The organism is Drouetiella sp., assembly GCF_059504425.1.
The window spans coordinates 1-57,671 of sequence record NZ_JCACIN010000018.1 but is presented as its reverse complement, the minus strand read 5'-3'; the positions used below and the strand labels follow the sequence as shown (position 1 = coordinate 57,671).

43 protein-coding genes (1 of these 43 running past the window's edge) are annotated in these 57,671 nt (G+C 45.9%); 17 read left to right on the top strand and 26 right to left on the bottom strand.

Features of this window, described 5'->3' with window-relative positions; translation table 11 throughout:
• From AC5JMP_RS03860 to AC5JMP_RS03800, 13 genes are all read right to left on the bottom strand, one after another.
• Window positions 1-3,291, bottom strand: the 5' portion of a protein-coding gene (locus AC5JMP_RS03860) for a DUF6519 domain-containing protein (protein ID WP_495850112.1). The gene continues 732 nt to the left of window position 1, outside the view; only the first 3,291 of its 4,023 coding nucleotides appear in the window; it begins with the start codon at window positions 3,289-3,291; its stop codon lies beyond the left edge, outside the window.
• 10 nt (window positions 3,292-3,301) lie between these two features.
• Complete coding sequence (locus tag AC5JMP_RS03855; RefSeq protein WP_495850111.1) at window positions 3,302-8,614, bottom strand: WD40/YVTN/BNR-like repeat-containing protein; 5,313 nt, start codon at window positions 8,612-8,614, stop codon at window positions 3,302-3,304.
• Window positions 8,615-8,629: 15 nt separating this feature from the next.
• Entirely contained in the window at window positions 8,630-12,610 is a 3,981-nt protein-coding gene (locus tag AC5JMP_RS03850) for a putative baseplate assembly protein (protein ID WP_495850110.1), read from the bottom strand.
• On the bottom strand, window positions 12,607-15,276 hold the full coding sequence (locus tag AC5JMP_RS03845; RefSeq protein ID WP_495850109.1) for a baseplate J/gp47 family protein: 2,670 nt from the start codon (window positions 15,274-15,276) through the stop codon (window positions 12,607-12,609). The genes AC5JMP_RS03850 and AC5JMP_RS03845 overlap by 4 nt, the downstream gene beginning before the upstream one ends.
• Window position 15,277: 1 nt before the next feature.
• Window positions 15,278-15,637: a GPW/gp25 family protein gene (locus tag AC5JMP_RS03840; protein ID WP_495850108.1), complete on the bottom strand. Its 360-nt coding sequence runs from the start codon at window positions 15,635-15,637 to the stop codon at window positions 15,278-15,280.
• A 2-nt stretch (window positions 15,638-15,639) separates the two neighbouring features.
• Window positions 15,640-15,978 carry a hypothetical protein gene (locus tag AC5JMP_RS03835; protein ID WP_495850107.1) on the bottom strand — a complete coding sequence of 113 codons (339 nt, stop codon included), beginning with the start codon at window positions 15,976-15,978 and terminating at the stop codon, window positions 15,640-15,642.
• A complete protein-coding gene (locus AC5JMP_RS03830; protein WP_495850106.1) occupies window positions 15,978-16,502 on the bottom strand; it encodes a phage baseplate assembly protein V in 525 nt (174 codons plus the stop codon). Before AC5JMP_RS03830 ends, AC5JMP_RS03835 begins: the two co-directional genes overlap by 1 nt.
• A gap of 24 nt (window positions 16,503-16,526) precedes the next feature.
• Entirely contained in the window at window positions 16,527-17,648 is a 1,122-nt protein-coding gene (locus tag AC5JMP_RS03825; protein ID WP_495850105.1) for a hypothetical protein, read from the bottom strand.
• Window positions 17,649-17,658: 10 nt separating this feature from the next.
• Window positions 17,659-17,949 (bottom strand): hypothetical protein, encoded by a 291-nt coding sequence (locus AC5JMP_RS03820; RefSeq protein ID WP_495850104.1) that lies wholly within the window; start codon window positions 17,947-17,949, stop codon window positions 17,659-17,661.
• A 61-nt stretch (window positions 17,950-18,010) separates the two neighbouring features.
• Window positions 18,011-18,688, bottom strand: a complete 678-nt coding sequence (locus AC5JMP_RS03815; protein WP_495850103.1) for a CIS tube protein — start codon at window positions 18,686-18,688, stop codon at window positions 18,011-18,013.
• 408 nt (window positions 18,689-19,096) lie between these two features.
• A complete protein-coding gene (locus AC5JMP_RS03810; protein ID WP_495850102.1) occupies window positions 19,097-19,990 on the bottom strand; it encodes an eCIS core domain-containing protein in 894 nt (297 codons plus the stop codon).
• Window positions 19,991-20,148: 158 nt separating this feature from the next.
• Window positions 20,149-21,393, bottom strand: a complete 1,245-nt coding sequence (locus tag AC5JMP_RS03805; protein ID WP_495850101.1) for a type III secretion system chaperone family protein — start codon at window positions 21,391-21,393, stop codon at window positions 20,149-20,151.
• A 44-nt stretch (window positions 21,394-21,437) separates the two neighbouring features.
• On the bottom strand, window positions 21,438-22,211 hold the full coding sequence (locus tag AC5JMP_RS03800) for a hypothetical protein (protein ID WP_495850100.1): 774 nt from the start codon (window positions 22,209-22,211) through the stop codon (window positions 21,438-21,440).
• A 182-nt stretch (window positions 22,212-22,393) separates the two neighbouring features.
• Between AC5JMP_RS03800 and tnpA the strand changes: the two genes are divergently transcribed.
• Window positions 22,394-22,828 carry an IS200/IS605 family transposase gene (tnpA, locus tag AC5JMP_RS03795; protein WP_495850099.1) on the top strand — a complete coding sequence of 145 codons (435 nt, stop codon included), beginning with the start codon at window positions 22,394-22,396 and terminating at the stop codon, window positions 22,826-22,828.
• A 39-nt stretch (window positions 22,829-22,867) separates the two neighbouring features.
• Here tnpA and AC5JMP_RS03790 read toward each other — a convergent pair whose 3' ends face one another.
• Complete coding sequence (locus tag AC5JMP_RS03790; RefSeq protein WP_495850098.1) at window positions 22,868-27,967, bottom strand: eCIS core domain-containing protein; 5,100 nt, start codon at window positions 27,965-27,967, stop codon at window positions 22,868-22,870.
• A gap of 453 nt (window positions 27,968-28,420) precedes the next feature.
• Entirely contained in the window at window positions 28,421-28,912 is a 492-nt protein-coding gene (locus tag AC5JMP_RS03785) for a hypothetical protein (RefSeq protein WP_495850097.1), read from the bottom strand.
• A gap of 440 nt (window positions 28,913-29,352) precedes the next feature.
• On the opposite strand from AC5JMP_RS03785, the gene AC5JMP_RS03780 reads away from it, so the two are divergent.
• The 6 genes from AC5JMP_RS03780 (at window position 29,353) to AC5JMP_RS03755 (ending at window position 35,432) form a co-directional block, all read left to right on the top strand.
• Window positions 29,353-30,129, top strand: coding sequence for a DUF4058 family protein (locus tag AC5JMP_RS03780; protein WP_495850096.1), 777 nt, complete (start codon window positions 29,353-29,355; stop codon window positions 30,127-30,129).
• 49 nt (window positions 30,130-30,178) lie between these two features.
• Window positions 30,179-31,270, top strand: coding sequence for a tyrosine-type recombinase/integrase (locus tag AC5JMP_RS03775; protein ID WP_495850095.1), 1,092 nt, complete (start codon window positions 30,179-30,181; stop codon window positions 31,268-31,270).
• A 140-nt stretch (window positions 31,271-31,410) separates the two neighbouring features.
• Window positions 31,411-31,746, top strand: coding sequence for a tyrosine-type recombinase/integrase (locus AC5JMP_RS03770; protein WP_495850094.1), 336 nt, complete (start codon window positions 31,411-31,413; stop codon window positions 31,744-31,746).
• 597 nt (window positions 31,747-32,343) lie between these two features.
• Window positions 32,344-33,018 carry an AAA family ATPase gene (locus AC5JMP_RS03765; protein ID WP_495850093.1) on the top strand — a complete coding sequence of 225 codons (675 nt, stop codon included), beginning with the start codon at window positions 32,344-32,346 and terminating at the stop codon, window positions 33,016-33,018.
• Between the two features lie 2 nt (window positions 33,019-33,020).
• Entirely contained in the window at window positions 33,021-34,202 is a 1,182-nt protein-coding gene (locus AC5JMP_RS03760) for a ParB/RepB/Spo0J family partition protein (RefSeq protein WP_495850092.1), read from the top strand.
• Between the two features lie 159 nt (window positions 34,203-34,361).
• The gene (locus AC5JMP_RS03755) at window positions 34,362-35,432 is read left to right on the top strand and encodes a PDDEXK nuclease domain-containing protein (protein WP_495850091.1); all 1,071 of its coding nucleotides are present in this window, start codon (window positions 34,362-34,364) and stop codon (window positions 35,430-35,432) included.
• A 263-nt stretch (window positions 35,433-35,695) separates the two neighbouring features.
• On the opposite strand, the gene AC5JMP_RS03750 is transcribed toward AC5JMP_RS03755, so the two are convergent.
• Window positions 35,696-36,586 carry a DUF4349 domain-containing protein gene (locus AC5JMP_RS03750; protein WP_495850090.1) on the bottom strand — a complete coding sequence of 297 codons (891 nt, stop codon included), beginning with the start codon at window positions 36,584-36,586 and terminating at the stop codon, window positions 35,696-35,698.
• Window positions 36,587-36,842: 256 nt separating this feature from the next.
• Here AC5JMP_RS03750 and AC5JMP_RS03745 point away from each other — a divergent pair, with 256 nt between their 5' ends.
• Window positions 36,843-36,986 (top strand): hypothetical protein, encoded by a 144-nt coding sequence (locus AC5JMP_RS03745; protein WP_495850089.1) that lies wholly within the window; start codon window positions 36,843-36,845, stop codon window positions 36,984-36,986.
• A gap of 1 nt (window position 36,987) precedes the next feature.
• On the opposite strand, the gene AC5JMP_RS03740 is transcribed toward AC5JMP_RS03745, so the two are convergent.
• The 4 genes from AC5JMP_RS03740 to AC5JMP_RS03725 all read right to left on the bottom strand — a co-directional run bounded on the left by AC5JMP_RS03740 (window position 36,988) and on the right by AC5JMP_RS03725 (window position 40,473).
• Window positions 36,988-37,809, bottom strand: coding sequence for an SDR family NAD(P)-dependent oxidoreductase (locus tag AC5JMP_RS03740; RefSeq protein WP_495850088.1), 822 nt, complete (start codon window positions 37,807-37,809; stop codon window positions 36,988-36,990).
• A gap of 935 nt (window positions 37,810-38,744) precedes the next feature.
• Window positions 38,745-39,083 carry a luciferase domain-containing protein gene (locus AC5JMP_RS03735; protein WP_495850087.1) on the bottom strand — a complete coding sequence of 113 codons (339 nt, stop codon included), beginning with the start codon at window positions 39,081-39,083 and terminating at the stop codon, window positions 38,745-38,747.
• An 87-nt stretch (window positions 39,084-39,170) separates the two neighbouring features.
• A complete protein-coding gene (locus AC5JMP_RS03730; protein ID WP_495850086.1) occupies window positions 39,171-39,587 on the bottom strand; it encodes a hypothetical protein in 417 nt (138 codons plus the stop codon).
• Window positions 39,580-40,473, bottom strand: coding sequence for a pirin family protein (locus AC5JMP_RS03725; protein WP_495850085.1), 894 nt, complete (start codon window positions 40,471-40,473; stop codon window positions 39,580-39,582). The genes AC5JMP_RS03730 and AC5JMP_RS03725 overlap by 8 nt, the downstream gene beginning before the upstream one ends.
• 129 nt (window positions 40,474-40,602) lie before the next feature.
• Here AC5JMP_RS03725 and AC5JMP_RS03720 point away from each other — a divergent pair, with 129 nt between their 5' ends.
• The gene (locus AC5JMP_RS03720; protein WP_495850084.1) at window positions 40,603-41,142 is read left to right on the top strand and encodes a PadR family transcriptional regulator; all 540 of its coding nucleotides are present in this window, start codon (window positions 40,603-40,605) and stop codon (window positions 41,140-41,142) included.
• Between the two features lie 1,285 nt (window positions 41,143-42,427).
• On the top strand, window positions 42,428-44,506 hold the full coding sequence (locus AC5JMP_RS03715) for a hypothetical protein (RefSeq protein ID WP_495850083.1): 2,079 nt from the start codon (window positions 42,428-42,430) through the stop codon (window positions 44,504-44,506).
• Window positions 44,507-44,760: 254 nt separating this feature from the next.
• On the opposite strand, the gene AC5JMP_RS03710 is transcribed toward AC5JMP_RS03715, so the two are convergent.
• Window positions 44,761-46,515: a DUF3987 domain-containing protein gene (locus tag AC5JMP_RS03710; protein WP_495850082.1), complete on the bottom strand. Its 1,755-nt coding sequence runs from the start codon at window positions 46,513-46,515 to the stop codon at window positions 44,761-44,763.
• Between the two features lie 186 nt (window positions 46,516-46,701).
• Between AC5JMP_RS03710 and AC5JMP_RS03705 the strand changes: the two genes are divergently transcribed.
• Window positions 46,702-46,920 carry a hypothetical protein gene (locus AC5JMP_RS03705; protein WP_495850081.1) on the top strand — a complete coding sequence of 73 codons (219 nt, stop codon included), beginning with the start codon at window positions 46,702-46,704 and terminating at the stop codon, window positions 46,918-46,920.
• Between the two features lie 295 nt (window positions 46,921-47,215).
• On the opposite strand, the gene AC5JMP_RS03700 is transcribed toward AC5JMP_RS03705, so the two are convergent.
• The 4 genes from AC5JMP_RS03700 to AC5JMP_RS03685 form a co-directional block, all read right to left on the bottom strand.
• Entirely contained in the window at window positions 47,216-47,515 is a 300-nt protein-coding gene (locus tag AC5JMP_RS03700) for a hypothetical protein (RefSeq protein WP_495850080.1), read from the bottom strand.
• A gap of 12 nt (window positions 47,516-47,527) precedes the next feature.
• Window positions 47,528-47,872: a hypothetical protein gene (locus AC5JMP_RS03695; protein WP_495850079.1), complete on the bottom strand. Its 345-nt coding sequence runs from the start codon at window positions 47,870-47,872 to the stop codon at window positions 47,528-47,530.
• 191 nt (window positions 47,873-48,063) lie between these two features.
• Window positions 48,064-48,318: a helix-turn-helix domain-containing protein gene (locus tag AC5JMP_RS03690; RefSeq protein ID WP_495850078.1), complete on the bottom strand. Its 255-nt coding sequence runs from the start codon at window positions 48,316-48,318 to the stop codon at window positions 48,064-48,066.
• Between the two features lie 10 nt (window positions 48,319-48,328).
• Window positions 48,329-48,496: a hypothetical protein gene (locus AC5JMP_RS03685; protein WP_495850077.1), complete on the bottom strand. Its 168-nt coding sequence runs from the start codon at window positions 48,494-48,496 to the stop codon at window positions 48,329-48,331.
• A gap of 280 nt (window positions 48,497-48,776) precedes the next feature.
• On the opposite strand from AC5JMP_RS03685, the gene AC5JMP_RS03680 reads away from it, so the two are divergent.
• Entirely contained in the window at window positions 48,777-48,995 is a 219-nt protein-coding gene (locus AC5JMP_RS03680) for a hypothetical protein (RefSeq protein WP_495850076.1), read from the top strand.
• 605 nt (window positions 48,996-49,600) lie between these two features.
• Here AC5JMP_RS03680 and AC5JMP_RS03675 read toward each other — a convergent pair.
• A complete protein-coding gene (locus AC5JMP_RS03675) occupies window positions 49,601-50,695 on the bottom strand; it encodes a hypothetical protein (RefSeq protein ID WP_495850075.1) in 1,095 nt (364 codons plus the stop codon).
• Between the two features lie 905 nt (window positions 50,696-51,600).
• Here AC5JMP_RS03675 and AC5JMP_RS03670 point away from each other — a divergent pair.
• The 5 genes from AC5JMP_RS03670 (at window position 51,601) to AC5JMP_RS03650 (ending at window position 57,657) form a co-directional block, all read left to right on the top strand.
• The gene (locus tag AC5JMP_RS03670) at window positions 51,601-53,568 is read left to right on the top strand and encodes a hypothetical protein (RefSeq protein ID WP_495850074.1); all 1,968 of its coding nucleotides are present in this window, start codon (window positions 51,601-51,603) and stop codon (window positions 53,566-53,568) included.
• A 313-nt stretch (window positions 53,569-53,881) separates the two neighbouring features.
• On the top strand, window positions 53,882-54,223 hold the full coding sequence (locus tag AC5JMP_RS03665; protein WP_495850073.1) for a DUF6788 family protein: 342 nt from the start codon (window positions 53,882-53,884) through the stop codon (window positions 54,221-54,223).
• A 484-nt stretch (window positions 54,224-54,707) separates the two neighbouring features.
• Window positions 54,708-56,606, top strand: coding sequence for a GmrSD restriction endonuclease domain-containing protein (locus tag AC5JMP_RS03660; RefSeq protein ID WP_495850072.1), 1,899 nt, complete (start codon window positions 54,708-54,710; stop codon window positions 56,604-56,606).
• Window positions 56,607-56,674: 68 nt separating this feature from the next.
• Window positions 56,675-56,872: a hypothetical protein gene (locus AC5JMP_RS03655; RefSeq protein ID WP_495850071.1), complete on the top strand. Its 198-nt coding sequence runs from the start codon at window positions 56,675-56,677 to the stop codon at window positions 56,870-56,872.
• Between the two features lie 254 nt (window positions 56,873-57,126).
• On the top strand, window positions 57,127-57,657 hold the full coding sequence (locus AC5JMP_RS03650) for a hypothetical protein (RefSeq protein ID WP_495850070.1): 531 nt from the start codon (window positions 57,127-57,129) through the stop codon (window positions 57,655-57,657).
• Window positions 57,658-57,671: the final 14 nt, after the last annotated feature.

Here is a 57,671-nt window from a genome sequence, read left to right as displayed (position 1 = left end):
ATTTCTTACCCAAAGCAGGTTTTTAAGCTGCGAATTTGTGATATTTAATGCGGCTTTCTGAGTATCACTGGATGCTCCTTGAACCTCAAGCTTAGCGTTTAATGTTACAGGAGATCTATCTGTACCAATACCAACACCCCCCTCTACTAAAAGACCATCTTTAGGTGCTTCTGTTTGATCATATCTTTTCCCGATTGCTGCATTCCCCTTTACTGTTAATTTACTAGCTGGGTTTTCAACCCCAATTCCAACAGTAGAATTTAAAGTAGTAGGAGAAGGAGTTGCAAGAGAGGTGCTTCCCCTAACAATTAGTGTTCCACTAAATACATTATTCCCCTCTGTCTTAACAACTCCAGTGAGCGCTGATCCATCTCCATCAAATGCGGTAGCTTTAACAGTACCGTTTACATGAAGCTTTACATTTACATTGGTGTCAGGTTGAGCGATTCCGATTGCAACCTTCCCATCGACCAGTAGCCCATTAGCAGGAGCCGTTGTAGTTCCGGCAAAGGCTTGCCCAATCGCAACTGCACCAAAAACATCAAGTTGATTTTTGGGAGTGGGTGTACCAAACCCAGCATTCCCTTTGACAATAAGACCATTTTGGGGAATGGAAGTTGAATTTAAAAAGGTTGCATCTCCAATTGCCACATTGCCAATTACCCCAAACTGACTGGAGAAGTCTGTTACCCCAATACCGACTTTACTAGTCTTGGTGAATGCAAAAATGCTTGCTTGATCTGGTACAAATTCAACTCGGTTAGGATTTTCACCGATGCGAATCGAACCATAGATGCTGGGATTGTTAGAAGTTGGGTCTTTGGTAACTGCGAAGGTTGCACCTTGAAATGTGCCTGCTGAAAATCTACCAGAAACATTGAGGTTATTTGCTGTAAGTGTTCCTTGAACGTCTAGATTGCCTTTTATGACCCCTTCTCTGGTATCAAAGGTATACGCTAGAGCAGGGAATATGAAACGATGATCTTGTTCCTTGATCAGTGGACTAAACTTCCCGTCTACGACCTCTACCGCAGCTAAGAGAGCATAGTCATGCTCAATTCCCAGTGCAGTTTGTGGTAGAGGCTGGCGCTTGTTCAAGTCTTCAGCCTGATTGTCTGACCATTCAATGTCATTTGTTGCGGCTCTTGCCGGAATTAGCCAGTAGTCGCCCGTTTTGTACTCAGATTCTTTATCAAACTGAACTTTGATTCCAGCTTCCAGTTCAACCCACTCTGTGCGGGTCAGGATGGACGCTTCCTTAGTCATGTGATCCCAACGTCGCACCTTCGTTGATTTTTGAACTTTCTCACCCACAAGGCTAGAGACATCAAACTCAATTTTATTGCCAGATACCCGACTCAAACGAGCCAACTGACCTGGTTGACCTTTTAACTCCCGTTCTTCATCCAAGATCTCAATCCATTGCCCAGATTTGGAAGAAGTCCATGCATCTTGGGCAGATTTGCGAATGGTAATGATGCCTTTTTCAAAATTTTCGTAGTTTTCAATAATACTAACAATGCTGCCATTGTCGCGCGACCATTTAAATGTAGCCTTCTTGCTTTCGGCTTCAGATTGATCGTCACCCACTTTACCGGGATCATGAATTTCGACACGATAGAGCTGATTTTCTAACCGACGATAGCGGCTGTCACTTGAGGTTGCACTACCAGATGCGGTACATAGTTTGGCACAAGCATTCATGTAGGGTTTGCGTCTTTTGCTCCTTTGAGGAAAGGTACTCCATGCATCCTTAGTGAAGGAAATCCACTCTGGTTTGCTCAAATCATCCGCTATTGTTTCATCTCTTTCATAAGATTCGAGTTCCTTCAAAACCTGATCGGATGCGATCGCCTTGTCCAGAAAAGTCTTAAAATCTGCCTGAAACGTATTTCCTTTGCTAGTTAGCTGGTCGATTTTTGGCAATAACGCATTAAAGCTTGCCGTCCATCTTGTCTTCTCTTCATCTGATGCAGAAGTGGGTGCTGCTTGCAAATCATTAAAATAACTCTGCAATTCAGCCTTTTCTTCAGTTGTTAATGTGATTTTTGACAGTAATTCGTCAAAGGGGTGCTGTAATTCTTTCTTGTCTTCTTGCGTGGATGTAGTTCTCGCCAGCAGGGTATCATAGGATGACTTTTGTTGATCTGGGTCAGGTGGTACAACCTTTGCTAAAAGCGCATTAAATGGAATCTTTAAGTTCGTTTCCTGGGCAGGCGTTAATGTGACTTTTGCCAACAATTGGTCAAAAGGCTGAACATCTGTTAATTGAACTGTTATTAATAGATTATCTAAAGCGGTTTTTAATGCATCCTGATTAACAGCTAGAAGAGATTTTAATATGTCCTCAAATTGCTGTCTCCATGATGGTGTGCTTGGATTTACAACTGTGTTTAACAGAAATTCAAATTTTCCTTTTGTATCACCCTGTTGTGCGAGAGGTATGTTGGCGGTTAGAAAAGCTTCAAAACTTTGCTTTAGCCTCTCTACGCTAAGACCATTTAACCTGCTGAGAAGATCAGTTCTAGTTTGTCCTGCAACAGTACTATCTTCAATAAATTTTCGATTTAGAGGTTGAAGTTTTAACTGCCAGACGGTTTTTGTTCGAGTTGTTGTATCAGGAAGATTGAGGGCAGGTTCACGCAGACCAGGATCTTCGATCGTCGTGATATGACGTTGCCAAACATCGAGATAGGCTAGATGTAAGCCATTTGCAGAGGGTTCAGAGTTAGGATGATCAGACTGTGTCTTGTAGGTTAAAGTACGGCTCAACTCCCCACGCTGACCGACCGAACCTGCCGAGTCATTTAATGGCAGTTCTAATGTTTGGGTATTAATTTCTCGATTGATTTTGAGAATCTTCTGATCACCTACAACCTTAATCCATTGACCTTCTTCAAATTTTTGACCATCAACAATTAATGTATTTACTTTGACTTGGTTAGAAGGCGTAACTTCAAACTTGACACGAGTAGCTTCCAGTTCGCAGAGCGTTCCATTCACATAGAAGCGACCGGGAGAAATTACTAAATCCTCCCCATTACTGCTGGTTTCACTAATTTTGAAACTATCTTTATAAGCTTTATCTGTTTGTTGATTCGGATCATTCTCGCTCGTTGGTGCGCCACTTTCTGCACCGATCAAATCTACCACTTGAGTTCGATACAAATGTGCCTGAATATCCGCCTGCTCATTCCAGTCAGAATCAAGTTGCAGGCGACCTTGTTGCATCAGCACACTGGTGTAATGCTTGTCAGGACGAAATGTCAATCGAGTGAAATCACCTTTCATTCAACTCTCCTCAAGTAATGTAAAAAATTCCTGCCTCTAAACCAAATCGCAAGTATTCTTCCAGGTTGGCTTGTAAGTTCGACTCCCGTTGAGGCTGCTTCAAATCGTTAAACACTCCCATCTCTGCCCCGTCTTCTGCCCCGGTGCGCAACTCGTTTGCACAGCTTTGACTCAGTTGAGCATAGCCCGGATCTCCATAGCAATCTGAAGTAAATGTGGGCTGCAATCGCTCCATAATCAGTAGCTTTTCGATCATGTTAGGCAATCCTGCATTGATAGACTGCCAGGAATTACCCTCATCATTTGAACAGTAAATAGCGCCAGCAGCCGTTCCAGCAAATAACTGTTCACTGCTCTGATTAGCTGCCAGTGCTGTGACATCTAACCCTTTCAGATCTAAACTTAACTGCCTCCAACAGTCTCCCCCATTAATGGAACGGAAAAGCTTACCATCAGATGTCGCTGCAATCAGCAAGTTATAGGATTTATAGGGAGTTTCAGGCGGAAGATCAGAAGAAAGAGATGCCTCAAGTGTGAGAGATGTATTGGATTCGATTGATGCAATCTTTTGTGATCGCCCAGAAATTGTCATCGATTCTCCCTGTCGCAGTCCTTCCTCAAAGAAGAATGTTTTCTGACCGTTTATGAACTCCTTAACGCTGTTAATTGTCCCTGTAATCTCACAAGCGATCAGAGATGTTATACCAAAACTGGATAGACCTTGGTTAACTGGAATCCACTCAGATTCACGATTAGACTGAGTCTCACTATTAAAGCGAAATACTCCTCCACTCACTGTCCCAGCAAGAATTATTATCCCACTGAAATCAATGGCTAATGCTGAAATGTTGTAATTCTTCAAACCATTATTTAGCGATATCCAGCGCTCGCTCCGACTATCTCTAGGTTCTCCCCTAGATTTACCATGAATCATCTGAAAAACTCCACCTCCCGCAGTCCCAGCAAAGACCTGTCCATTTTTAGTCACTGCTAAGGCTCTCACGTCAAGGTTGGTGAGACCTGCATTAATCGATAGCCAATTCTCACCATTCGCGTTGCCTCTAAGAATGCCCTCACCTGCCGTCGCTGCCAAAAGAGTATTGAGATGAAAGGCGATCGGTTTGGGTATTGTGCGATGCGTAAATGGAGCATTCAGTATCAGCAGCACTTTTTCGGTAGACCACTCAACAGCATCAATCCTTCGAGTTTGATAGTCCTCGCTTTGCGTATCATCACTTTGGGTGGTGTCGCTCGAAACCACATCTCCCACTTGGAATTCATCCTCTGGAATCATCTGGTTAATTTCAATCTGTAACCCACCTTCAATTAACGTACCTGTGAAAGCCCACTGATCTTGGCACAACACTGTAATCGTTGAAGTGACTCCAGGTAGGGTAAGAGGAATCCAATCATCTCCATTATTTTTGGAACGGAAAATCCTTCCACCTGTTGTTCCTGCTAAGACAGTATTGATTTCAAAAGCGTATGGTGATGAACCCGTGAGATTTTTAAAGCCCTTGTCAACTATCAGGAGACCATCATTGCGAATTTCAGTCACGGTACGAGTTTCGCCTTGGATGGCGATCGTATCCTTGGGACGGAATTGTTGAGTAAATGCAGCGACTTCCAGATTTTCTGCACTCACCTTTGTTGGGTCACTACTATCAATTTGAACCTTTCCAATTCCGGCTTGCTCATAAGCCAAAGTTGTCGCTACATAGGGGTTTGATAATCCCCGATTAGCCTTTTCCCAAATTTCGCCATTATTGATAGAACGGAAAATTCCACCACCTGCACTCCCGCTGAAGAGGAAGGAATCATGACTCGCAATTGAGGTAATCGCATCGGGAATGGGATCTAATGCTTCCTGAAATTCCTTATCGGGTTGGCACTGATAGCGAGGCGGTGTTTGAGAACCCTCTGGTACATAGGAGAAACGAATACAACCTGTCTGATGCAGTTGTACAGTTACCTTCTCCGTAAACAGACTATTGCTGGATTCTAGACTCCGAACGGTGGTCATTCCCAGAACAGTTGTGGTGAAGATCTCTGTATCTGTGCCAGGAGCCAAAATTGCTAATCCGCTGGTGTCTTCTACGCCATTTCTAGCTTGCCCTTTATCCAAAATGCTGTCTTCGATGCTCAACTTTGGAACAGCCTCTGTCAAGGTAATTGCACCACAAATACTGTGATAGAGGCTAATTTCTAGACGTGAATTGTCTGGGGGATCAGTTTCCTGCTCTGAAGAAGAATTCTCGAATAAACAATCCCAACCATTGATTTGAGAATCCAAACTTGAATCCATCTGAGTGACCCAGGGGAAAATCGTTTGCCAGATTTCGGCAAGCAGGCGATTCATCTGCTGCGTCACAAGTTGTGTCAGTTGCCCCAAGTATTTTTCAGGGGTTTGGTCAAGCTTTAGGTTGGAGTACCATGCCCCCTGAACAAAGGCAAGAACGGTCATGACAGAAGCAATGGCAGCCAATGGATCTTCTGCATCAAAGATGCAACAAGAGGAAAGCGTTTCTTCTTGCGGTTGAACCCATAGCCCACCTTGCTCTGGCACCAGCGTCGAATGAATCACTTGTAATCGCTCCAAATAACCCGGCAAGACTATCAATCCTCCTTCAATGAGTAACCCTTCCAGAATCAACTCTCCTTGATTAGGCTCTGTAGCAGGAGCAGTTCCCTGAACCGACACATTGCCGCAAATATGAGGACGACTACCGTCTACCGCAATAATTTTCAGCTTTTTCTCTTGGGGAATAGTGATTTCTAAGTCTCCCTCATAGGTCAGACTGTCTTTGATCAAAATGATTCCAGTGTCCGCTGGATCAGGCTCTTGAGGCACAATTCCCAATTGCTGCCAGTCTTTCTTAGTCGAAGAATCAATCGGCTGAAGCGGGAATCCCTGTCTTCTTTGAGGGGAAATGAACAGAACAAATTGCTGAGCCGTGTAAGAACTCAGGTCAAATTGATAAGCTTGCTCCAGATTGATTTCTCGTCCCTGACTATCTTTAGCAGTTCCAGCCGCAATGCTGATTCCTTTGTCTGTTGCGTTAACTTGCAGTCCTTCGATCGCCCGACTCGCAGCATCGATCCCATCAACCTTGAACTTAACCTTGGGAACGGATAGACTGGCAAGGCGGATATAGCGATCGGAATTTGCTTCTGCTTCCGATAAGATGTACTCTAGTTGCCATCTCTGCCCAATTTGACTGGTTAGAGAAACGACTAAATAAACTGTAGAACCTTGATAATCCTTAAGATTTAGCAACTGGGTAGTCGTCGCAATTAAGACATTACCCCATTTATCCACGGCTGTTCCTGGAGTAATAGCAACCTCTAATTTCCCTGGGCGCACATTGACATCTAATCCTTGGACAATACCGCGTTGGTGGTCATCACGAACGCTTAGATCGGGCTGACCCACACACCGCTGATCAGAATTTGCAGACCTTATTTTTAATCGAGCCAGAGGAATCAATGTACCTTCGGGATAGCCATCATCAGCGATCGCCGTTTCGGGCACCCAAGCAAATTGATAATCTTGTCCTTGCAAAGCTGCGCGATAGCAAATGACCAAGATAATAAACTGATCATGCTGATGGGGGTAAACACTCAGATCGTTCAGGTCAAAAGTTTCCATTTGACAGACTTGTAAGCGTCTACCTTGTCGATCAATGGCTAATCCTGGTGTGATCAGAATCTCTGTGGGACAGAAACCCGGTAAGACTTCCAGACCTTTTCCCACAATTCCAGGTTTGAATCGGAGAGGAACAGGATCGTTACTTGATTTAACCCGGCTTATTTGAACAGGTGACACCGTAACCCGAGCCAGAGGAACATGGATTTGATCTCGCAAAGCTTGCCAAGCAGATACGGTTCGATTCCAGTTTTGAATAGCGGTATCCAAAGGATTGTCATCGGCAGAAGCGATCTGCTCAACTTCCCAATAGAGGGGATTAATCCAGTTAGTTTCTGGTGTGTCCTCGATTAGTTTTTGACCCGCATTTTTTAGTAAATCAGTCTTGTTTGCTCCACGACTGTAAGGTCCCCCACCTAAGTCGTCACTGAATCCATAGAGATAGCTGACCTCTACCCGTTCTGGCAAGGTGCGATCCAGAAATGCGATGCGTCCCAGTTCTGGATCAACCGCAACAACTTTTGTGGGAATGGCAATATCATCTGGGTTCCGCTCGGAATCAGCGTCAGGAAATAGCCAGGACATATCATCAATCGGTACTTGTTCTTGTCCTTGTGCTTGCTCTGCCTGATTCTCTGCCTGATTCACAGCAATGGCTTCCTCTCGTTCCGCTTCTGTGATCGCCAAACGGCAAATCAAAATTTCTTCGGGTGGAATTGGATTGGGCTGACCATTCACAAAGATTTGCAGCACTGGGCTACTTTCGTTGAAATAACGGGGCGAGAGTAGAGGTTTACCTTGTAAGCGTAACTGCCGTCGCTCTTTCAGTTCATTGGCTAAGGAGCCATACCGTAGAGGAGTAGGTAAATTAATTTCCTGCGCTTGCTTTGTCAGGTCTGTGGCGGACTGGGGTTGGTTGAAAAGCGGCACATCATCATAGCCCAAGGGATTGAAGGTGCAAAATCGTCCTGTGGGATCAGCTTCTGTCACCGCTACGACACGGGCGGTTCCTCGCTGGATGGGATAGCTCTGTAGCCGCCAGACGAAGATGCCAATATTGGGGATATTGTATTTTCCACCTAGACTTGCCCGACGGACCTCTGCGGTGTAAGCAACTTGTTGTTCAAATGGAGTTCCAATCAGATCAAGCGAAGTGTTGTTACGCAAATCAACCGTTGCGCTGTTCGTCCGAAGATGGTTCAGATTTTGGGTGGTGATCAGCAAACGCGAAAATTCGATCGCCCGTGCCCGCCATCCCGTAACATCCCGCACGAGCTGCTCCAGGACTGTCGTAGTTCCTTTACGTCGCCGATAGGCTAATGTATTTGCCACATAGGCTCGTCGTTCTTGTTGCCCATAGGGGCGGGGGCGAGGAGGGCGATCGCCTAATAATTCTTTTTGAGTCGTCGCTAGTTGGTTCTGCGGCTGATTCTTGGGAAAAGAACTGGCATAGAGCGCCCTCACATCCAATAGGTCGCCCATATAGGGAATTGCCCATTCCACACAGGTTTCAATAAACCAGTTGTCATAGAGATCGCCAATGTCTTCTTCGATCGCCTCTACTTCCTGCTCAATCACTGCGAGTAGTGCTTTGAGGGGTTCTCCTTCTACCGTATCTCGCAGTTGGTATATGGCGGGTAGAAGTTGATAGAGGCGATCGCGCGATATCTGGTTCATAACAATCTTCTTCCCTTACAACGTTGATACAATTGTGAGTTGAATGCCTTCCGGGTTTAAGCGCAATAGCTGGGCTGGTTGAATCGTATATGTTTGGGCATCATAACGAGCGGATAAAGCAGTTAGCGATCGCTCTAGGGCTTTACTTCGACCCACCTGATACAACGCATCTAAATCCACTGCAATCACACCTTCCACAGACTGAACTGCTGCAATCACTTCAGATGAAGTCACGTCTTGCCCAAATTTACGTTTCTCAAACGCAAAGGTGTTTTGTAGGGTTTGACGAATTTTTTCGGTAACGACCTTGGCTTCATAGCGTAAATCCAGCAGTAGACGTGCTTCCAGGTTGAACAGTAGCCGCTCGTAAGAATCAACCTGTACCTGCTGAATCGGATCTCTGGCATTGTCAATGGCTTCTACTAGCTTGGTGTAAAGGTTTGAGTCTTTCAGAACCTCATTTCCCTGGACTCCGGCAACGGTGATATGCACCTGTTGGGTTTCACCATTCCAGAGGGGAACGGCTTGTGCCTTGCCAATGCCAGCAAAGCCTTGGGCAAAGTCTTCGAAATCGCGGATGGAAACAATGCGATCGAGGGTTCGCACTGTAGCAGGTGCATTCACCTGTGCTTCTGTCAAAGATTCCCGTGGCGCACCGCCTGTCGCAGGCAGCGGGTTGATCACCTCCGAAATTCCCAGCGGGCGGGTTTTGAGTAAGCTCAGTTGTTCCGCCTGCAAGTTTCCATCTAAACCAATGCCACTGCGATAGGTGGAAGTGATATTTTCCAATCCGCTTGGTAAACGTGCCCCTTTTGTGCCATCCCCAAAGGTGACAATGGTGGTGCCATCGTCTTGAATCCGAATGATGTAATTTTGGTCAGAAGGCTTCAGGGGATAAAGTGAAGAAACTTCTTGCCAGAGAATTCCATTTACCCGGACTTCTAAGGAACTCTCTGAGCCTCTAGCATTGGAGGCGGGCACATAGGTGAGCGGGGGCTTCTTCAGCCCAAAACGCTGATTTGGCAGATGACCATCCCCACTGCCCAAGACCTCCTGCACCGTCTCGCCATGCGTCGCGGGTACAACGTTGGCATAGATCCTCACTGTTGCTGGATCGTAGGCGCATTTTAAGGGCTGTTGTAGGGTGAGGATGGGACGTTGCTGCTCCGTCGGTGGATTTTGAATAATGGCGATTTCACTGACCACCTCGCTATCAGCTAAAGCTGGCAGTAAGGTTATTTCATTTTTGAAGTCGGACTGATCTAAAGCCGTCGTTGTGATGAAATCGCCTTGAAATCCATCTTTATCCATCAGCTTCCAAAGTTGATAGTTGGGGTTATCTGGGATAGAAGCAGGTGGCTCTAGAACCTGAAGGATATCTCCCCGCTGAACAGGTTTGGGATATGAGCCTTCGGGGGGCTGTAAAATACCAATTCCACCGACAAAAAAGTTGGAGCTTTTTCCTTGAGGCGGCAAGATTGCCCGCACATCCAGGTTTGTCAAATGGGTATTCACGGCTTCCCAAGAATCTCCATTGTTAGTAGAACGGAATACTCCAGCTTTAGAAGTGCCAACCCAAATAACTCCACTCTCATCAATCACTAGACAACGGATTTCCAGATCGGTCAATCCGGTATTCACGGCTGTCCAGCGATCGCCCAATTTCCGAGTACCAGACTCAGTACTAGAACGAAACACGCCGCTACCAGCGGTTCCTGCAAAAAGAAAGCCAGCTTTGGTATCCAATGCGGTGATGTTTCGGTTGGTCAGACCCGTGTTAATTGTAAAAGACGTGTTTGTAGTTAAGTCAGGACGGAAGGGGCGATCGACGATAAGCTTCCCATCAGAATTGATTTCAGAGGTGATTTCAAGAACCGTTCGGCTTTGCCCGCCTGCGTTGATGACATCCCCCGGTTTCACCTGTTGCATTTGAGCGCTGAAGTTTGCACCTTGACCAGTAACGACAACTCCCTCGGTTGTAATTATGCCTGTTCCTTGTCTTGTATCTATAATTTGTTGCCAAGTTAGAAATTTTGTATCTATGCTGCGGAAAATGCCATCTCGAATAGTTCCTGCAAAGGTGAATTCTGGACTGGCTCTTGGGTAACTGGTTAGGGAATGGACATCCGTATTATTTAATCCTGTTGTTCTCCAAGTTTTACCATTATCGACTGACCGAAATACTCCACCGTTTATTGTGCCAATTAAAATTTGTCTCTCCTGGTAAAGGTAGATGACTCGTATGTCACTGTAGGTAAGACCTGTTGAGTCCTCCTCCTTGTCCCAGGTTTGTCCAATAGGAGACTTAAAACGAAAGATTCCTTCGGCGGTACCCACAAACATCAGATAAGATTTAGCTGAATCATCAGATTGAGTTAGGAGAAGAGCCTGAATCTCTTTCATTTCTAAAGTTTTACTAGTTGAGTCCCATTCGATGATTGGTTCCCAAAGCTCACCCTTATTTGTAGAGCGAAAGATTTTTTCAGTAGTGCCTGCTAGTAAGATGGTTTCATCTTTATCAACGGTCAGCGATCGCACTTGAGAATTTGTTAAACCTTTATTTATCCTTTTCCAAGAATTTGATTCGTTCAGGAGAAATACTCCACCAATCTCATTTAATTGAGCACGGATTCGTTGACCGCTCACAATCAGGATTTGATTCCGGTGCAATTTTTGAACAAATTCACTCAGAAAAACGGTTTTACCCTGGATAGGATCTTGGAAAATGTCGGTTTGGCGATCGCTTACAATCAGCGGTTCTGGAACTAATTCCAGTAGTTCACTTTGCGCCAGAACAATTGTGCTTCGAGCATCACCAACTTTGGCAGCATCAAGTGCAGCACGAGTGACCAAACTAATCTGACCAAAATTCTCACTGGTTGCAGGATTTTCCCTCACAACTGGTACTACGCTTCTTGCTCTAGCGGCTGAAGATATATTAACAACCTTATACGCCTTATGACTTGGTGTATCCGTAGGAGGTTTATCATAAAGCACAATCCAGCTACCTTGCAAAATTTGAGGATATAGAGAATCAAGATCAAGCTCAGTATTGGAAGGAGCATTAAGCAAATTCTGGATATCACTCCATTCGCGTGTTTCCGAAGGTGGTAGTGGAGGATTCGGAGGAGGATTAATATGTGTTACTACTAAACTTACTGTTTTAGGAGCATCGTAGCCAAAGAGAAAAGCTTTTTGTCGAAAGGCAAAAAGTTGAGGATTTTGTAGAAGAATACTTTCCGTGGGTAGACCCGTACCGTTTACTGAAAAGGCTGTTTGCCAGCGTACAAGCGTATAATCATCAGATGGATTAGCTATCACATCTGTTAACAGCATTAAATATCTCCGATCCGCAAAATCATTATCAAGTAGCAGGATAAAATCACCTGGTTTTAATTGAGTATTAATTCCTTTGAGATAGAGTTGTTGTAAACCTTGTTGTATAGGGCTTTTGACTGCTTGAGGGCGACTAGGGCGAGGCTTAAGATTGTTCCAATCCACACGAGCCAAAAAATCCTCACTCGTCTCAAAAGTTTGAGGCAATTCATCTTCCCCCGGAATACTCACCACTTGAGTCCCCCTAGGAATGGTGGCAACTTCAGGCGAACCAGGCGCATCCTCCACCGTAAAAGTAAAATAGCTACTAGCAGCTACTCCTGGATTAAGCTCATAACCAATCATTCGAGCCAGTTCCAACACCGATCGCCGTTCCGTGGCGGTTCGCAAATAGCCCTCATTGGCAATCCGTTCCTGATAAAAAGTTAGAACATCGGCAAGTACTGCCCAGGCATCTAAGAGGGCGATCGCCGTATCATCGCGATCGCGGGTGGTCAATCCAAATAATGGTCCTTTTTGCTCGCTTTGCTTAGGGCGCAAACTATCCCGCAATAACGTTAACAACCACTTCCGAGAAGCCGTATAGTTCGTAATGCGATACGCGAGATGTGGCAACCCAGCTCGGTTTTCAGGTTTTTGAGGTGCATCTTTAGCATTCATAATCCACCCTCCATTTGAAACTCAATCCTGCCGTTTTCAGGTGAGCTAGGATCATTATCTAACCGAGCAATTTCTAACAGATCAAACGCAATTTGTCCCAGTTCTAAGGCTCGTCTACCTTGGTCGTCTGATTCAACCCAACGCTTAAACTGAGTCACATTCACAGACTCAACGCCTTCCACGGCAATGGCGCTTGAGATCACTTGACTGAGGTAAACCGGGTCACCAAAGCTGAAGCGATCGGGGTGGAAAAAGCCCTTTTGCTGGGTCGCCAAAATTTGCTTACTGAAGGCATCCATTAACGCTTTCTTGATCGCACTCTGGAAATACCCTGACTTCACTTTGACCGTCATCTCAATATCGAGTGCCACAAAGCGAGGGTTCTCAATTTCAATATCATGTCCGGTAAGACGAAACTCCTCTAGAAACGCGAGTAACTTTTGCTTGAAATCACCCTCAATCGATTCTCCTTCTTCCCGATCAACCGTAATGTAAATTGTGTGCCAACTCCCTGTCCAGCGTCGGTCTGCAATTGCATTTTGCACGCCCGGATATTGTTTGGCTCTCTCGGCATAATCTGCTGTCGTGACTGCCCGTCGCTGCACTCGAAACGCTTGAGGCGCATACTGTCGAATCTGTTCAATCGGTTCTGGGTCAACACCACCCTGGGCAGGAAGCGGATTATAGAGCATGATAACGTCGTTCTCATCCTGATCTTTTTTCTGTTTAAGAATTGGCAGATATTGACGTTGATCTTCAACTAAGTTCTCAGACAAGAGCAGAATATTGGTAATCGACTCAGCCCCCACATTGCCACTACTCCCATTACCGATGCGGTACGTTGCATACAAGCGCGTATCGGCATTAGGTTTCTTACCCAACGTACCATCCCCAAACCGCAGATACGCCCGTCCATCCTCTTCTGTTTCGACGACAAAATACCGTGCAAAGCGATCGCCAATCAATAGATCCCGTTGTGATTCCCAGCGTGAACCTGCTTCTGTTGTCGAGGTGGGTGGACTATTTTCCCAAACGGCGATCGCCGGACGGGCATCCCGCAATTCCCATTTCATGGCAGCATTGGCGGGTTTCTCCTCATCAAAATAGACCCACTGGTTTTGAAGATTATAGACATACCCCTGTTGTGTCAAAGGTCCTTCCTTTAAACGGGGTCGATGCTTTGTCCGATTCCAACCTGCATCTCTCCAGAGTTCTTCGAGGGATTGGTCTAACAGTTCTTCATTTTGGCGTAAAGAGTTTGATTGAGGTTTGGGGATAGTACATCCAGCATCGACCAAAACAACATTTCCCCGCGCCACACTAATGTCAGAGATGGGATTACCACGGGCATCAACATTCGATAGTTGCAAATCAAATGGTAAGGCATCTTCTACATCCCATTTAACTTTGATAATAGCTTTGCCATTCAGAGGATCGGTTGCCGCTGTCACCTTCGTCAGCCGTACAACATGACGGTGAGTGCGATCGGCATCAATTGCTAAGCCTGATGTTGCCCCCCGAACTTCTTCAAATACTAAAACACTGCCTCTTTTGAGGAGTTTTTGTAAGACTCGATCTAAGTTCTCTAATTCTGAGTTCTCCAGTTCTGAGTTTTCCGATCCAACTGGACTTTCCAAGGTCGCCTGAGTCGAACCCTTGGGTAAACAACATTGCTCATCTTCCCAAGTATAAAAGTGCAGCGTATTCAAACAGGAATGCAGGGTGACATCATGCAACGTCTCGAATACCTGTGCCCCGGCATTTAGCGCATCCTGAAACTTTTCGATCGATAGCACCCCATCTTGGAAGATTGAGCGAGTTAGCAACTTAACTCCAGTGCGGTTTTTCTCAATTGAAGGTCCCAAGAGGGTCACCCCCTCTATCGAGGATTGATTATTCTGTGGATTGAAATGAATCACAACCCAGGCGCGCGCATTGCAGCCATCATGGATTAAATAGTCTAATAGGCGAGCATGGCGACGAACAGAGACTCGTTTACGAGCCGTTCCTAAGTAAGCTTCTGTAGCAACAGCATCCTGGTAGTAGCTGAGATAGTCGCCCGTGTAGGCTAACAACTCCACCAACATCACCCCGATGTCTGAGGGGTTTCGCTCCCTCCACTGCGGGATTGTTTCTGAAAGGCGATCGAGCATTAACTGGCGAAAACTGGTGTAGTCTTTGGCGAGATAGTCAATAACGGGTGGGGGTGGTTCTGCTTCAGGTAAAGGATCAGGCGGTTGACAGTCAAATTGGCTCAACTCCTCTACCCAGAAAGAGAAAGATAATTGGGAAAGCTGGGGATCAAATCCGTCTGGTGGTTCCAGATCTTCCAATGCTTCAGAAGTGAACGCGGAGTGCACTAACCGCAGCGTATATTTGGAATAATCCCCCACCTGGTTGGTGCGAACGGTTAAAACATTTGTATTAGAACTGACAGATTCTACCGATAGGTTTTGGACTCGCGCGCCCCCTGAGATCTGGATATTTTCTTCGCTTAACTCTGCGCCAATGTCCATGAGCGAGTGAAGCAAATACACCACGAGGGTTTTTTGATCTGCCAGTACCTCTAGATAGTCAATTCCATTCAAAACAGGCTGTCCGTTTTCTAGTTGGTTGCGGACTGCCCTACGTCGCCGCTCATTTTTACAACGGTATTGAGTCGGCATCTCACAGCACCTCTCTACTAAATTGTGCTATTTGCCGCTGTCGATTTTGTCGAACGATATACTGAACAGTCACCTCTAATCGGGAGTCAACGTTCTCAACATCAACCGCTTCCAACAAAATCAGATCCCCTAACCATTGCTCGATCGAGCCTTGGACTAATAATTGAACGGCTGCCGCCAACTCGGAACTGTTAGGTGCAAAGATCAGTTGTTTCAAACCGCTACCAAAATCGGGACGATTGACCCGCTCCCCCGGTTCTGTAAACAAGACTTGTTCAATCAGGTGGCGAATGTGAGGATCATAGGTCACCTCTGCCACTCGTCCACGCCCGTCTATCTGAAAGGGATAACTGATTTGCATCGCTAAATCCCCTTGACTCGTTGTTGTGTCACTTTAATACTGGGAGGCCCTTGGGGAATCTCTTCTGCACTTTTGCAAAGCCCCTGGCTGGTTTGAAGAATGACAGGGTTGCCGTTCACTTTAACGCGGGTGGCGCCTCTAAGCCACTGTACTTTAATGCAGGGTTGAGGTTTGGGACCAGGTATCGTAAAGGCACAGCCTGCTATTAAATATTGATCGGTTAATGTGGCGACTGCTTGGCTACTCACTTTAACCCGAGGACTACTGACGATCGCCGAGATTTGTCCCGTTTGATGGGGGCAAGTCGCAACCGCGTTGACATGAAAGATGTTGTCGCCCATCAGGTCACCTCCAAAGCATTGTTGTTGATTTTGACGCTACTAGACGAAGCTTTAATCGTTCCTAAACTACCTGCGGAAATCTCAATTCCCGTCGAATCAAAGACCAACTTGAGCGGTTGGCTGACAACGGGCGGCTCGACTTCGATCGCCAATCCCTTAGTACTCCCAGAACTACTCATTTTAATCGTGATGCCTTTGCCTCCTGTAGCAAAGGCTTTGAACACGATCATTTCATCGGGTTTAGCAACCTTGGCTTCCTCGGGTAACTCATTATTGCCCCAAAAACAACCACTCCAAATGGGATAGTCTGGATCGCCACCTTCAAACTCCACCCAAACATTGGTATCAACAGGGGGAATCGTAAACAGCCCAATGCCTTTTCCAGCATAGGGAGAGCAGGGCATTGCCCAACTTTGTTTACCCTCTTCAAAAATAGAGGCGACACTCACCTGAACACGGCCGAGATTCAGAGGGTCTTTGTTAGCGGTTATTTTCCCACGATATTTGCCAAAAAATTGCTGCACTATTTTATGTCCTTTTATATGGTTTTATACGGTGCTGCCTAATCCTTCACGGGTAATGGTAAAGCTCTGTTTGTAGTCCCCCTTGTTGATTTTGTGGGTGACACTTTTGACGTAGTAAAGACCGTCATAGTTAAACCCAACACCCCGTAACGTCACGACTCCTCGGACTTGCAACAGCGTACCGTAGGTGACAGCGTCTAAATCCCCGGTCACAGTGATCACGTTATCGACAGAGCGATCGGTAGTCGCCTGTGCCCGTGCTGCCGCTTGAGTCGTGTCTCGTCCGGTTTCACGGTATCGTTCAGTGCGTCGGTGAGCTTGTTGATTGAGAGCTGACTGAGCGGCGAGGGCTGGGCGATCGCTGGTGTTTTCAGCAACAGACTGAATCTGATTGGTACGGCGATCTTGCACTTTCCCTTTCACCTCAGTCACAGACATGGCATTATTTTGGAAGCTGATCGAGGTGACATTGGTAAAGGAGCCCATGTTGACCGTTAAGGCAGGTTGGGGTTGAGTCTTGCGTTGAGGTGGTCCCCAATAGGCTGTGCTTGAGCCTGATGCAGGCCCGGGAATAACATAGAAGACATTGGAAAAGCGATCTGCGATCGCTTTGAGGTATTCCAGATCTGTTCCTTGCTGGGATGGAATCCGTTCATTTTTCGTGGGGCGGTCTTTGAATTGGGGAATCACGATCTCGGCAATTATTCCATACTGGGTATATTGCGAAATCAGCATTCGAGCGATTGTGGCTTCATCTTGAGCCGTATGTTCAATCGATTTTTCCTCTAAATCCATCATGACGCTGACATCTTCGCCCGTGATCGCAAATGTCGAGTTACCGGGTTCCATGCTAGGCGAAAACTGGTGGTTGGTAATGATTCCGTCCATTAAGACTTGGGCGGTTGCACCCATTGTGATGATCAGAATCACCCGATTGAATACTTTCAAGAGCGGCTCTTTCAGCAGTTGATAGTCTTTGACATCATTACGGTTCGATCGCCCTAACTGAAAGACGATTTGAAAGCCAGAACGCCCCTCATCGCTTTGAGTCACTTCCACGCTTTTGAGCGCTTCTATTAGAGATCGCGGCGCTGGTTTAGGGATATTTTCACCCATTAGTAATGTTAAGTTAATTCCTAGTGACATTGTTCATTCCTCACACCTGAGGGGTTGGAATGCGAATGATCCTACCGACTTCAGCGATTAATTCTTCTGGGTTCATTGTGTTATTCGCATCACACACCTGCCAGAAATGCAGGGGATCACCCAAAGTACCGTAGGTTATTAAATCGAGACGATCGCCCTCAAGCACCGTAACTTCCTGCAAGAGAGGCATTGTCTGTCCTTGAGGCAAGAACCGGCGACGCTTATAGGCGATTTTGCGATCGTCCGCAGTCGTGTATTCTAGGGTCTCCAGGTTGTAGTAACGGCTGGTATGTTCAAACATAGCGAACCTCTACTCTGCAATTACGTATTGGACAAATATTGTGCTGCAACCCTATTCTTTTTTAACCGCGAAAGCGTGCTGCAATATCAACGCCTGTAACCGCTGCTGGATTACTAATACCTCCTTTCTGAGCCATGCGTTCTTTCGCTTTATGGTGCGCCAGAAACAGCCGAGCACCGCGCTGTCCCCAAGGCAAGTCGCCGTAGTTCAGCACGCGCAACCCTAACGACACTTTTGCCCGAATGGGGTTCAGGTTCACATCATAGGCTTCTTCCATAATGCTAAATTCGGTTAAACGAACGGGCAGCACCCGCTTGCTCCCCCAAACTAGCAAGGTCATAGGCGCTTCCATCGGCACAATTTCTAGCATCCCCATATCAGCCAATCCCATGTTTGATTCAATATCTGCACTCGCAGGATAAATCAGGGTTTCCAATGCAGAGAGTTGGGGATAAACGCCAAATTCAACGGCTGCATCCTGGGCATTCTGGGCTTTCTCTAATTGATCAGTAGCGTCTAACTCAATATCTAATTTGATGCTTTCGGCGGGTGCGCCCTCTAATCTCAATGCCTCAGAACGACTACCCTGAGCTTCCCCTGCCGTCTGGGGCTGGAGGGTGCGGGATAGGGTTTCTGGGTTGTATTGAAAGGCGATCGTGCTGACGATTGTATTAGTGGTTGGAGCAACCGCAACGATCGCTCCTTTAAATAATTTGGGAGAACCAGGGAAAGTAGTCATGGGGCAGTTATCCTTTCCTATTTTTTCATCCTGTTCTCTATAAAGATGCAACCTATCTACAACTATGCCTTTTTTACAAAAGCAAAGGCATAGTTTGACAGGATGAATTTTAAGATAACAAACCCTCACGTATGTTTTATACGCGTATTCTGAATGACTTGACTAAAAATGATTTGACTAGCTAGATGGACTTTGCATCTAAAAGATTTTCTACTCTCCATAAAAATACGCTAGTCAAGTTCCACTTAGCAACTTCTATGAATCTTTTGTTCGGAAACTTAATAGTTATTCATAGCATTACTAAATAAATTCAAAGCAAACAGATCAAAGCGAACCGAGCAGCAAAAGCAACCAGAATCTAGTCACACAAAATCTGTTTGCTTTGATACTTTTTCAGGCACAATTGGGTTAGCTGATACCACTCCTTGATCTAAAAGGTGCGGCTCCTTGTTGGACAACGTGAGTTAACTCATGGGCGAGGAGATGCTGTCCGTGAGGGGCTTTGGGCTGGTATTGGGCTGGATTAAAAAAGATGTCGTGTCTACGGGTGAAGGCTCGTGCATTGAGAGCCTGGGTAGCCTGGGAATCGTGATGCACCCGAACTTTGCTAAAGTCATGATGGAAGCGAGATTCCATGAAGGTGCGGGTGGGTTCTGGTAAAGGTTGACCTCCTCCTTGCCGGGTACTGAGGTGATTTTCAAGGGTTGGAGTGACTATTGGGACTTGCCCTGGTTGCGCCTGGGTTTGCACTGGTTCGTCTTCTTTCTTTTTCTTTTCCTTGACTTGCTTATCTTTATCGGCTGTCACTGCCTTTTCTTCTGCTACTACTTTTTCTTTTTCTGCCTGTTGTTTTTTTTGTTCTGCTTTGTAGGCGACATCTTTGGCGACCTTCTTTTTTTCATCTTCTGCGGCAGGTTGCCGCTGCAAGGGCTCGTTCATTTGGCGTTGAATCCGCCCGATCGCGGGCATTGGCGACATTGAACGAGAAGCAATCGCTGGGCTAGATGACTGCATTACTCGATCTGCCATCCGATCAGCTTCTTGCTCGTATTTATCTCCCGGTCGTCCAACTTGCAATTTGGGTTGGATGGGCAATGTTGTGGTGTGAGCAGACACTTGGCTAAAGTCTTGTCTAAAACGTGACTCTGGCAAAGTTTGAGGGGTGTTATTGGAAAAGCTTTTAGGGTTTTGGTCATGCTCAGAGGCGATGGAACGAGTGCGCGATCGCTGTAGCAACCCTGACACGAGCAAACCGCCAGTTTTTCGGGGGTTGACTTTCCGGGCATCGAACCGCTGACTCATAAGCGCCCCCTTTGGGATTGGAATTTGTTTATAAAGTCCTTACCCTATCTAATGCCATAGATTAGGGCTTTTGTTTCCTTTTGCCATGAAATTGCAAAAATTATTGATATTTTGAGCAAAAAACTTGCGGTTGGTGCTTGAGATGAGCAGTAATGGCGCTAGGGTTCGGGGTCATCTTGAGTGTTGGTTGTAGCGATGGCAGTTTGACTTTCGATTTGAGAAATTGCTTCTGCTGCCGACAGCCTGCTATCCATTACAGCCTGGATGCCCGGTAAGTAGTGATCCATCATCATGATGTTGGCGTAAACCAGTTGTTTGATCAGGTCGGTGGTGAGGAGGTCGCCTTCTACATCAATGCTGGTTTTGTAGCGAATCTCACCATCATCAAAGTCCATCTCAAAGTTGCCGATGATGAGCCCGTAGTTGGCGCGGGTGAGGAATTCTGCCATCGTTAGTCGTTTGTCTTCGGGGGCAATGTCAGGGTAAATCGAGTAAAAGACAAATTGCTCCTGGTCTTCTCTGGCTTGGGCATAACAGTTCCATCTGCCGTTTTCGCCTTGGCAGGCGACTTGTAACGTGGATTGCCCCTGGAGCTTGGTAAAAGTCCAATCGTCTTCGGTGAAGAAATCAATGACGGTTTCCAGAATGGATTCGTCGTCATCATCGGTATCCTCTTCACTATCATCCTCATCTTTGGAAAAGGCGTTATCGAGCCAGGTGTCGAAGCCGTCAAAGAGGGTAGTGACGCCTTTGAAGAGTTCTTCGGTGATGTCCTGGGTTGCGGCGGTAAGGTTGGCAGCAGTCCAATCTTTGAAAAAGTTGGTGATGCCTTCAGCAATCTGTTCGCTGGAGGCTCCGGGCTGATTGAGGGTTGCTGGATTGACGTAATTCCAGAAGGTGGTGTAGCCCGTTTCACCTGTTTCCTGAATTTGTTTAACAGACAGGCAGAACCAGCTTTCGGTATTCAACAGCAGATTGAGGGCTGCTTCTGTATTTTGAATCGTTTCTGCTGAATTGCCTTCTGAAGCATTGGGTTGGACTTGCTCGGCTTTTTGTTGGCTCAGAGTTAGCAAATAAGCAGCGGCTTCTTCAGCCGTTTTGGCGTGCTCTAGCAGGAGGGGAAGCAGATCGCGATGGAGGGTGACTTCGAGTTGGATGGGGCGATCGGGGAGAAAGTCACCGTTGATGAGGGGGGTGCGAAATTCGGGTTTGAGGTTGAAGAGGGCGTTGGCGTCGATATGGTGATAGAGACCAGGACTAACTTCAAAAGTGAGGCAGCATTCAATTACTTGGTCGGATTGCTGAGCAAGGGCAACAGTGAGCGTATGAGCGATGGTAGCAAATAGAGAAGAGCTTTCAAACTCTAAATGATTTAATTCGTAGAAATCAGTACCAGTAACCATACGAAAAATAATTACCCATTGGGCTTAAGTCAGGTTTCTTGGACTTAACAGAGAAATATTGTGGAATATAGACTTGGTGGTTCAGATATAGCAAGTCCAGCTTCTAAAAAACGATACTGTTCGGAAGTAAACGAGGTTGGTACAAATCCATTGTGTCTAGCTAGAGCGACTACTGCACAAGCTTCGGGGTTGAAGTCGGGATAATCCCCAGGCTCATAATTCATCCAGCTATCTTCAAGCTCCGCCATCCAAAAGTCAGCTATGTCCTTTAAAGCTGCTTCAGTGACATCATGTTGACCTGCTGGAATACTTTGCGCTAATTTTAGCCATGCCTTTCTTTCACTATGTCTACCAGTTTTCGGCAATTCAGACATTAGATGACCGCCAACTAAAAGCCAAATCACTTGCGCCGAGATCTGCTTGCTCACATCTCCAGTTAGAGGAATAATTCTTAGAAACTCCCATTCTTCTGCCAGAATAGTATATAGAATGCTTTGATAAATTTGATCGGTTAGAAACAACCCGAAAGCTGCAATTGCAGACCAACGTCGCCATACTTGATGTTCTGCACCAGAGGCATATAAAGAAGATGCTATTTCGATCGCCGCTTCAGCTAGTTCAGTCAATGCCTCCTTCCTGTCGATAACACCGTCTGTTAGTAGCTCAAATACACCCTCTATCGCACCACTGGCAGACGATATTCCTGCTCCATTTTCTGCACCTCGCCTACGCACTGGAGCATGAGGTATACTCAGACTCTCAAACTCTTGTTGCAGGAGAGAAATAAAGGTTTCCTGGTTTAAGGTGATCGATGTCATAACAATTTTCCTTTAGCTGTTTTTACTAGAAATCATCATCCATCAACAGTAAAGCTCTAAGAGGTTTTATTGTCCCAGCACGCTAGTCCAAAACTACCCACTTTAGTGGGAGGCTTTAGCTGGTACTCATCTCCAGAGAGGTTTTGGCATCCACAGGAATGGTAGCTTTGACGTAAACCGTTATGGCAGAGCAACGAAGAGGCAGTCATAGTGTCACCCGACTGACTGTCCACATCGTCTGGGTCACGAAGTACCGCTATCACGTCCTTAAAGGAGACATTCAGAAACGGTGTCGAGAATTGATCATCCAAATCTGTGATGCTGAGGACATCAAAATTCTCAAAGGGGCAGTCAGTCAGGATAATGTCCATATGCACCTGGAATATCCTCCATCTAAGTCCATCAGTGACATCGTGAAGCGCCTTAAAGGTCGAACGTCCAGGTTGTTGCAGCAGGAGTTTCCAGAGTTGGAGAAGCGATACTGGGGTAAGCATTTCTGGGCAATTGGGTATGGAGCTTGGAGCACTGGAAATCTTACAGAAGAACTGGTCGCTGAATACTTGGAGCATCACCGGAATCCATCGAATCAGGATCAAGATAACTTTCTGCTGGAGTAAGTTACCTTGGACTTTCAGTCCAGCCCAACCTCTGCACTTTCAGTGCAGAGTGGTTGAGTTATTTTTTTGCATCTCTGCTTCAGCCCTTTGCTGAGCATCCTGTTCAATGGGAGCAGCTAGTTTAATTGCCTTCTTAGTAAGAATTTTATCTAGCTTTTTTGGATTAGAAGATACAGGTGAAATGTCCCATACGATATTGTGTTGCTTAACAAGATTTTTCCCTGGGATGCCACCAGTAAAAGCTACTTCATCTTGATGTAATTTTCGATGGTTTATGCTGATTTTTTCCTTTTCTTGCAAACCTCGAACATTGGCAGCATTTTGCTCTTGAAGCTCTTTTCCAGAAAATAGATATACAGATACTCGACCTGCGACGCCAACCTGCCGACGTCGTGGCTGTAATTCTTTATTCAGGCTTGCTCCCAAAGCATACTTGATAGGATGTTTTGCACGCCAGGAAGTAGAAATGAACGGTATAGCACTGAAAGACAAACCTTTATAAGGCTTTTCTTTTTTCTCCTTCAATTCTTTCTTAAACTTACCGTACGTATTGATATATCTCTGCAGCAGAACAAGGATTTCACTGTTAAATGGCTGCTTTGGCTTCCACCAGGATGTGACATCTTTTGCTGTAGCTGATTCACCTTTGCTTTCTTTTTTCTTAAGTTCTACTTTTACCGTTTTTACAGCTTCTTCTAAAACCTTTTTATCTTTTACATCACTACCATCAAATGTTTGACTTTCTGCTAACTCTAATGCAGCAGCGCTAAACGTAGGCTCACCAACTTGGCTCTTTAATTCATCTTCATATTTCTTTTCATCTTCAGCAGTGTGATTTTCTGCCTTAAGAAAATGTATGCCACGGTAAATCGGGAGAACTAAATTGTTCTCTACGGCATAGGCAATTTCTGCATCGGTGTCAAAATCGTTCGGTCCAATATGAACGTGAAAATCTAAGTCAGTATCTTTCTTGTCCTGTTCTGGTGGTTTAAAGGTAATCTTCAGCTTAACAGGCTGTTCCAGTTGCTGGTTATATTTGGTTTCCAAACCTTTTGCTTGCTCTTCTTTCTGCTTACGCAATTCTTCGTAAGTTCCATCTTTAGAAGGTTTCTGCGACATCACTTTGACAACGACTTTACCAATCTTGGCGTGTTGCTTCTCTGCCTTTTTCTTGGCTTTATCCTTCTTCTTATCTTTATCTTTACCAATGCCAAGCTTTTTCTTGATCTTACCAACAACAGCTTTAGCTTTTTTCTTCGCTTTCTTGACTAATGCTTTTACTTTTTTCTTGGCTTTCCTGACCAGTGCTTTCCCTTTTTTGAAAACGCGTTTAACGATGGGTTTGACTTTTTTCAGCAACCATTCGATCGCCCGCTCAATGGGTTTACGGACAGCCTGGAAGATTTTTCGGACTTTCTGAGCTAAATCGCCTAGATTAAGGAGCTTGGCGAGGAAATCAATAGCCAGGACGATAAAGTTTTGCAGTGCTGTGACAATCCTGCTGGCAATGCCGCCTATATCTCCTCTGACAGCCATTTCGACGGAATCCATGAAGGCATTAACCAGTTCTCTAATGCGATCAATGTTATCCACCAAGAAGCGTAAGCCCTTGTAGAGGAGCTGAACCGCTTTAATGAAAGCCCCTACCGGTGTAAACAGCAATCCAATAAAAGCTAGTGCTTTTTTAACGGTTTCAAATATGACGGTTTCCTTAACCTGATTAATGATGCCATCAAAACTGCTGGCAATCGTTTCCTTGAGGTCATCCCACAGGGCAATTAAGCCTTTCCCCTGAATTAGTTGGAAAATTTCCAGACCCTTCTCTGCGGCTCCAGCTCCTTTTTTCAGCAGTTCAACCTCTTCTTTGCCCAGGATTTTGGTAGCCAGCGTCCAAAAGGTGTCGTAGCCCAGCCCCAGCACTTGTGTAACGAGAGAAAAAATACCTGCGGGATCCAGCTCGTCAGGGATGGTAATTCTGGCTCCTCCCATAGACCCCCGCAGCCAGTCAACGAACCCTCCAGCTAGATAACCCTCAATTCCTGCAATAAACTTGCCGAATCCTGCCTTAACGCCTGCCGCAAGATTTTCCAGGAACCGGATGGGATGAGCCAGAATATCCCCAATTAAGGCTGCAATTCGTTGCAGAATTGACAGCAATAGATCAGCCAAATTAGCAATGGCACTGGCAACCTCTTCAATAAACTCGATCGCCTTTTCAATCCAGGATTTTTTAACTTCCTCGTAAATTTTATCGAAGGTTTCTCTTAAAGAATCAACATTAGACTTATAAGATTCCGCCAGGGTTTGGGCTAGCTCCTGCTGTTTATCATTGACGCTGGTTTCCAAATCATTGTATTGCCCCCTGAATAGCTCCATCGCATCGCTGGATTTTTCCTGCTGTTCCTTATCTAGCCCATTAAATAGCTCTTCGGACTTCAATCGACCCTGTTCAATCGATTGGATGGCTTCATTCAACTTTGTTGCAATCAAATTTGCGATCTTGTCCAGCGTTTTATCCATTGCTGACAAAAACTTATTCTTCTCCTCTTGGAAAACCTGTTCGATGGCTTCAGTATCTTCCCCAAAGAGAGCATCATCGAAGCGGAAAAAACCGTAAATGTCATCAAGCTTCTCTTCAACTGTATCCTCAAAGACTTTCTTTGCCTGCTCCGATTCTTCGCTAAAGATCCGATCAACTTCCTCAGATAACCCGGTCAGAATGACACCGACATTATTCTTGGTATCGTTATAAATCTTCTCAAGACCCTTAAAAACTTCCTTTTGCTTATCGACGGAAGCTTTTTCCGTGTCCTTCTGTTTGGAATGTACAGTATCAAACGCTTCCTGGCGATCGCCCACCATACCTCCAAACTGCTCTTTTCCCGCCCCCTGTGCCTTCTTCTCCGCCCCCGCCAGATCCTTTTCCTCTTCCTGACGGTAGCGTTCAGGAGCCGCCTTCGCCTCTTGCTGGGCCTGACGCTTTGTCCCTAATGCTTGCGTAAACTTATCCTCCCCCGAATTTTCCAATTGCTCTTCTGTCATTTTGTTCTCAGACAGCTTGGCATCCAGCTTTTGGCTCTCCTCCTCCATAGAGATTTCAGAGTCATGCTTAGGTTTTGGAGCCACCGCTTGAGGATCAATGGGTCGTGGCTTAGATCCAACAGGCTCCTCTTGCAATGCGGTCGCTGCTTTAGTTGAAATCTTACTACCAGGAGGATCCTGTTTGACTTGGCCAGTAATGGGAGCAGCTACCTTCTCATTTTCCGACGCAACCTGCTGTCCAATATTTTCTTTGACCTTCTTCAGCGGCTTACCGTCCTTAAATTCCCGTGCGCCTGCTTCATCCTGGGGAAGGTTTTTCTCGATCTCTTTCAAGTTTTGTTGAAGGAGTTGTTTAAAGGTCTCCGGCTTAAAAGGTTCCTTCTTCTGATCAACGGCTTCTGCGGTGTTAGCGATCGTTTCCAAATGTTGTTTGCGATCGTTTTTATCTTTTTGCTCATTCTCAGGAAGAACTGCTGCTGCTTCTATTTCTCCAAGCTTCGTATCTGGAGGAGAATGCTTGCGCTGAGCTCGTTTAGTCTGATCAATTTGCTTTAAGGTTGCTTGAAATGCTGGATCTTCCTCTGGTGAGGTAGGGGTCTGTTGAGAATCTTCAGGTAGCGTCGTGTCCGCTAAAGTTTCATCAGACTTTGCGGCATCTTTTTCTGCTGTGTCAGACTTAGCAGCTTCTGCCTCTTCTACTTCTGCCTCTTCTATAGGTACAGCATCTTCTTTCTCAGAAGCTTGCTGTGCTTCAGGCTCAACCTCACTTTCTGGGTTAGCGTTCTCATTACTTGATCGCTTCGAGAAAGGATTTAAATTAGCGCCTACATTTGCCGTTACAGAAGCATTGAAGGAGAATGTGAGAGATCTGGTAGCTTGGCTTCCACTGCGGCGCAGAGAAATCAGGTTTTGTGCAGCAGATACTCCCTCAGAAACCGTAACAGGTGAAAATGGAACATACGGTGTCACTTGATGTTCCACTGATTCAGCTTCGTGTTCGAGCCTATGAGGAGGTTGAGTGACGACTAAAGGGGATGCCTCTGGCTTATGAGAGCGTGAAGGAAGGGTGTCTTGCTGCTGAATGGTATGAGTCAGTTCGTGAGCCAGTAATCTTTTCCCAGACGACGTATGGGGTTGATAATACCCTGCACCAAAGTAAACGTCCTGCTTAAACGTAAATGCCTGAGCATTCAGACCGCGAGCCAACTGATGCGCTTGACCATCTGTATGTACTCGCACCCGGCTAAAGTCATGGTTAAATCGGGATTCCATAAACTCGCGGGTAGAGTCTGGCAGGGGTTGCCCTCCCCCTCGACTAGCTTTCAGACGGCTGGCTAAATCTGAAGCCACAGTGGGAAGTCGGTGAGACATACCCTTCGCTTGAACAGCTTCTTCCTCTTCCTCCTCTTCAGGCTTTGCTTCCTGCAATTCATCCACCTGACGCTGAAGTCGCTCCCCTGATGAAAGGGACGATAGAAATTTTGCTTGAATCGGCTCTTCCTCATCCGCTTGGGCTTCCTGCAACTCATCCGCCTGACGCTGTATCCTTTCTCCTGATCCCGAATTCAACAGATGGATCGATAAAGATGGCAAGAATTTTGCTTGAACCGTTTCCTCCTCCTCCGATTCTTCAGACTCCTCCACCTGCCGTTGCAGTTTCTTAGTGCTATTTGACTTAAGTCGCTGAATAGAGAGAGGCTGCACTGCCCCAGAAGGATGATCTAGACCAGTTACAATGGCGGGTTCCGGCATCAACATCACCTGTTCTGCAACCTGATCCGCTTCCTGCTCATAGCGATCGCCTGGTCGCCCCACCACCAGCTTTGGTTGAATCACTGGCACTGATAAGGGACTGACAGGGACGCGGCTAAAGTCCTGCTTAAAGCACGATTTTTGTTCAGAATTCTGCTTAGCCCATTCCTCCGGCTTCCGCTTGGGTTCAACCTCTATTGGCTTCACACCAGAATGTTTCAGCAGACTGGTCTTTGCAGCAGCATCTGCTTGGGTCGCATTGGTTACCTTGGTGAGCGATCGCGCACTCATAAAGTTAAACTCCCTTAAGCCTGCCTTAACCTGACCAATCGCAGAGAGTCGCATTACTTCGAAACATGGTCACACTACTTTAGTGCCATGAAATCTAGTCTTTTCTTCTGACCCTTCACAAAATTGTAATGATTGTTAATGCTTTGTTTCAGTTGGAAAAACTGAGATGGACAGAACACGAACCTTTTGCAACATTCCTTGTTTTGCTAGGAGTTTATATAGATAATCAAAAGTATAAGAAAAGTACCAGGCTAAGCACGCTATGATCCGAACCATTATCTTCTGGCTAATCGTTGCTCCCGCTTCCTTAGCGTTCCTGCTAGGGCTCATCGCTAGTGTTGCGCAATCAATGGTGAATAAACCGACTGATGACCAAGCAACAGAACCTTCGCAGTGATTGCCAAGTCCCTATAAACCAATAGTGTACTTCTACTTTTACTGCAGAAATACGCTGTTGGTTTATGACTTTAATAACGCTCCAGTCCTACAGAAAAGTACTGCCCGATACTATTCTGAGTTGCCTGAATCAGTTGGCTCGGTTAAAGAATTGGTTTTCTTGGGCAAACAAGGAGAATTATCCGGAAACTTAACCCCCAGTTGCTTTTCGACAATCTGGCGTAGATCTATTTTGGGTGGAAATTGAATTTGAAATCTCTCATTAATTAGCTTTTCTGACCAATCACCAAATATCGCCAAAGGCGAAAATATCGCCACGATTGAACTATGTAAAATATTCAATGCAAGTTTATCTTGATTGCTATTTTCTGGATCATCTAGCCAATCCCCTAACCGCCAGCCGCTCCGAAAGCTGGCAAGCCAGACCCATACCAAACTAGTGATTACGAATAGCCCTAATAGAAATAACAAACCCAGAAATCTTACAAGCAAGCCTAAGACGATTGCAACTGCACGAACAGGCGAACCGTCTTCACTGATATTATTTTTCTCTGAGCCACCAAGCGATCGAGTAGGGCTATATGAAGGAACAAGCGCATGCATCGTCAATACTCCCACATTATTTTTCTAAAAGAATAGCATCGGCTATATGAGCTACACCTAAGCGCAACACATAGCTTAATTTTTTAAATAGACACTAATGCATCCGTGAAACTCCCACAGTGCAAGGATTTTCATTTAGTATAGCCTAGCCCTTCCGAACTTAGTCGTAGTTTAGTCGTATATAAGATATTGTATAAATATTTTACTTGAAAACACTTCATTGGTGCTGCCAGAATGTATAAATCGAGCAAAATGAGTTGGAGTAAGCGACTGTTTATTGCCAGAGTCGCTCTCAGACCCCCGAATCAGGAAACCCAGTTTCCTGTGCCACTATGTTTAGCCTCGCTGATTTCCATAACCCAGAATCAGTGAGGATTTTGCGGTAAGCTCAGACTAGGACAGTTTGACCCTCAATCACTTAGGGATCTCTGGAGAACTCAATGCGGCACTTTCCTGGCATGAATCCCTATCTCGAAGGTTATCTCTTTGCCGATTTGCATAGTGCTCTAGCTAGTCGTATTCGTGCCCTGCTGACCCCATTATTGCGCCCTCGCTATGCTGCTCGCCTGGAAGTGTCAGTCATGCAAGATGCGGGACCAACCGAAGATTTGGGCATTCTCTATCCCGATGTTGAGGTGGTGACTACATCAGTGCGAACTTCCGAGACGAGAGACGCGGACATCAATTTTACTCCAGCGACGCTGACCTTGCCACCACCCGTACAGGTGCGCATCCCGACGGTGGAGGTGCGAGAAGTGAAAGCTAACAGGCTCGTCACCTGTATCGAAATTCTCTCCTATGCCAACAAACGGCAACCGGGGTTTGATCAGTATCTTCAGAAACGCCAGCGATTGCTACAAGCAGGTGTTCATTTAGTTGAAATCGATTTGATTCGGCGTGGCAATCGCCCGATCGCTGATGCTCAAATTCCGACCTCACACTACCGGATTACCGTGACTCGAGCCAACGATCGCGTGGCGGTCTGGACGCTACAATTGCCCGATACCCTCCCTACGATTCCTATTCCCCTCCTGCCACCGGATCCAGAGGTGCCCCTAAACTTAGCCCAGGCGATCGCCCAGGTCTACGCAGAAGCGGATTATGACTTGACGATCGATTACACGCGCCAACCGCCGCCACCCCTGCTATCGGATGCGGAGCAACAATGGTTGAAAACGGTCATTGAGGCGGGCATTGCGCTCAACAATCAGGATTAGCAGTTTATGATTAGGGTCATACGAGCATTTGTTCTGATGGTGCTGTCTTATGCTGTTTGAGTCCGATGGGCTACCGTCGATTCGATTGGTTGCTTCGACTGCTCCGGCGTCCACTCACTTGAGGGAACCGGCTGATCTGCGCTGGCTGCGAGTCGAAGAATATTTTCAGGCGCGATCGCTGGCGGCCAACACGCAAAAAGCCTACAGGCGTGAGTTGAAGCGGTTTTTAGTGTGGACCGATCGGGCTTGGGCGGATTTCACTCCGCGTCAGATTGCCCAGTTCAAAGCCTATTTGCAGGGGCAAAAGTTATCCAAAAACTCCATCAACCGAGCTTTGACGGCTCTGATGAGTTTCTTTGATTGGTTTCGAGCTGCTTACCCAGAGCAAATTGCTCATGACCCAACCACAGCAGTCGAGATGGAGCGGGTGCCCTTGCCCCCAGCCAGAGACTTATCAGACATTGAAGTCGCAGCGCTGTATCTGGCACTTGAGAAACGAGGGGAAACAGAGATGCGCGATCGATCTCTGTTAGCCGTGCTCAGTCATGGTCTGCGGGCAGAAGAAGTCGTCAATTTGAATGTAGAGGACTTTGATGGGGTGCGGTTAACAATTCGGCAAGCTAAGGATGACAGTACAGGCACGGTGCCGCTCGATCGCCAAGCACGAGAGCAGTTGAATCTCTATCTCGTCGATCGTCGTGTCAAAGCGGGAGACTTACCGCCAGATAGTCCACTATTTTTGTCCTGTGGACGAAATAGAGGGGGTCAGCGGTTGGGCTACCAAGGGCTGTATTATGCAGTTAAATCTTTGGGCAAGATTGCCGCAGCGCAGGCTCAATCTGCTTTAGAGCGGCAGCAGAGAATTGGGCCGGGAGCAATAGAAACTGCTTCCCAGGACAGATGGGGACAGTTCAGTGAGTCAGAACTTAAACAAATCCTGACTTTGGTCAATGTTCATCCTCACCAATTACGTCACACTTTTGCCACAGGCCTGCTTCTACGAGGCGTTGAAAGTCTTCATGCCCGCACCTTAACTCGCCATAAATCAGAAGCAAGTTTCAAACGATATGCCAAGCGATCGCTCAGCGCAGCGGCTGAACGGGCTTTCTATCAGTCCATTGGGGAAGAGGCACCAGAATGAGCGGAAATATTGCCCATTTATTGAGGATATGAGTTGCAACAGTAACACTCGCATTTATTGCCCAATCTCTATGTTCGACCGCTCTCATCCTCACTTTGTCAACAGCTGGGCATTGACTTAGAGTAACGGGCGATCGTCGCTTGTTCTTACCTCACTTCCACTGCAGCAATAGGCAGCAGTTAAGCTATTGGGGCATTCAGGATGTGATAAACAGAATCAAAGAGGCGACGGGCATTGATTTGAAGGCTCATTGGTTCCGCCATACCTTTGTCACAAATTTAGTGTTCAAAGGGATAGATGCTCAACACATCATGACCCTGACCTGGCACAAGTCAGTGACTCGGCATAGGTCGATGCAGAGCTTCAGGCGCTACACCAAACGAGCGGATCAAATTGCCACAGAAAAAGCCTTTTTCGAGGTATCGGCAAAGGTGAAAATCACCCATAATATTCAGGTACAGCTTACCCAGTTTTAGAGCGCGTACATTACATTGGAGGGCAGAATCGCGTAGCACCAGTGCATATAGTGTGGTTGTAGCAGACACTCTCACAATAAACTACGGCTTTATGGTCTATGTTTGAGTCTATATAGGAAAAGCAAAATGAAGAGATGATCCACTTGAGTTGCGATGATGGCTTGCTCAACCTCAAAGATTCGAAAGTATAAATTTGTTGAGATTCGCTTTTGTCCTCTTGGATAATATTGAGTTGAGAAGCCATCAATCTGTACTCTAAACCGTTAGAACTTTTGGTGAACAATCGTTAAGGCTTTGTCGTATTATCTACTTCTACTACGGATTTAATAATAGTTTGTCTAGTTCAGCCTCTTGTAGAAATGTTCTAAGCCAAACTAGTGAAACGCTATGCTCATGGAATAGAACCGGTCTACCTTTGTAGTGAAAGAGATGTATTCACGTAGAAAGCGCACAAAAGAAAGTATCGTGACCATTTTTTCTAACAATTTTTTCGAGTGAAACTGTACTGGGGAACCCCGGTACATCTCTCCTAAGATTCAGGTAAATGTGTACTGGGGAACCCCGGTACATTACAAAACTTCTCAGTGGGGAATCGCCATGATTATTGTTTGTGGGGGAATCAAAGGCGGTGGTGGAAAGACTACCTTGGCAACAAACTTAGCAGTGATGAGGTCGCTAGCTGGCTATGATATTTTGCTAGTTGATGCTGACGAACAGGACAGTGCAACTGATTTTACAGTGCTTCGTAATCAAATATTTGAGCCAATTGGTGGTGCTGGTTACACAGCTATTAAGCTTAGAGGACAAGCGGTGAGATCAGAAGTAACTCGCATGGCTTCAAAATATGATGATGTAGTGATCGATGCAGGAGGAAGGGACAATACGGGTCATAGAGCAGCACTACTCGTTGCTAGTCTTTATCTTATTCCACTCTTCCCTGGAAGCTTCGATGCGTGGACGTTAGACAGTGTTGCAAAGTTAATTGATGAAGCAAGTGCTTTTAACAATCAACTAAAATCAATTTGTTTTCTTAACAGAGCAGACGCTCAAGGTGGAGATAATGAGGAGGCAGCACAGGTAGCCAGAGAAACAGAGGGATTAATTTTCTTAGAGCAGTCCATTGGCACTCGAAAAGCATTTCGGCGTTCAGCATCTGAGGGTAAGGCTGTGGTTGAGTATCGACCAAAAGATATGAAAGCATTTGAGGAAATCACACGACTTTATCGTTCAGTATTTGATGAAAAATGGGCTTTGGCTAAGGAGAATAAATAGATATGCCAATACGACGTAGACCAAAACCTGCTTCTCCAGATGAGTTTATGGAGGGAGCAAATCTGACCGAAGATGTCTTGCAACATCAGATTGAGGTTCTTGAGCAGAAACTTCAACATAAGGATGAGCATGAGCAAGCATTAATTAGCGAAATCGAGCAGCTACGGTCAGAAAATCTGAATGACCATGAACGTCAACTTCTGCAAAAGCAGATTGATGAGCTACGTCAGCATCTGCAACAAAATCAGGGCTCGGTTGAGTATCCAGTTAACGAAATTCGTCCTAATCCAAAACAGACACGACAAACCTTTAAAGAAGAGGTTGAAGCGATGGAACGATCGCTTCAAGAAGAGGGTCAGCTAGATGATGTGATGTTATTCGATGATGGCACCCTGTTTGACGGAGAGTGTCGATGGCGAGCAGCTACTAATTTGGGTTGGAAAACCATTAGAGCGGTCTTTATTATCCGTCCTGAAAGCGATAAAACTCTGCGTCGTAGAACTTATCTAGCTAATCGTCATCGTCGAGATTTAAATGCACTTGATAAAGCAGAGAGTTTAGTCGCGATCGTCTGTGATGAAATTTCCCAGCTAGAGCCTACTGAGGTTTCTAGAGTTGTGAATCGTGTACTGACGCGATTGAAGCGAAGAAAACAGAAGTTAGGCGATAGGTTGCATCTACAACCTCAAGAGCAACAACGTGCAGTTTTGGCTCAATTTGAGCTTGAACCAGTAGAAATACAGGTCTTTCTAATTTTGCTAGGACTCCAAGAGCATCCTGCTACACTGAATCGCAACGTTTTTCCTACTCTCAGTCTTACTCTTGACTTGAGAGCAGCTATCAGAGAAAAAGCATTAGGCTGTGCTCAAGCTCTAGTTCTTAATCGGTTAACAGCAGAAAATCTTGGTCTTTCTGAACAACACGCACTACAGCTACGTAATAAGGGCGTTGAAATAACTCTGACAAACAATTTATCAGAAATTAAAGCACAACAGTGGGTAGCTGAACAGAAGAGACAACTTATGGGAGACAGTGTAGCAATACCATCTAATAGCGCTAGAGATGAGCAAATCGATCATATTCTTGCAGCTGTCCAAAACTTGAATTTTAGTAAGACCTCAATTTCAATTGAACAACGACAGGAATTGAGACAAGCCTTAGAAAAAGTTTTACAGATGTTGTAAGAAGCGGCAGACTTTGAACACCGGAGCCATTGACAAGCCTATTGTTTTAGAGCAATTAGCCTCAAGCCCTCAATAATGGAGTTCATCCAGACTAAATGCGCCTTTATACTCCTACACCACTTATTGCTTGACAGGTTCTTTGATTGCTGAAATATATTCATGTCTAACTTATTCAATCCCAGAGACTACGAAACTTTTCTAACTGATTTAAAGGTTCGCATCCGTAGTGCTCAAGTTCGTGCCGCGCTTGCCGTCAACAGAGAACTGGTGCTGCTATATTGGCAAATTGGGCGCGACATTTTAACGCGCCAACATCAGCAAGGTTGGGGTGCAAAAGTCATCCAAACCCTCTCAAAAGACTTAAAGCAGGAGTTCCCAGAAATGAAGGGGTTCTCTCGCTCCAATTTGCTTTATATGCGGGCATTTGCTCACGCATTTCCTGAAGAGGCAATTGTCCAAGAGGCACTTGGACAAATTACCTGGTATCACAACGTAGCTTTACTAGACAAACTCAAATCTAATGAAGAGCGTCTATGGTACGCCAGACAAACGGTTGAGCATGGCTGGAGCCGTAATGTCTTGGTACATCAGATTGAAAGCAGTTTGTATCACCGAATGGGAGGAGCAATTACTAATTTCGATCGCGCCTTACCTCCACCTCAATCTGATTTGGCAAACCAGCTGCTCAAAGATCCCTATCATTTAGATTTTCTGGATATAACATCATCTGCTCAAGAGCGAGATCTTGAACGAGCACTCGTTGAACGAATTCGGGAATTTTTGTTGGAGTTGGGGGTTGGATTTGCTTTTGTAGGCAGTCAGTATCATCTGGAAGTAGATGGAGATGATTACTATATTGACTTATTGTTTTACCATCTAAAGTTACGCTGTTATGTAGTAATTGATCTTAAAGTTACTGAGTTTCAGCCAGAATTTTCTGGCAAGATGAATTTTTATATCTCTGCTGTAGATGATTTGTTACGACATCCGGAAGATCGAGCGACAATTGGAATTATTCTATGTAAGGGAAAAAAGAAGACGGCTGTAGAGTATGCCCTACGGGATGTCAATCGTCCAATTGGTGTTTCAACTTATCAGCTAAGAGACTCACTCCCCAAATCACTTGAGAAGAGTTTACCGACAGTGGAGCAGCTTGCAATTGAACTCAACACGGTAGTAGGAGAAACCATTGAGGCTGATGAAAGTGGATTTAAAGGGGAAGTCGAATAGAGCAAACTAAAACGATCGCGTCTATCTCATTTAACTCAAATTTTCCATTTGCGGAGAAGATAACTTTAAGCAAGTCACCAACCTCCGGCTTTGCCGGAGGTTGGTGACTTGCTACCTTAACAATGCAGCAGTATAGCTGAATCGAATAGGCAAACTGCTAAAAGAGCCTATTCGATTGATATAGGGATGATTACCATTGTGGATTAAGGTAAAGGTTAATCCATGTAGCAGCGGTATTTGTTGTTCCTATAGCTACGAGGCGATTACTCGCAAACCTCCCGCACTCTACGTCGCCGCCGATAAAGCAGCGTAACTGCACTCCCGACTACTAGCCAATAGGGACTATAGACCATCAGCCAAATGCCAATCTGCATCAAATCAACTGTAAACCTACCAATCGATTGCGTTGCATCATTCCAACTGTCGACAAGCTGCGTCTGCACTGCAGGCTGAGCAGGAACCGGAGCAATCACAGACTCAAACCGCAGCTCGATCGTTGAGTAGCTGACCTGGTTTTGCAAGCGGCTGAGCTGAGCATTAATCTGTTCAATGCTCTGGCGAATGTTGTTGAGTTCTTGCGTGACTTTGAGCACATCGCTAATGTTGCCCGATCGATCCATAATTTGCAGCACGGTTGCTTCAGCTTTGCGCAGATTTCGCAGCCTCGCCTGATAATCTACAAGCAGATCCGAAACATCTTCAGCTTGCAGCGTTTGCTGCTGCACCGTACCCAGTTTGGAAAACGCTACGATCGCTGCATCTAGCTTGGCTTGCGGCACCCGAATTTCAATCGAAGCAGTGTGATGTTCACCCTCAGTAGGGGTTCGGTTTTGCAGATTCATCACTTCGCCCTGCTGCTGCCGAGCGATCGCCATAGACTGCTCAATCGCCTGCTTAACTGAGTCAACGCTGAGGTTCAAATTTGCCGTCCGCACTAGCTGCGGCTGCGGTGCAGATATATTTGCCGTCAAACCTTGTACCCCGCCCGTCGGTGCTGGTGCTTCAGAGGCTTGATTTGTGACGGCAGAACTGGCTGGCAGCGCGGAATTTTCTGCCGATTGCGGAACCGAGCCACAGCTCGTCAAAATTGAAGCGCCTAGGAGCGCCATTGCCAACAGCGTTGCCTGGGCTTTCGATCGATGAGCGCCAACCATCGGTACAACTCCTGTGAGAACAGTATGTTAGCAGTATGCCCTTACAGTGTGCCTCGATCGAATGGGGTTGCAGTTTATGTAACTAGCCAGAAGTATAGACGGTAGGTATTTAAATTTCAGAATGCCTGTGCAGAGAGGGATTTTAAGGTTTGTGGCACTATTTGTCATCAATCTCGGCTCGACCCCAAGTAGAGTAGGTTAATTCACGGGAAAGCGACAGTAGGGCAGAGAGCTTAGCAAGTTCTCTATCTCTCTAATGCGAGATACTGCCCAGTATAAACAACGTTTTCTGATGGAGGACGCGATCGCTCCTAACTTCATCGGGTTTTATGCAATGCCAGAACAGCGATCGCCTTTTTGCATAACAAGACAGCATCCACGCTATTTAGAAGAAACCTAAATTAACGCGAATTTGCGACCGCTTCTTTCAACCTTTTGAAGGTTTGACGCTCCTCAGAGAAGGGAGCAGCTAACCCTGAAACCTTTTCCATCAGCCAAGGCACCAGACGGTTGCCCCAGACGGCAAGATGACTTTGCCATCCCACCAATATCTCTGGTGTGCCCTTTTGAAGTCCCTTTACTAGCGTTTGAGCAACTTTTTGAGGCGTGGTTGGGATCACCCACCGAAACCACTGAAAGTTTCGCACCATATCGGTATCAGTTAATGAGGGCAGTAAGGCGATGACTCGAATGTTATGAACCGATAGCTCGCTTCGCAAAGCTTGCGTAAATCCTAGAATTGCAAACTTTGTTGCTGAATAAGTTGCCATTGTCGGCGCAGCGATTTTTCCCATTAAGCTGGATACATTGATGATCGTGCCCTGTCGCTGCACAGCCATGCGTCGAGCAATCAGACGGGTGATGGTATACATTCCCACGAGATTAATGGCAATCTCCTCCTGCACCTGATGCAGTTGGGACCGCAAAAAGGGAGTTTGATAGGCAACGCCGGCACAGTTGACGAGCAGATCAATGGGACCATAATCGCGCCAAGCTTGAGCGATCGCAATATTGACTTCCACGGGCTGAGCCAAGTCTAGTGCTAAAGGCACTGCCTCGACTCCAAATGCCTCAATTTCAGTAGCAACTTCAGCTAAACGTGAATAATTACGTGCGACTAAGATTAGGCGTTGTACGCCTTGATGGGACAGTTCGAGGGCGATCGCCCGACCAATACCGCGGGAAGCACCCGTGACGAGAATAGTTTTACCCTGAAGATTCATGGAAGCCTCTAATGGTGAGAGTTTAGGGTGCAGTCAGTTATGGCTGAACTGAAAAAGTGCAAATAAACCCAAGATCGATCGTTAGTGGAGCCTGAGTCTGACGAGAGTGATAAGTAAGTAAGAAGGTGAAAGCGTCGCTGTAACTCAAATCCTTGGAATTCAGTGAATTGGGCGATCGCCAAGGTTGAGGTCAAGCACAGGTGTCCCTCTGCTGGAAGCGAGAATCAATTTATTGTTAACATCCACACCTTAGCAACGAGATCAAGTGTCTGCAATGTTTATTAACAAAAACCCCAGATTGTGATAATGCGATACAAGGCTCTCAGAAACCCTGCTGAGTTGAGGATGCCAGTGAATAGTTGCTTTAGCTCCTGTCGCCAGCCCATTTCGGAGTCTGACAACGATTCAATCAAAAGTAGGCCCTTTGATTTGAATTCTTCACCACATAAGGCTTTCAACGATCGCTTTTTTGAACAGAGTTTTTAATCGGTGAAACAAAAGAATGCGGAGTTCAGCGATCGAGTTCAGTGAAAATCCATCAAATGGCCCTTTATTGCTTCAATCATTGCCATACCCAATCAGTGTCGAGTGAGAGGCAGTCCCTGGCTGATCTTTTCTTTTGAAGTTTCTTATGTACAAAATAAAATTTCTTATGTACATGAGCTTTTTATGCAGTCAAGCTGTACATAAGAAAAACTAAACGTACATAAGAAATTTTTAACTGCGCCTAGCTTCTTGCAAGTGCTGCCTCACTCACTGACAAGAGTTAAGGAGACTGAAGACACTTCACTGTTCCGATTTCTTATGTACAGAATCAATTTCTTATGTACAAGCAATTTATTGAAGCTTACACCTAAGAAATCAATACGTACATAAGAAACTCTAAACGTACATAAGAAATTTCAGCTTTCCCTAACTGGCACCGATCGCCCCTCTCAAGCTGCCATTACTGGGGTTCGATGAGCTGTGAGACGATCGTAGTTGAGCCTAAGTAATTCAATCAAAGCAGGTACATCGTCTGCACTGTGGATATAAAAACTCACCCAGCCACTATTAGGATAAAGATGATGCAGGGAAGCCTTTCCAGCAGCCACTAGCTCTCTACGTAATCGAGAAGAGAAGGGAATATCAGCTTGATAGTTACCATGTAAATGACCTACCTCACGTTTATCAACCCGAAACTCAATCCCACCAAACCGATGCGGCGAGATTGTCACTCCTTCCCAAGTTGATACCGTATCCGCGATCGCTTGACTAATCGTTTTCATCGTCATTGTTGTTGCCTCTCTATCCATAGTAGTTGGTCATAATTTGGCAGAAGCTGTCCGTCCTGATTGAATTGACCTGGATGAACAGCTTCTTTATCGCTGAACTTTAGCGGCTAGCAACGTCACCACATCTGCATGGGCTAACACCACATCGGGATTGCGTTGAAACGTTGCATCGTACTTTATCGCAAACCCTTCTCCTAGCGCATCTGGGGTAAGCAGCGTGTGGACATCTATGATGAGAGTGGCGATCGCTTCTGAAGTCACAGGTTCATCTGCATGGAGCAGTTCATCAATGCGCAAAATCAGTGCCGAGAGTGGGTATAACCAAGCAAACTGATCGTGACTAATCACGAGTTGCAGCAATTCGCCCCTAGAAACCTGCCCCCGCACCTGCTCGTAGGTCACTCGCTCTGTGTCCAGCAATAGCTTATGCAGACGCAGCAGCTTCAGGCGGAGTTGGCTCAAGAGCTGATGTTGATTAATCCGGTGTTGCAGTGTACTAAGCATGGATATGTCCCATCCTTCCATTTCGGTAGTCGTCGATCGCTTGAATAATTTCGGCTTCAGTGTTCATCACAAAAGGGCCATAGCGTACTACAGGTTCATTGAGCGGTACACCTGCGATTAATAAGAGGTCGAGAGGGTGTTGAGCCTCAGCAGAATTGGCGATCGTCACTTCATTACCATCCTGCGCAAAGATCACCATCTGCCCATCCTCACCTGGCTCTTGCTCGGCACCAAACAAACCAGAGCCATCCAGCACATAGGCGAAGGCATTGTATTCTTTGGGCACAGGTTGAACGATCGTGGCACCGGGCTGGAGCGTGAAGTGCAGATAGACGATCGGCGTGCGCGTTTCAATCACCGCCGTTGCTCCCAGCGCTGCTCCTGCAATCACCCGCACGGTTACAGCACCATTCTCGGTTTGAGCTACCGGAATTTGAGCTGACGGAATTTCCTGGTAGCGGGGTGCCATCATTTTGTCCTGTTGGGGCAGATTAACCCAGAGCTGAATGCCGTGGAGTTTTCCACCCGTGCGGATAAATTCTGCCTCCGGCATTTCGGAATGGATGACTCCCGCCCCTGCGGTCATCCACTGCACGTCACCGGGATTAAGTAATCCAGCATGACCTTCCGAGTCCTTGTGTTCTAACCGTCCATCCAAGATGTAGCTGACCGTTTCAAAGCCCCGATGCGGATGATCTGGCGCACCTTTGGCTTGATCTGGTTTCAAATTGACAGGACCGAGTTCGTCTAGAAGCAGGAAGGGATCAAACTCTGAAAAGCTGCTTTTGGGGAAGGGACGACGCACCAGAAATCCTGCTCCCTCGATCGTCTCAACACTATTAATGATCCCGGCAATGGTTCGGAGCGTTTGAGTTTGCACAGTCATGCTTCTCCTTGAAGTTGGACAAATCTTTTTGTGTCGCTTTGTCCCATATATGATTAATCCTATAGTAGCATAGAAGGATATGAATCTCAGAGGTAGGGCTTATCCCTCCTTTTATTCGGTAAACCGTCTATGTCTCTCGCTCACGTCATTCTAGGTCTTCTCCAGCAGCAGGAGCGGACGGGCTACGATCTCAAAACCGAATGCTTTAATCAGTGCATTGCCCATCTGTGGCAAGCCGATCAGGCGCAGATTTATCGCACGTTGGATAAACTGGAGGCGCAAGGTTGGGTGCTCTGCACTGTTGAGATCCAGCACGATCGCCCTAATCGCAAGGTTTTTCAGATTACAGAAACAGGTGAAGCAGAATTAATTCAGTGGCTCCAAACGCATCAGCCCTTGCCGATTTTGCGAGAGCCGCTGCTAGCGCAACTTTATTTTGCCGCGCAGCTGCCCAATGAGGCGATCGTCCATTTACTGGAGCAAGAGCTTGAATCACGGCGCAGAAAGCTAGCGGAGTGTAAAGCAGTTGATGTTCCATCTTTGAATGATCCAGCAGCATCGCGTGACCAGAAAATGCACCGACTGGTACTGGAGTTGGTCATACAACGAGAACAGACTTATCTAGATTGGCTGAAACATGCTATAGAAATGTTCCAAATTCACTCCTGAGAAATCTAACGTTATAGCAATTTATATCCTTACAGTTGTTCAAGCTAGTGTTCATTGTTATGTTACTCTCCCGTATTCATGCTGACATAGGCTAAGTCTATTTCTTGATGCCTTGGCTTTGCCTCTTTTCTCAAGAATTTGTGAGCTGATGGGATTAGATTTGTAAGCTCAATTAAGTTGACAATCAACACTACAACGTCTTTGTTCTGTAAGTTACCCAGCATGTTATGGAAATCATTCATGCTCAACCCTCACCATTCACAAAATGACTTGCGTTAGCTCAAGGATTGAGCTTGTCAGGAGAATTAATCTGTAAAGCAAAGAACAGATAGTAGCAGTCATTGTTCAAAAGCTTATGCTGACAGATGCGCAGTAGTTCATCACGATTCAGGTAATAGTCTACCTTCATAAATGATTTATCTTTAAGCAAAGATGGGTTAGAGCTAGTTGCGAGGCTAGACAGCGATCGCAGTCTATCGATTGTGACTCATAGGAAGAGTGAGTCGGTTCAACTGCAGTCTAGGGTAGAGGCACTCCTGAGTCGCTCGGTATATAGAATTGTCTCCTTAGCTCAGGTCAGTCATAGTGAGTCGCGGATATAGAAAAGCGATCGAGCGCAGATCTAGGAAAGTGATCGAGGATCTACAGTAGAGTTCAAAATCAATAGTGATTTCAATCTTTTGTCGGTTGTTGCTGGGAGAGCGATCGAGGATCTGTAGTAGAGTCCAAGATTCCCTTACTGGATGCCGTGGACAGTCGCTGAGGCTGAACAGGACTTAACTCATTTACTTTTCATAGGTAACACCACTAGCATGGCGCAACTCCTCTCCGTTGCAATACCAATGACCAACGACTCGACCCCTTGGGGAATTTGAATGCCTGTTTAAGCTCTATGAAAAATCGACCCATAGCCTGCTGCGCTTGAAACTCAGCCTATAAAGTTCTAGGGGAATTGAGCCACTTATTTGCAGCAGTGTCACTCATCGGCTTACTACTCATTACAAAAAACGTAACAATATGAGATTTTTGAATATTGCGCGTCCTGAAAATAAGGCTACAATACTTGTGGGAGGTGAGCTTAAGTAAAAGCTACTCCCGAAAACCACACGCAGTATGAGATTCAAAAACTTCTCATACTCTACATAGAACCTAGTATGGAGTGCTCAAAACCCTTACTGCAAAAGAGCTTGGTAGCTGTTTTTAAATTTTTGTGTTTAAAGTTGTTATCTACACTAAAAGTCATAAAATTTATACTATAATCTCATAGTACTCTTTCATTATTTCAATGAGTATTAATACTTACGAAGCCTTGCTTAACTACACCCAATCCTTAGAGCTATCCTTCTCTTCAACAAAAATTCGGAAACTTCTCACAACCTTTCGCGTATACCTTGCCTCTGCGTTCGGTCTTTCAATTGGCTATACAGAGGAGGAGGTGGCAAAAAGCCTTAGCAAGCTTCCTTTGAAAAGATTTGTCGAAAAGGCTCTTGCTCAATTTGAGATAGCCTTTGCGGAAACTGTTAATTCAATTACTGATGAGGAGGAAAGAAAGAAGAAAAAAGCTACCCTATACAACGATCGCTCTAACTTAAAGAGTTTCTTAAGTTGGATCTCAGAGCAGAAATGGCATTCGTCGTTCCAGAAATTGAATTCTGATTCGAGTAAGAGGGCACCAAGAACTAGAAGAGGCAAGTCGTTAGGGGCGACTCGGAGAGGTAGAGGGAAAAACCTGCACGCCAGACAGTACGCATTACCAGAAGCAATCTTACAGAAGGAATACTCACTACTTCATCAAGATCTGAAGTTTCTGGAAGCTTATGCTGTTCTGAAAGCTCCCCCAGAAGGACTTAAGCGAGGAGATCAAGTAGTTATCCGGGATACAACCTTTGCTAATCATAGAAAGAGAATCAGACAGTTCTATGGATGGGCAACTGGGGTAAAAAGTCGACTGGAGCAAGAGAAGCTTACTACCAAACTTCAGAAGGTGACAAATAATCTTGCATCAAATTCAAAAGACCAAGGGTTGCAAAACCAAAAGCAAGAATTGGAAAGGCAGCTATCCGAACTTCATGCGAAGCCTAAAGAAAGCCTGTCTCCACTAGAGAGAAGAAAGGTAGAGATCTCAACTGAACTGTCTCACCTCAAATCAAAGTCTAGCAAGAATCTTAGAAACCGCAAAAGACATCTAGAGAGGCTAGTTGCACAAATTGACAGGTGCTCTCTAGAAATAATGCTGGACACTACTTTATTCAATAGATTTATCAGTTGGGGAATTAACGAGTACAGTAATGGTGATGGGTGGGCTATAGTTCATTATTCAAGCGGAATTTTTGTTGCTAAATTTCTTGGAAAAACCAGAGATTACGATCAGAGTTATATTTCCTCAATTATCAACAATTTAAGTACTGATCGGAAGAACCATACAGACTCGTACAAGCCTAACGTGCGCAAAGATAAGCCTGAAAAATGGTTAACTTTAGAACAACAGGATGCCCTCGTCAACCACCTTGAGGCTTGTACTGCTGAGTACGATCATCGAGGCGTGGAAAAATCCCTAACAGCGATTTTAAGAAGCTGGCAAAGATACATCTCGGTTCTATTTCAGCAGCATTACCCAATTCGTGTGTACGAAATGACTATCTTGGAGTCGAATAAAACCCTAAAGTGGGGGACAGACCCAGAAACCAAACGTGAAGGATACTACTGTGAGTTTTCAGCAGAGCAGACCAAGACTGGAGAGCCTAAGATATGGTTCCTTGACCCCGACGTTTTCAATGAACCACTAACGCAATGGTTGCAAGTTTGGCGTCCAAAAGCAGGCGTTGATCACAACTTCTTATTTTTTACTCTCAATAAAGGAGCTTATGGGCAGCAAATGACCTGCCAGGCGTTGGGTGCAATGGTCAAAAGCTCTGTATTCATTGCTTCTAGAGATTTAAAGCTTGCGGCACAAGATGAATTACTAAAGTTAAAGTCAGAGGGGAAAACGGAGGAAGAAGCTAGACAATCCTTATCTAAGGAACACCTGTGTTTCATTGATATTGAGCCTAGACGCACAAACATCCATTACGGTAGGCATATTGCTAGCACACACATGAGGAAAGCTGGTGCTAGCTATAGTGAGTTGAAGGCATTCCATAAAATTGTCGGAAACAGCGTTGAGATGGGTAATACCTTTTATAGTCAACTTGAGTTAGAAGAGGAGACTGCGGATGCCATTTCTTGGCGACGTACTTTAATTAAAAAACCTGGATTGAGCGAACAGACGCTTGATCGCTACAAAGATCGCCTTCTAGCAGCTGCTTTTGCGATCATGACCAAAAAACAGTTCAACAAGCTGCGTGACTTGGGATTTGACGTCTGAGCAGACTAATAAATAGGGTAGGCGCTGCCAGCTATTAGCTTTGCTGTCGTTATTCGTAAGAATGGAGAAAGGCTAAAAGCGTTTCTAGAACTGAAACACGGCCGTTGATGATCCATCAACAACATCAACAACACAATAGCAGTAAACGAGAGAATTAAGTTTGCTGGAGACAAGTTACTAAATCGTACCTGCTGAACCTTCCTGCTTACTCCCGATAGTGCAGCATCTCGAAAATCAAGATTACTTTAAAGCAATCATATATCAAGCAATTGCGGTAAGGTGGGCTGTGTAGTAGCAAAATAGGGTTGGTACTTCCCATCTACCCAACTGCCACAGCCAAACTGCACAAGTGTCGAGAGGCTATCTCTAATTTGCGCCGTGGTATATTTTCTTAGGCTCCAAATACCTGATTTGAATTCCCGAAGCTCTACAGGATGTCCTTTATTTTCTGCAAACACTTGCATTTTTAGCAGAACACCTGCCAAGTGCTGTTGAGGTGAGTTGTAGGCGTAAATTAACCGCAGTTGATTGATGAAATAGGTGGTCAACTGCGTCGCTCGCATCATCGTCTGTTGATTAATTTCTTGAGCAGGATGCCCATATCCCAAAGCTGCATTAACCACATGGAGCCAGAGTGCTAGCCGCGCCAAGTAGCTCTCAAATTTAGGATAGGCCGCCTTTAACCCTGGCTGGTTCTCCTCCTGCATCCAATCGACTAATCGATGCTGAGCCGTTTGAAAAATAATTTTTGCCTCATTCGAAAGGAAGTATTGAGCAGGAGAAATGCTATCTAATTTTTGGTACAACCGCTTTAAAGTGGAGTAGGCACTAGAACTCGTATCTGCATCAGCACTGAATAAATCAATCTTTGCCAGAGGAGTCGGAGCCGCACAGAATAGCCACCTCGACCATTCGCCGTTATGATCCTCATGACCTTTCATTAGGCCAGCTAAGGTTTCCCACTGAATTGAGCCAGTGCGTGAAATCGCAGAACGCAGAACAACTAAGCTTCCAGATTTACGATCTCTTGTAAACGCGCCACCGCTAAACTCTGATAGTTCCGTTTCAGCATCATCGCCTACACCACGACGATATTTATTGCGGCTCGTAAAATGAGCACTCCCCTCATCACGGTAGATTAAAAAGCCTCGCGGGTTTTCCTGATGAATTTGCTCTCTCGCCTCGATCGTAGAATCTCCCAAAATATATCGTTTTCGGGGTAACGGCAGCATCGGTCGCTCCCCAGTACTTTCCTTGCGCCGCAGACAAGTCTCGTATTGGTAGAGTTTTTGTTCATAAATGACTTGGGCATCCCGCCAACGATTAAATTCCTCTGTGTCCAAAGCCTCTAATGCAGCTAGGATCACGTTTTGAGCAGGCGTTTTCTTAGCGCCTGTTGGTGCGACAATTAAGGTCCGGTAAATTGGAGGCTGGACATATCCAGCACTTGGCTTAATTACGATCTGTGTTTCTGCTCCAATGCGGCTACCGGCGGCTGGAATTAATGTCGTTAGCAAAAATTCTGGAGCCGTTGGCATTGCCTCTGCGATCGCTGTTAATTGTTTGGCTAACTGTCCTTGATCACCCCATAAGTAGTCTGCCAACACCAAGCGTTGCTGCTGGAACTGCATTAACGCCGGTAGCCGATCATTAATCAGGTATGCCTGCTCTTCCACTCGATCGCACTCTTGAGCGATCGCTTCCCATAGCTCGTGAATTTCTTGAGTACCCAGTTCTGGATTATCAAGCCGTAATTGAAGCTTAAAAGCTTTAGTAGCTGAGGCAGTAAGGTTTTGGGTCAGCGCAGACCGAATTTGAATTCTGAGGCACTCCAGCTTCGTATCGGATGAACTAGTTAAATCAGGTAGTGTTTTGCTGGAACGCGTTTCACGCTTTTTGAGAGCAGCAACGTCAAGCTCACTACTATCTGCTGTATCAAAACAATTCGCTGGTAAATCTACTTGTGAGCCGGGATTATGATTTTCTTTACCATTTGATTTTTGCTTCATCCATGTCCTTTATTCGGTAGCGAGTTTAAAGCATATTGCAGGATATTTTTTGAACAGCACCTTCTCGTGACCCTAGCGCACGTACCTGTGCTAGTCCGCTGACAACTATTACAAAGGCTTCTTCCTCTTAATGCAAAGCATTCCTGTCGTCTCGACATGAATTTATGAAATTAAGTAATTTTGAGGATGGCGCCCAATCCAGCAGCTCAAGATTTTCTTCACCAGTCTTGGAAATCGGTGCAACTAATAATTCCCGCTGCGATAGAAAATGCCGCTGCTTGGTGCTCATTGGAAGAATTCAAGCCCAGCATTGGGCTATGGTCGATTCCTAAGCCAAGGACTTATGCGATCGAATCGAGGCAGGTGCAGCAGCAATCACCCAGCAAGAACAAAGCTGGCTACTAGCTGAGAACGAAGTTCTGCAAAAAATTCGATTGATACTAGAAAAAGGCTCTCATGCTTTATTTCAGACTTTTAAATCTATCAAATTTATCGAGCCTGCTAATCGCTTCCAACCCTGAAATGGACATCATATAGGATGGGTGCATTAAACAATATTGTCCGTCTTGGTGCCCATAATTGAGCGAGCTAACAGAATGCAAAAGCACTATGTCTGCCCCTTACTAGAAAGGACGAAACGTATGCCAGCAATAGAGAACAACAAATCTCTATTGTTGCGCTATGGATTGATGAAGCGACGCTACGATGCTTCATCTTCTGTCAATTTGCACCACTCGTCCAGGAGTGCTTGAGGCAGAAGGTCGCTCTGACGCCACAAGAAATCGATCGTCGCCAGTCTGCGACAGTGAGCTAAAGGGACTTCACGGCTCCCGCTCCCGGTGCTAAACCAATGAGCCACAGTGTCGCGGCTAACACCCACGAGCTGGGCGAGTTGAGGATAATCGAGATCCCACAGCTGTAGGAAAGCACGGGGATGCAGGGGAGGAGGACAGTCTTGATAGCGTGCAAACAACGCCCATTGATCATCTGTAGGATACATGCACCAAGTTCTCTATCTGCTGCTAGAAGTGAAATCCACGCTCGGTAGCAGATGAGCATGGGTCTCCAGCAGTTCGAGATCTGCCTCAAATGCCCAATCTGCTTTACAATCCGCACTGGATGGACTGACAGGATCTAAGCAAATGGCATAGTGAAAGCCCGTCGCTTGGATGCTAGTACAACGGGCGAAAATCAGGCCGACAATGGTACCAAAGCCATGAGTGGGAACGATTGCCCACAGCACTTGTTGGCCGATGCAGAATTTAGGGGACGGCAACAGCTGCGGATGAATTTCAGATAAATGAATGGGTGAAATAAGAAGCAGCGGGTCTGACATAACGCTTTGCAGAGTCTCCATAGAGTAAATGAGGGGCCTTTAGAGCGATCTCATCATGTTGAAGTAGTCGTTCTTCAAGCATTAAAAAGCTCCTAGCTCCCTCTGGCAAGCGCTTAGGGAAAACTCCTGTTGAGATGACAACCCAGTTGTCGAAGCAACAAGCTGATCCGTTACAAATCTTTCCATCTATCCCGCCCATCTCATAACTGTAGCTAGGGCCAATACAGAGAGTCGTCATGAGTGAGCAAGAAGTCGGTGAGCGCTAACAGCTTCTGGTAGCTCTCAGCAGGCGATCGCCGTCCTGCGCCTTCACTAAACCAATGTTCGACAGTGGAAACCGAGCAGCAACAGATTTGACTTATTTCTAAATAGGTCAACGTCCACCGCGCCAGAAAATCATCAGGTGACAGTACTGGCAAATCTAAAAACTGTTGAAGCAGTTGACGTTGGATCTCAGTCAGCCTCATTCAAATTCCCTCACTCAAAGCGTTCAAGGTCATCTTCAAAGCCGTAGTCTATTTTGCAATGGGTAAAGGAAGGGCTATCAGGATCAAGTTGAATACTGTAATGCCATCCCACTGCCTGTACGCTGCTCTCTAAGCTGTAGAAGCGTCCAATCACTACGCCAAAATCCTTAGTTGGCACGCGGAACCACCGAACTCGATCGCCAACGTTGAACTTGGATAGTAGTCGAGCATTGAGAATTTTCTTTGAAGCCAACGCGAGTAAAGCCAAAAATATTCTGTTAAACACAATAGTTTCTTAGCGAAAGATGCTGACCGACTGCAAAAAGCTGTTTCCTCTAACTATCAAATTTTTTGGAATCGAAACCAATAGTATTATAGCTCAGTTACGAAGTTACGAAGTCGTAACTAAAAGAAAATTAGGAACAATGTGAGAAGATCAACTCGAAACACCACATGAAATGAATGATTTCGAACCTGTGAGCAAGAAGGATGACTCCAATTACGAGGCAGTGCGTGGGCACATTCCCAAAAAAATGGCGCGGCACTTCAAGGGACTCTGTGCCCAACTAGGGATCGACCATGGAGCAGCCATGGAAGAAGCTCTTGAACCGTGGATGCGTCAGAAAGAGCGAGAGCTAGAGGAGTCAGAGATACCTCAGGAGGGTAACGATGCTTAACATCAACAGAAAAAACGAGCTGCTCTTTTTGCGAAACAGTTGCGATCGCCAGGAATTAACCCTGCAGTGAAGAACCCTAACTATCTTTGCAATAGCTGTCAGGGAAAATTTCTTAGCTCTTAAGCCGATTTAGTGTGTATCCAGCTCTGCTCATGAAGGCGTTGCCAAGGTTTATCAATTATGTCGTGGCTTCATCTGTTCTGGTCGGAAAGATTTCACTGCTGCACTTTCACGATCGCCCGCTCCACATTTTCTGCTGCCTGTGGATACTTCTGAGTGTCCAATAGACGTCGTTAGCATTTCTAACCGTAGAGGCTTTCAAATCCTTCTATCAGACTAGCTACTTGCTCCAAGGCTCCAATAGCCGATGTATTAGCCAGACATATCTGAGCTGCTTCTGCTGCTCCTACCAAGAGTCAAATTCTGCTCTATCCTCCTCAGCGTGATAGCCCTTAATGAAATCACCTTCTAATTGCTGTAGAACTGGATGCAGATTTCAGCCCCTGTCTCAAAAACGGTTCAGAATGTTGATGCAAGAAATATCGCATCGTACACAAGAGATTAGATAGGTGCAATAGTAATAACTTTGATAGCGAAGAATTCAATTACGGATTGGTGTTTGGTCGCAGCCTTTCAGAATTGATTTGAAACTGAATTGTAGGCGTTTTTCTTTTACCAGGTAGTTCCTGAGCGCCGAGAATGTATCCCTTTTGCTGTAATTCTTCAACAGTGCGCCAGAAAATTTGATTATTGCGTGAAGAATTGCTACCTAAGAGGTCAAGGTTTTTAAACAAATACTGTTTAGAAATCATTAAATATTGCCCACCTTGGGGAGAGTCCCACTTTAAACGGCTTGCCAGATAAAGTAGAAGCTTAGTTTTGTAGTCATTTTTCGTGTTGTTGCCAAGTTTTTGCGTAATGTCTACATCTCCAGCAAACAAAACGTAGTCTCCTGTCCGGCTAGGTCCCTCAAAAAACTCCAAAGAGACTGTGTATGAATCTGCTAACTCATAGGTATAGTCCGCAGCCTTTGCGAGATCGAAGTCTCTTGAGAGATTTTCTATTTTGTAGCTTTTTATCCGCAGAATACTCTTAATGATGACTTCCGCCCCAATCTTGTCGCCTTCCCTCAAAGATTTAGCCAATACCAATTCAACTCTATGGAGTGCCACTAAGTCGCGGTTGAGCTGCGATCGCACTTTAGCGTGAAAGCTACCTCCTTTAGTACGCGAGTAACCTAGACTCTCCAACAGGTCATTCGAGCGAAATGTCACAACTGGACCGTTCTTCTGTTCGGCTGCCAGTTTGTAGAAATACAACACAATTCCAACCTGGCGAGGATTGAGGAAGGTCAACAGTGCTACAAACAGACGCTGAATTTTGCGATCCTGAATTTTTTCAAGTCCCTTGCCGATTCCCTGATCAACTAGTGCTTCTAAATCGAGGTTATCGTACTGCTGTTTAAATTCTTCCCACTCATCTGTCGTCAAATCTTCGAGGGGAACACGCCGCGTCAGCGCAACTTCACCAGCATCATCCGTGTCTGCCTCAACGCGCATCTCTAGGTAGCACCCATCTCCATCAGAACGCAGAATGGGTAGACGAACATCTGGATTGTTGACTGACGCTGCGGCTCTAGGCAACACCATGAGTAACTGTCCATCGACCGGAAACGTTAGGTCTTTTTTACTCAAAGTCATAGGGGTAGAGAAGTAAGCATTGAAGAATCTTACTAGATGTAACGAATTTAGATCTCATATGCTCAAGATTGCTCTAGATTTGACCATTGGGAGTTCTATCATTCCCGCGTATGTTTTTGTCCTCAGACTCTATCACTTCCGCGTATAAATATCTCTGTCACTCCCACGCACAGGTGGAATCAGTTCTATCACTCCCACGTATAACCTAGTCTGTCACTCCCACGTACAGCTTTAGAAAACTCTCTACTAAAACGTATTTTCTAAAGACATTAGAGCAGTTGTTCTATCACTCCCACGTATAACTTGGTATATCACTCCAGAGGATATTACATCTATGTTCTGTCATTCCGGCGTATGAATGACTCTATCATTCCGGCGTATCCTGGTTCTGTCACTCCCGCGTAAAGTGCCTGCACAGAAGATTTCAGCATGTTTCATGAAGAAAATTTAGGTGTTTAATAGATTGCATCTGCTTCTAGTTCTTCTGTTCTAGAGAAAGTAAAGGCTATGAAGTTTCGTTGTTTGGAGCTTTACACACCATGATGCAGTGGTTTTCTATAAGCCATTGTTTAGATAAATTTGACCTAAAGTACCAGATACTATCTACTTACAGTCGCTAAGAAACCGGGACGGAGCCTCGCCAAAGTCTCACTTGCCCCGGTTTCCTAAGCTCTAGTTGAAGAAACAGCCATTTCTTCGACCAGATTCGTGCATCTGCATGATAGCAGTCCTAGTAGTTCATCATGCAATAGTATTTGCTGAAGCTTGAACTGCCTTAGCAAGTTTTTATTGGTTTAATCAACCAGTAATGTTTGTTGCAATGAATTTACAGGTAATTAGGAGATTGAGGTTAAACGAGTCTAGACAGGAAATATCTGAGCCGGTTCCATTGAAATGGAGCCAATATGATTACTACTCAACCGACCAATTGCTTCCAATACATCCAAGAATGGAATAATGAATCTCTTGCGCTCTTTCCCCATCGCTTCGACTACATTTGGGCAGACTATCCGAATCTAGATGCGCAGGTTGAGTGGAAAACCGAAAGTCGTCACCCCCTAGGCGATCGCCTCATTTTGCAAGGGGCTTTTCTCTACGGTGTTCGCTTCGGTGCTGAGACAAGTTATTGCCTTCTCGACATTGACACTAGCAGCGCATATCATCCAAAGCGAGATCCTTTAGCTATCTCGCGGATTGTTGCGGCACTCGAACCACTTGGACTCGTGAGCTATGTCAGCTGCACTTCTAGCTACAGCGGCGGTCTGCACCTCTATTTTCCATTTCAGCAAGTCCAAAGTTCTTGGCAGTTGGCGATCGCCCTTGCCTGCCTACTCGAAAATGCCGGATTCAAACTTCAACCTGGACAACTTGAAGTTTTTCCTAACCCTAAACCCTATGCAACGGACGGTACCCTGAGTCTATTTAATGCTCATCGACTCCCGTTGCAAATCGGTTCATATCTTCTAGACGGCGCACATCAGCCTATCTGGAGTGATGCTCAAACTTTTGTCAGATGCTGGAACCATACCCAACAGCGTAATGACATCGACAGTAGAACACTTAAGCAAATTCTGAAGCAAGCTAAACGGAAGCATTTCGGGATCTCAGGCAAAGCAGAAAAATTTGTCAATGACTTGAACGCCGAGATCGAACTAGGTTGGACAGGTCGTGGACAGACCAACCGACTTTTAGGACGTATTACCTTACGTGCATACATCTTTCACCACATTCTTTCAGGTGGAGAGCCGCTACAGGGACAAACGTTAGTCAGTGAAATTATCGAAGTTGCTCAATCCCTACCCGGTTACCAAGAATGGTGCCGGCATCAACATGAGATTGAACATCGAGCTGAGGAATGGGCACGCTGCATTGAGAATAGCCACTACTTCCACTTCGGCGACCAAAGTAAAAAACAAAAGCCTGGAATCCAAGATCCAGAGTTAGCAGCTGCAATCGACCAATCTCCCTCTTGGAATCAACGACAATCTGCAGCCACTAGAGATCGTATTAGAAAAGCGATCGCAGACATGCTGGAGAAAAATAGTTTACCCATCCGCGCAACTGCTCGGTTTCAAGCATTACTAAAGTACAGCCTTGGTGGTGCATCCCTTTACCGTCATCGAGATCTTTGGCATCCCACCTACTTTGGCATCGACTCAGTTCAAAGCCCAACGGATGAGTATGGCTTGCCTGTGGAAAACCCCCCAGACCCCCCAAGTCTCGAAATAGACAGGCAGTTAGATCACGCTGATGGCGTGTCTAACTGCCTCAGTCCTCCAAGCTTATTACCTATCAATGATGGTGATAACCCTTCCTGCATAGCTTTGAGCGATTATGCTCCCTCCAACACCGCTCCTACCGATGGTAATTCTCCCGCAAACTCTGATGGGCATCTTCCTACCTCAGATTCATCTCATGGTGCTCTGTACGTTCAACAAGCTTTGTTTAATCTCAAAGCTCAGCAAGACGCCATTCAGGAAGCGGCTCGAATGACTCAATCTCAGCATCAGCGCGTCAAGGCTGAGGCAGTCCAACAGCGTCATATTGCTCGCATGCAGCAATTCTTAGACTCGGGTGACCCGATTTTAATTGCCGAAGCGATGGCTTGGGCACAGGTCAACCCTAATGTTCTCAATCTGAATCAGCTTCAGCTTTCTCTACTGACAGAACAGCCTGGCGATCGCTCAACATTACTCGCTGCCACTACATTACAGATTCAGCAATTGGCATGGTCGCATGAGCAAACCCGTCATGACCTTCAGCAACGTTTTGGCAAAGAGGCTCTAGACCTACTGAGTGACTGGGAGTTAATGCACTGGTTGGAGCAATTGGCCCATACAGCTCGGGCTGAATCCTCGCGATCGTCTGATTGACCCAGATGTTACGTGAGGTTTCTCGCAGTTTCAAGTTTAAGGAAAAGTTGAAGTGTTTATAAGCGTGAAGCCATTGGAAATCACTCCGTTTCTGCAAGTTACAGGATCTGCTTCAGGTTTCTTATGTACTGTCCTTTTTTCTTGTGTACACCTTCGGTCTAGCACACGCTATTTCAGCGTTACATAAGATTTTAGGTTTTGTACATAAGAAATTTTATCTAACGAGTTTCCTCAGCTCTCCGCCCTTCACGATATGGACCTTGTTTCGCTGACTTCCCTCATACCCGAGAAATGACCATATACCTAAGACCCTATGTCCAAACCTCCTGACTTCGCTAAACTCCGTTCTATGCTGGGTCAGCTCAACCTGGATCAGGCAAAGCAACTCTATGCAGAACTGGGGGCGATCGTCCAAACTCTAGAACAACAATCAACCTCTCCGGAACCAGTCGGGGCAAAAGGTCGGGAAGTTGTGGAAGCACAGCGTATCGGAGAACGCCTCTACCAGTTGGAGCGAATCCGTTGTGGCAAGATTGGTTGCAAGTGTGCCGGAGTAAATGGGGTATTGCATGGTCCCTACTGGTACGCCTATTGGCGAAACGAAGGCAAGCTTATCAGCCGCTACGTGGGTAAGCAACTGCGGCAAGTTGAATAAGATGAGCGTGCAGAGCACTGAATTTAATTAAGGCGATCGCCTAATTTCTTATGTACAAGATCCTGTTTCTTATGTAAGCGCCGAATAAAAGGGAAGCAGAGCTGTCAGAGGGGAATGTCCCACATTGTTGTCTACACCAAGCAGGGGAGAGACACGCAGTCATGACAGAGATTTATTCGTGTTCGCAGTCCAGTGTAGGTCGCTGGTTTTATCAAGGACAGCAGAGATAGAGCTTCTCCTAGCAATCCAACGAGGAGATTCCTCACCCTATTCAATGACGATTCTGTCTGTTACTTTCGTTACAAAATGGACAAACTCTGGCGCGACGCCAGCATCTGCTTGCTCTTCTGTAGGGAGGGTTCTTTAATTGAGGTATTCCAGAACGTCTGTATTGACAAAAGGGAAATGTTAGAACTCAACCTAGCGCGACCCGTCTTGCTATTGCTCTGCCCAATGCCGTCTTCTCTTACTATCAGTGCGCTTCATGACCAATCCAATCACCACGTATGACCTGAGCAAGGAAGCCCTGCTGGATCTGCTGCGTGGCATTGAGCAAGGCAGAATTCAACTACCGGATTTCCAGCGTAACTGGGTCTGGGATGACACTCAGGTGCGCGGCTTGCTCGGTAGTATTTCCCTAGCTTATCCGGTCGGAGTGGTTATCTTACTGCAACTGGGTAATCCTAAGGTACGATTCAAGCCCCGCCTACCTGAAGGTGTGCATATAGAGCCACCCCCCCAGCCAACTCTGCTGATTCTAGATGGACAGCAACGGCTGACTACCCTATTTCAGACCCTTCTGGCTGAACAGCCGGTCGCCACTCGAGATAGCTTGAGTAAAAAGCCTTTGCGTCGTTGGTACTATATCGACATTGACAAGGCGCTCGACTACCCCCCGACCGATCGCGAGGAAGCCATCCTGGGCTTATCGGAAGATCGAACGCTCCGGCAAAACGGCAGCAAAGTTATTGATTGCTCCTCGCCTGAGCAGGAATATAAGCTAGGGCTATTTCCAGTCTCGAAGATCTTTCAATACTCCGAGTGGCGATCGAAATACTCCTGCTACTGGCACTACAACAGCGAGAAGCTCCAGCGGCTCGATCGCTTTGAGGCTGAGGTGATCAAGTGCTTCGACCATTACCAGGTGCCACTGATTCGGCTGCGCCAAGAGTTACCCAAAGAAGCGGTGTGTCAAGTTTTCGAGAAGGTTAACTCCAGTGGCAAAGACTTAACGCTGTTCGACCTGATTACCGCTGCCTACGCTGCCGATAACTTTTCCCTGCGAGATGACTGGGCAACGCGGCAACGCCGCTTGCAGCGTCAACCTATTCTTAAGGTGGTAGACAATACCGATTTTCTGCAAGCGGTGACTCTAGTCGCGATGCAACAACGGCGCCTGCAAGCCAGCCTGGAGCCAGCAGGCACCAAAGTTATTCCGGCCCGCTATAGTCGTTCTCACGTCTTGAGCTTGAGCTTGCACGAGTACAAAACCTGGGCTGAACCGATTACGAAAGGATTTGAGGAGGCAGCGCGCTTACTGCATGGACAGAAGATTTTCGATGCGCGGGACCTGCCCTATGCGGCTCAGATCATGGCGCTGGCGACCTTCTTTACAGTCCTAGGCGATTGCACTAACAATGAGCAGGTGCGCGCTAAGCTGATTCGCTGGTTTTGGTGCGGCTTATTTGGCGAGATGTATGGGGGTGCATCGCACTATAAGGCGATGCGAGATCTAGCCGAAGTACCACACTGGATCAAGGGTGGAGCCGAGCCAACGACGCTGTTGGAGTCCAACTTTGTGCCAGCGCGCTTACTGCGGCTGCGAAATCGACAAAGTGCCGCATTTCGGGGACTCTGTGTCTTACTACTTCAACAGGGTGCCCGCGATTTTAGCAGTGGGGAGACGATCACCGATGCCAAGTATTTTCATGAGCGCATTGACAGCCACCATATCTTTCCACAAGCCTGGTGCCGAGCGCACGGCATTGACGACAAACTCTCAAACAGCATTGTGAACAAGGCTTTGATCTCAGCCAGGACTAATAACGAAATTGGTAGTCGTCCCCCTAGCCAATACTTACATTTAATTGAGCAAAAGGGCATGACCCGATCGCGGCTGGATGGCATTTTGCGCTCTCACTTAATCGACCCTACCACCATGAGAGCAGATGATTTTCGAACCTTTTTCCAACGGCGCACCTCTGCTTTATTAAATCTGATTGCTCAGGCGATCGGAAAGCCAATCGTGCAGGATGTCCTGTCAGAGCCGCAAGCTGATTTGCCTGATGCTGCTTGGGTTGAGGACATTGCTCAAGTCACGGCTACTAGTGGACACAAACTCACTCCTACTTTCAACACCAATGGTCAAAGTCCTAGCAGCTGATAAATCAGTTTTTTAATTGCACAACTTTTCCTGCTTATCTCTCAAATGGAATCCTGACCAATATCCGGGTGATAGAAGCTGGTATTGCATTGGGAGAACTTACCTCAACTCCCGGCGATCTGGAATATTTTGTGGAATATTTTGAGGACTTGCGATCGCTTTACGACGAAGGAAAACATGAAGCCATGCTAATTCAGATCTACCAATTTGACAGGAAAAGCGTACTGGGTAGCAATGACGGTTTCTACAATGCTTCCTCTATTTGAGACAATTCATGATGATGAGTCTAAATCAATTTAGATTTAATTTCTGTATGGATTTTGTACCAGAGCTATAAACAGATAGAGAAAGCATTTGAAACAAACTAAAGTAAGTTAAATGAATAAAAAAGATATAGTACTTTAATCCTGTCAACTTTGAGCGATCGGATTAACTCAATTAAAATCTGCTTACACCCTGAAAGCGACCCAGACAGATTTAACACTCAGCGTGGAACTTGAACAATACCTGGTAGAAAACCATGCAATATCTCATCTACTTTGTTTTCAGGTCTCTCCATCCCTCTAGAGAAACGATGCCAATGCCCGGTGGTCTTGAACTAAAATCTGCCTGGGAACAGTACCTGCTGGAGTTCTCAGAGTCCCCTCCGGTTGAGAACACCATCAAAGTTTGGGGAAGCGTGAACTGGAATATCGACCAGGTTCAGGCATATCACCCTGTTGAGGCAACCACTCCTGCGACCACAGCAGGCTTCTACATGGCGATTTGTACCCAAGACGAGCTAGTACCGGATCGACTCGATAGACGATCGCCCATCTTGTATTTCCTCCGCGACGCAGACTGCAAATCTACCACGCCTGTGGAGGAAGAAGGATGGTTAAGCTTCGGCACAGCGCAGCATAACGACAGCGCTCCCCAAGTCCATGAGATCTTGCCTCAATTTCCGGGCTGGTTTGTCGAGAGCGTCCAGGCATTTGTGCCCCTCAACGCTGCAACCTTTGCCGAATATGTGAGGTGGCCCCCCAAAACTGGACAGGTAACTAAGCTCTAAACTGCCCAACCTAT

Bases quoted from the DNA above. Each gene is read 5' to 3' on its own strand.
- AC5JMP_RS03670 (WP_495850074.1), top strand. From the start codon at position 51,601: ATGATTACTACTCAACCGACCAATTGCTTCCAATACATCCAAGAATGG.
- AC5JMP_RS03735 (WP_495850087.1), bottom strand. From the start codon at position 39,083: ATGACGATGAAAACGATTAGTCAAGCGATCGCGGATACGGTATCAACT.
- AC5JMP_RS03785 (WP_495850097.1), bottom strand. From the start codon at position 28,912: ATGCATGCGCTTGTTCCTTCATATAGCCCTACTCGATCGCTTGGTGGC.
- AC5JMP_RS03745 (WP_495850089.1), top strand. From the start codon at position 36,843: ATGCGAGATACTGCCCAGTATAAACAACGTTTTCTGATGGAGGACGCG.
- AC5JMP_RS03810 (WP_495850102.1), bottom strand. From the start codon at position 19,990: ATGAGTCAGCGGTTCGATGCCCGGAAAGTCAACCCCCGAAAAACTGGC.
- AC5JMP_RS03760 (WP_495850092.1), top strand. From the start codon at position 33,021: ATGCCAATACGACGTAGACCAAAACCTGCTTCTCCAGATGAGTTTATG.
- AC5JMP_RS03845 (WP_495850109.1), bottom strand. From the start codon at position 15,276: ATGCCGACTCAATACCGTTGTAAAAATGAGCGGCGACGTAGGGCAGTC.
- AC5JMP_RS03750 (WP_495850090.1), bottom strand. From the start codon at position 36,586: ATGGTTGGCGCTCATCGATCGAAAGCCCAGGCAACGCTGTTGGCAATG.
- AC5JMP_RS03650 (WP_495850070.1), top strand. From the start codon at position 57,127: ATGCAATATCTCATCTACTTTGTTTTCAGGTCTCTCCATCCCTCTAGA.
- AC5JMP_RS03680 (WP_495850076.1), top strand. From the start codon at position 48,777: ATGAATGATTTCGAACCTGTGAGCAAGAAGGATGACTCCAATTACGAG.
- AC5JMP_RS03715 (WP_495850083.1), top strand. From the start codon at position 42,428: ATGAGTATTAATACTTACGAAGCCTTGCTTAACTACACCCAATCCTTA.
- AC5JMP_RS03805 (WP_495850101.1), bottom strand. From the start codon at position 21,393: ATGGTTACTGGTACTGATTTCTACGAATTAAATCATTTAGAGTTTGAA.
- AC5JMP_RS03660 (WP_495850072.1), top strand. From the start codon at position 54,708: ATGACCAATCCAATCACCACGTATGACCTGAGCAAGGAAGCCCTGCTG.
- tnpA (WP_495850099.1), top strand. From the start codon at position 22,394: ATGGCAGAGCAACGAAGAGGCAGTCATAGTGTCACCCGACTGACTGTC.
- AC5JMP_RS03850 (WP_495850110.1), bottom strand. From the start codon at position 12,610: ATGAATGCTAAAGATGCACCTCAAAAACCTGAAAACCGAGCTGGGTTG.
- AC5JMP_RS03730 (WP_495850086.1), bottom strand. From the start codon at position 39,587: ATGCTTAGTACACTGCAACACCGGATTAATCAACATCAGCTCTTGAGC.
- AC5JMP_RS03725 (WP_495850085.1), bottom strand. From the start codon at position 40,473: ATGACTGTGCAAACTCAAACGCTCCGAACCATTGCCGGGATCATTAAT.
- AC5JMP_RS03710 (WP_495850082.1), bottom strand. From the start codon at position 46,515: ATGAAGCAAAAATCAAATGGTAAAGAAAATCATAATCCCGGCTCACAA.
- AC5JMP_RS03740 (WP_495850088.1), bottom strand. From the start codon at position 37,809: ATGAATCTTCAGGGTAAAACTATTCTCGTCACGGGTGCTTCCCGCGGT.
- AC5JMP_RS03765 (WP_495850093.1), top strand. From the start codon at position 32,344: ATGATTATTGTTTGTGGGGGAATCAAAGGCGGTGGTGGAAAGACTACC.
- AC5JMP_RS03855 (WP_495850111.1), bottom strand. From the start codon at position 8,614: ATGAACCAGATATCGCGCGATCGCCTCTATCAACTTCTACCCGCCATA.
- AC5JMP_RS03790 (WP_495850098.1), bottom strand. From the start codon at position 27,967: ATGCGACTCTCTGCGATTGGTCAGGTTAAGGCAGGCTTAAGGGAGTTT.
- AC5JMP_RS03705 (WP_495850081.1), top strand. From the start codon at position 46,702: ATGGCGCCCAATCCAGCAGCTCAAGATTTTCTTCACCAGTCTTGGAAA.
- AC5JMP_RS03720 (WP_495850084.1), top strand. From the start codon at position 40,603: ATGTCTCTCGCTCACGTCATTCTAGGTCTTCTCCAGCAGCAGGAGCGG.
- AC5JMP_RS03690 (WP_495850078.1), bottom strand. From the start codon at position 48,318: ATGAGGCTGACTGAGATCCAACGTCAACTGCTTCAACAGTTTTTAGAT.
- AC5JMP_RS03835 (WP_495850107.1), bottom strand. From the start codon at position 15,978: ATGGGCGACAACATCTTTCATGTCAACGCGGTTGCGACTTGCCCCCAT.
- AC5JMP_RS03780 (WP_495850096.1), top strand. From the start codon at position 29,353: ATGCGGCACTTTCCTGGCATGAATCCCTATCTCGAAGGTTATCTCTTT.
- AC5JMP_RS03800 (WP_495850100.1), bottom strand. From the start codon at position 22,211: ATGACATCGATCACCTTAAACCAGGAAACCTTTATTTCTCTCCTGCAA.
- AC5JMP_RS03675 (WP_495850075.1), bottom strand. From the start codon at position 50,695: ATGACTTTGAGTAAAAAAGACCTAACGTTTCCGGTCGATGGACAGTTA.
- AC5JMP_RS03700 (WP_495850080.1), bottom strand. From the start codon at position 47,515: ATGTATCCTACAGATGATCAATGGGCGTTGTTTGCACGCTATCAAGAC.
- AC5JMP_RS03815 (WP_495850103.1), bottom strand. From the start codon at position 18,688: ATGACTACTTTCCCTGGTTCTCCCAAATTATTTAAAGGAGCGATCGTT.
- AC5JMP_RS03825 (WP_495850105.1), bottom strand. From the start codon at position 17,648: ATGTCACTAGGAATTAACTTAACATTACTAATGGGTGAAAATATCCCT.
- AC5JMP_RS03665 (WP_495850073.1), top strand. From the start codon at position 53,882: ATGTCCAAACCTCCTGACTTCGCTAAACTCCGTTCTATGCTGGGTCAG.
- AC5JMP_RS03820 (WP_495850104.1), bottom strand. From the start codon at position 17,949: ATGTTTGAACATACCAGCCGTTACTACAACCTGGAGACCCTAGAATAC.
- AC5JMP_RS03695 (WP_495850079.1), bottom strand. From the start codon at position 47,872: ATGGAGACTCTGCAAAGCGTTATGTCAGACCCGCTGCTTCTTATTTCA.
- AC5JMP_RS03840 (WP_495850108.1), bottom strand. From the start codon at position 15,637: ATGCAAATCAGTTATCCCTTTCAGATAGACGGGCGTGGACGAGTGGCA.
- AC5JMP_RS03775 (WP_495850095.1), top strand. From the start codon at position 30,179: ATGCTGTTTGAGTCCGATGGGCTACCGTCGATTCGATTGGTTGCTTCG.
- AC5JMP_RS03755 (WP_495850091.1), top strand. From the start codon at position 34,362: ATGTCTAACTTATTCAATCCCAGAGACTACGAAACTTTTCTAACTGAT.